The following is a 56,449-nucleotide window of genomic DNA, read 5'->3' on the forward strand; positions in this document are numbered from 1 at the left end:
ATGATGTTGGACCAGGTCCAGCCGGGGCTGACCGCGTTGACGCGGATGCCATCGGGCGCCAGATCCATCGCCTGGTTGCGCGTCAGCTGCAGGATTGCCGCCTTGGAGACCGGATAGAGCCAGCGACCCTTTTGCGCGACGCGCGCCGAGATCGAGCCGAAATTGACAATGGCGCCGCGGTTCTTGGCCAGTTCTTCGCGCGCGGCCTGCATCAGCATGACCGAGCCGACGATGTTCACATCAAGGCTTTCCAGCCACTCCGCCCGGGTCGATTCCGCGCCGTTGTCGAGGTAGGAACAGGTCACGTTGACCAGAAAGTCGATGCGCCCGAATTCTTTCTTGGTGGCCGCGACCAGCGCCGCGATGCCATCATCCTCGCGCAGGTTGGTCTTGCAAAAGGCGATGCCATCCGCGACCAGCGCCTGACCTGCCTCTTCATTGATGTCGGCGATCATTACCTTTGTGCCCGCGGCGCGAAACGCCTGTGCGATGGCTGCGCCGATCTTGGTGGCGCCGCCTGGAATGATGGCAACCTTGCCGTCCAGTCCCTTCATCTGTCATATCCCTGTCGTGCTGTTGTGGTTCTTGTGCAGTTGTGAAAGACAGGTTTCCCGCCGCATCGGTCTCCGGCTATCCGATAGGCGCAGCCATTATCCAAAAAACGAAGAAATCTGCGTCGCCCTAGGTGGAATGGCGGAACCCGTGCTATGCAGGGGCAGGTTCAACAGGACGACAGATGCCAGGCCCGCAGGAGACATTCCGGGAACCGGCAGTACCGCTTGCGCGGTTTGCGCGGTTCCGCACCCACGATCTGGACGAGGCCCGGGAGGCCGTCGGCCGCATTTTCTGTCCGCATCAGCTCAATACCATCGGCAAGGCGCCATTCCAGGCGCGGCATCACCATGTGCCAGGGGAGCGCGTGTCGCTGAACTACATCGAATATGGCGCCAAGACGCAGATCGCACCGGGATGTCTGGATCAGTTCTATCTGGTGCAGATCCCGGTCAGCGGCAGCGCCGCCATCGTCAATGGCACCGATCGCTATACCAGCGATGCGGGGCGGGCGGCGGTGCTGAACCCACACCGGGAAACCACGATGATCTGGGAGGAAGGCTGCAAACAGCTGCTGTTGCAGATCAGCCGCCGGGCGCTGACCGCCCACGCCAATGCCAATCTCGGCCTCACCACCGATCAGCCCATCGCATTCGAAGGGGCGCTGGATCTGACCAGCCCCGCCGGGACCCGGCTGCTGCGCTTGGTGCATCTTCTGGTGGCAGATGCGGAACAGGCGCGGGATCCTGCCCTGCCCCCCAGCGCCCCATTCCCTGCCCCGTCCGCCGTTTCGGCAAATCCCAGCCCGCTGCTGACGCATTACATGGAAAACACGGTGATGACCGGCCTGCTGGAGGCGCACCGGCACAACTATTCCGGCCAGCTGCGGCGGGTGACCTCTTCGGTCATTCCCGGCCATGTGCGCCGGGCGCAGGCCTATATGCTGGCCAACCTCGACCGCCCGCTGGATATCGACGAGATCGCCGCCTATGCCGGTGTCAGCGCCCGCAATCTGCAACTGGGGTTCAAACGCTTCCTGTCGATGGCGCCCATGGCCTATCTGCGTGACATCCGTCTGCAGCGGGCACACGAGGATCTGCTGCAGGGGCGGCGCGAGGCCAGCGTCACCGAAGTGGCCGAACGCTGGGGCATGACCCATCTCGAGCGGTTCTCACAATACTACAAGACACGCTATGGGTGTACCCCACAGGAAACGCTGAAGAACGCCCGCGACCGCGACTTTCTCGGCTGAATTTCCACCCCTTTCCCGTTTTCCATTGGATTTCTGCAGGTTTGAGGCTGAAGCCCTCCGCCTGCGCCGTCAGTGCTGCGATGCAGCAACTGACCTGGCGTCAACCGCCTGCGCCAATCGACACAAGAATCCTGTTGCCTTTCTCCCCATGATCAGCCAAGAATTTCCCTATATCGGAACTTAATTCTACATAGTGGAATATCTCTGGGAGGAGACCGTCATGAATACCCCGTTTAAATCACGCCTGAAATCCGCCCTGCTGCCCGCTGCGCTGATGGCCTTTGCCGGCGTTGCTTCGGCGCAGACCACCCTGATCCACGGCGAGGCCGGCCCGAATCGCGGCGCCCGTGCCGCCGCGCTGCAATGGTTCGCCGATACCGTTGGCGAGACCTCGGGCGGCGATCTGAAGGTGGACGTGCAATGGGGCGGCGCCCTGTTCAAGGCCAATGCCGCCGTGCAATCCATCGGTGACGGCGTTGCCGACCTCGGCACCGTGATCGCGGTCTACTATCCGCAGGAAATGCAATCCTATGGCATCGCGGATTTGCCGCTCGACAACCCCGACGCCTGGGTTGGCATGCGCGCAACGGATGAGCTAATGCGCTCTTCCCCGGTGATTGCCGAGGATCTGGCCAAGAAGAACCTCGTCTATATCGGCACCTTCACCACCTCCGCCGTGCACATCGGCTGCACCGGCGATGCGATCCGTTCGGTAGAAGACATCAAGGACCGCAAGATCCGCGGCACCGGCGCCTATGGCAAGGTCTTTGGCGAGCTGGGCGGCAACATGGTCAATATGAGCATCTACAAGGCCTACCAGGGTCTGGACACCGGTCTGCTGGAATGCTCGCAAGGTTATTCCTACGCTGTCACCGCCCTGAAACAGCAGGAAGTCATGGACAACTACACCCTGCTGAACTGGGGTCAGGTCGGCGGCCTTGGTATCCTAATGAACAAGGACGTCTTTGACAGCCTTTCCGAAGACCAGCAGCAGGTCCTGCTGGATGCCGGTCGCGGCATGGCGGATGAATTCGGTCGTCTGATCACCACCGCGAACGATGCTGCCATCGAAACCATGAAGGAAAAGGGTATCGAGGTCTTCACCCTGCCCGAGGAAGAGCGTGCCAAGCTGGTCGCCGCCGGTACCAAGCACATCGACGCCTGGGTTGAGCAGATGAACGCATCCGGCATGGATGGTGCGGCCCTCCTGGAAGAATACCGCGGCCTGATCGCCAAATACACCGAAGAGCGTGACAGCAAGGGTTATCCCTGGACCCGCTAAACCGTAGGTCCCGCCTCCTCATGACTGGTGGCAACACCACACCGGGACCAACGACTGCGGGGGCGGGCCTCTTGCCGCCCCCGCTTTTTCTCCTGCAATGCCTGACCCACACGAGGCTCTGATGCTGAAAGCACTGGAAACTTTCCTGCTGAACCTTGCGGTGGCAGCCGTCATCGCCCTGGGGCTGATGATCACCGCCAGCGTATTTTCGCGGGCCATCTTCAACGTGGCCCTGCCCGACACGATCGTCATCGTGCGCGAACTGATGGTCGCCGCCATCGTGCTGCCGCTGGCCGCTGCCACCCTGGCGCGCAGCCACGTAGCGGTCGAATTCCTCGCCAACCGCCTGCCGCCCCGGGCACAGGCCTGGCTGGCGGTCTTCGGCTCAATCGTAGGTCTCTTTGCCCTGATGCCGCTGATCTATGCCGGCGGGCGCGAATTTGCCCATAACTTTACCTCGGGCGGGTTTTTCTACGGCGATCTGGAACTGCCGAAATGGCCCGGCCGCCTGATTTTCCTGATCGGGATTTCCCTGTGCTGGCTGCGCCTTCTGGTGCTGGTCGTGCAGGACATCCGCGCCATCCGCGCGGGCGATTACAGCTTTGCCGACACACATGCCGAGGGACTGGACTGATGGACGCCTCTACGATTGGGCTGATTGCCTTTGCCGCCGTTCTGATCCTGCTGGCGCTGCGGGTGCCGATCAGCTTCACCCTTGCCGCTGTGGCGGCCGTCGGCACCTTCTGCATCTTCGCCTTCCGCACCGGCACCTTCATGCCGGAACGCGCCATCCGGGCGACCACCTCGATGGTGTTTTCCAACTCCTTCGACCTTATTCACTCCTACGATCTGTCGATGATACCGCTGTTCATCGCGCTGGGGCATATCGCTTATAAGGCCGATATCACCACGCGGATCTACCACGCGGCGCGGGTCTGGCTGTCGGCGGTACCGGGCGGCGTTGCCATGGCCTCGGTCATGGGCTGCGGCGGCTTTTCCGCCATCACCGGATCGTCGATTGCCTGCGCTTCGACCATGGGCCGGATCTGCACGCCGGAAATGCTGCGCATGGGCTATGACAACCGCCTGGCCACCGCATCGGTCGCAGCGGGCGGCACCCTGGGATCCCTGATCCCGCCCAGCGTTCTGTTCATCATCTACGGCATCTTCACCGAAACCTCGATCAACCGGCTGTTCGTAGCTGGCATCCTGCCCGGTCTTCTGACCCTCGCCGGGTTCGTTTTGGTGATCTTTATCTGGGTCAAACGCGACCCGGCGGCCGCCCCGGTGGACACGGCCGAAATTTCCTACGCCGACCGGTTCCGCGCCGCGGCACTGGCCTGGCCTGCCTTCGTGCTGTTCATCGTCATCATCGGCGGCATCTACGGCGGCATCTTCACCGCGACCGAGGCAGCAGCTGTCTGTCTCAGCCTTGCGGTGTTGATTGGTGTGCTGCAGCGCAAGCTGACCCTGACCTCGATCTGGGAAGCCTTCCGCGAGACCTGCCTGCAGACCGCGTCGATCTTCTTCATCGCGGCAGGGGCCAAGATCTTTGTCGCCTTCGTGGCGCTGACTGGCGTCGCCCCGGCGATTGTCGATGTGGTGACCCAGGCCGAACTGTCGGTGTTCTGGCTGCTGCTGTCGATTGCGCTGATCTACCTGTTGCTGGGCATGTTCCTTGATCCCATCGGGATCATGGTTCTGACCCTGCCGCTGGTGGTGCCGCTGGTGGAAACCTATGGGATGGACCTGATCTGGTTCGGCGTCGTGATCATCAAGCTGTTGGAAATCGGCCTGATCACCCCGCCGGTGGGGCTCAATGTCTTTGTCATCGCCAATGTGGTGGGCAAGGACGCGCCAATCGACCGGATCTTTGCCGGAATCGCACGGTTTCTGTCCGTTGATGTCATCGTCCTGATCCTTCTGATGGCCTTTCCCGTGATTTCGTTGCTTCTACCGAACTCGATGATGTAATCCGGTCTGAAGCAAAAACATGACGGGATTGACACATATGGCCAAGGAAGCTCCGACGGATCGCCGGTTTGCAACCACCCTGGCGCGCGGGATGAGTGTTCTGCGCGCCTTCAGGCCCAGCGATGACGGGCTCAGCAATCAGGAACTGTCCGAGCGCACCGGTCTGCCGAAATCCACCGTGTCGCGGCTGACCTTCACCCTGCAGGCGCTTGGCTACCTATCGCACGGGCACCGGCACGACCGCTACCGCCCCGGCCCGGCGCTGCTGGCCCTTGGCAATGTGGCGGCGGCCTCGGTGTCCTTCGTCGATACCGCCACCGACATCATGCAGCCGCTGGCGGATGAAACCGGCACCCTGGTTCTGATCGGGGTGCGGGACGATCAGAAAATCCTGCTGACCAAGACCTGGCGCCCGCATCAGGCGTCATCGATCTGGCTGGAGGTCGGTCACCGTATCCCACTGACACATTCCTCCTCGGGGCAGGCCCAGCTTGCGGCCCAGTCGGACCGGGAATTTGCTTCTTATGTAGATACTTATGGCGAAATGGTCGAAGATTCCGACGTCACCGTAGCCAGCCTGCGCGAGGATGCCTATTCGCAGCTGGTCGCCCGGGGCTTCGTGATCGCCGGGCACGGGCTGCGCTATGCCAGCACCGTCAATGCGGTTTCCGTTCCCTTCCGCAGCCATGAATTCGACGAACCCGTGGTCTTTACCTGCGGCGCCACCCCCGAGATGCTGACGTTCGAGCGGATGGAGAACGAAGTGGGACCGAAACTGCAGGCCGCCGTGCGTACGCTAGAGCGGATGACAGGCAAAAGTCCGGCGCTTGTTCAGCGCGGCTAGTTCCGCATATTGGAACTGAATTTTGTTTATTGAAATGACTGACGGCCCTGTTAAGGTGCCGCAAAACTGGCTGTGCCCGCCCGTATGATGCTCGCATCCGGCGCCACACAGCAGCGCAGAACAAGGAGCCTTTGATGTCCACTGACGACCTGATCATCCACGCCGAGACCGGCCCGCAGCGCCTGATCGGCTATGTTCTGGACGTCAGCAACAGTGCAGGCGATGGCGGCGCGCGCTGCTGGCTGGACCTGACGGATATCCATCTGAACCGCCATGGGGTTCTGCACGGCGGCATCGCCACCACGCTGCTGGACAGCGCCAGCGGCGCCACCGGCTCGATGAGCGTCGATCCCACCGGGCGGGCGCCGTTTCTGACCATCTCTCTGACCACCCAGTTCATCGCCCCTGCCTATGCCGGACGGGTCACCGCAACCGGGCAGATCACCGGCGGCGGGCGCAGCACCCTGTTCATCGCCGGGCGGCTGGAGGCCGAGGACGGCACCCTGATCGCCACCTCGAACGGGGTGTTCCGCCGAGTTCCCACCGACCGGCTGAACGGCGGCTCTGCTGCCAAAGACTGACCCGCGCGCACCACTCCTGAACACTCACCACTGATCCCGGACCCAGCTCATGACCGATTATACCCGCATCCACGAAACCGTTGAGCATTGGGCCGTGACCTCTCCCGAGGCGCTGGCTCTCATTGATTTCGACGGGCGCCCGCTGAGCTATGCCGAATTGCAGCAGGCCAGCAAGGACGCCGAGGCGGATCTGCGCGCCGAAGGCGTGGCGCCGGGGGACCGGGTTCTGATCGTGTCGGAAAACGCGGCGGCGACGGTGGCCTTCCTGTTTGCCTGCAGCCGGATCGGCGCCTGGGCGGTGCCGGTCAATGCACGGATGAGCGCGGATGAAATCACCCGCGTCACCGCCCATGCCACCCCGCGCGTGATCGTCCTGACCACCGCCTCGTCAAAGGACGCCGCCGCCCACGCCCTCCGGCTTGAGGCGCAAAGCCGTTATGGACTTTACGGTCAGGTGGCCATTGCCGTGGCCGGTCCCAGCGCGCCGGAACCGGTTCAGGACGGGCCGGAGCAGATCGCGGTCATGCTTTATACCACCGGCACCACCGGTGACCCCAAGGGCGTGATGCTCAGCCATGCGAACCTGCTGTTTGCCGGGCAGGCCTCGGCCAATCTGCGCGGGATCAAGCCCGGCGATCAGGTCTATGGCGGACTGCCTGTCACCCATGTCTTTGGTCTGGCCTCGATGATCGTCGCCTCGGCTCGCGCCGGGGCTGCGGTGCGGCTGCAGGCCCGCTTCACGCCCGCCGCTCTTTATGAGGCGCTGCTGGATGGCGTCACCGTGCTGCCCGCCGTGCCCCAGATGCACGCGCTGCTGATGCAATACGCCCGCGAACAGGGCGTCAGCAAACTCGAAGGCAGCAAGCTGCGCTATGTCTCCTCCGGGGCGGCGCCGCTGGACCCGGCCTGGAAACGCAACGCCGAGGCCTTTTACGGTCTGGCGCTGCAGAACGGCTATGGCATGACCGAATGCACCGCCGGCTTGTCGGCCACCACCAATCTGATCGGCGATCCCGACACCAGCGTTGGCACCGCCCTGCCCGGCACCGAGGCCCGCATCAAGGACGGCGCCGAAACCGGCGAGATCGAGGCCCGTGGCCCGCATGTCATGGTCGGCTATTACCGCAACCCCGAGGCCACCCGCGCCACCATCGACGCGGATGGCTGGCTCAGCACCGGTGACATCGGCCGGTTCGATGAACAGGGCCGGTTGCATATCGTCGGGCGCAGCAAGGAAATCATCATCCGCTCAGGCTTCAACGTCTACCCGCAAGAGGTCGAGGCAGCCCTGAACGATCACCCCGCCGTGGTACAAAGCGCCGTGGTGGGCCGCGCGGCGGATGGCAATGAAGAGGTACTGGCCTTTGTGCAGGTGGCCGATCTTGCTGCCACCGATGAGGCCACGCTGAAGGCACATGTGGCCGAGCGGCTGTCGGGCTACAAACGCCCCTCGCGGGTGGTACTGACCCTGCAGCTGCCTGCTGCCCCGACGGGCAAGATCCTGAAGCACAAGTTGATCGAAACCTTCGCAGCGGATCTCGACTGAGCCGCCACTGCGGTCAGCTCAGCATGGTTCAACTCTGATCCGGGCGCGGCGCGATTGCGCTGCCGTCCGAGATCAGGTCCGAAGGGTGCAGGATGACCTGATCACCGGAGGAGAGCCCTTCCAACACCTCGGCGCTGCGGTCGTTGCGGCGGCCCAGCCTCACCGCTTTACGCCGGGCGATGCCCGCCTCATTGACAAAGACCGCCCAACCTGCGCCCTGACGGAATACCGCGCTCAGCGGCACCGACAGGACATCCGTGCCTTCCCATTCGACGATGCGCAGGAAGACGGCATAGCCATCGCCCATGCCCGCGTAGTCGTCGGGCGCAGAGGTCAGGTCGAGGATCACATCGACCCGCTGTTCCTCGATCCCGAGGGCCGAAACCTTGGTATAGGCTGCCGGTTCGATGCGCCGCACCCGCGCCTCCAGCAGCGCATCGCGACCCCAGCGTTCCACGATGGCCCGGTCGCCTTCCTTCAGCCGCACAGCATCGGTGGACAGAAGATCGGCAACGATCTCCAGGTCCTCGGGGTCCCCGATGGAAATCAGCCGGGTTCCGGCCAGCACGGTCTGTTCGCTCAGCACATCGACGGTCAGCACCTGCCCCGACATCGGCGCGGTCACGGTCAGGCAGCAGGTCTGTCCTGCCTCGGCGGCGCCGGGTTCGATCAGCGCGGCGCGGGCGCGATCCAGCGTGCCCTTGGCCATCTCCAGCGCCGACACTGCCGCCGTCATCGCCGCCCGGTCGATATGCAACTTCTGTTCGATCTCCTCCAGCCGGGTGCGGGAGACCACGCCGCGCTGCACCAGCGTATCGGCGCGGCGGAATTCGCTTTCCGACAGGGTCAGCGTTTCCGAGGCCTGACGCATCTTGCTGCGCGCCACCGCCAGTCCTGCTTCGGCCTCGCGCACGGCAGCCTCGGCCTCGGCCTGGCTGCGCGCATCGAGCAGATTGGCGGCGGCGGGCGTCAACACAGCCACCACGGTTTCCCCAGCCACCACGCTATCGCCCACCCGCACCGGGGCACGCTGCGCGGTGCCGGTGATCGGCGCCGCGACATCATAGATTTCGCGGATGCGGGTCTTGCCATCGGCATTGACCGTCACCTGCAAAGGCCCGGTGCCGATCTGGTGCAGATCCACCGCCACAGGATCGGTCCGCATTGCGACAAAGGCCAAGGTTCCGGCAACCAGCGCCGCCCCTGCGGCCATGACAACGGTTCGTGTTCTCAGCATCGTCTTTCTACTCCCGCGTTTTCATGACCTGGACCAGATCCAGCCGGTCCAGACGCCGCCGCACCAACAGCACCGACACCAGCGCCGCCCCCAGCACCACAAGGGTGGCCGTGGCAAAGCCCGCCGGTTTCAGGACCAGTGGAATCGAATAGAGGTCACTGGACGACCCATGTGCCAGAAGCGCTGCAATCCCCGCGCCCAGAAGCCATCCGACCGGCTGCGCCAGCAGCGCCAGCAGCATGGTCTCCCCCACCAGAATGAAAGAAACCTCGGCCCGGGTGAAGCCCAGGATGCGCAGGCTGGCCAGCTCACGGGCGCGTTCGGACATCTGGATGCGGGCGCCGTTATAGGCCACCCCCACCGTGATCAGCACCGCGATCACGCCATAGACCGTGGTCATCACGATGACATTCTCACGGATGGTTTCGCGGAACGACTGGCGGATCTCGCTCATCATGCTGAGCCCGCTGAGCGAAGGCGTTTCCTTCAGCAGCGCGTGCAGCTCTGGCACCGCGTTCTGATCCAGCCGCAAATGCGCCACGGTGATCCGCGGCGCCTGTCGCAGCAGCGCGCTGAGGCTGTCCAGGTCCATATAGGCTCCGATGCCGAAATACTGTGTCACCGTGCCCGAGACCCGCACCATGTGCGTTTCGTTGCGCCCGCCCTTGAACTCGACCTCGATCACATCGCCCGCGCGCGCCTCCAACTGCCCGGCCAACCGTTCGGACAGCAGGATGCCACCTGCAGGCGGCTCCACCACCCGGCCGTCGCCATCCAGAATGCGGGCCAGGTCGGCGCCGGGGCGGCGGGCCTCGATCGAGATATCCTTGCTGAGATGGCCATGGCGCAGCACCGCCGCCTGATAGAACTGCCCCTCGGCCTGCAGCACGCCGGGCAGGTTCGCCACCTCGGGCAGGGCCGTTTCCGGGATTTCAGGCGTAAAGATCAGCGCCGCATCCTGCCGGTTCGCTTGATAGAAAGAGGTCTCCATGATCTCGTCCAGCGCGTCCTGGAAAAAGCCCGAGGCCACCAGCACCGACACCGCCAGCGACAGCCCCAGAATGCTAAGCCCCGAGCGCACCGGCCAGCGCACCAGACTGCGCAGGATCATCATCACCGCCTGCGAGGGACGCAGCCGGGTCAGCATCCGGTCCAGAAGGTTGCGTTTGAACCGGGGCGGCGCGGGCGGCGACATCGCCACCGCGGGCGCCATACGGGCCACATGCAGCGCGCTTTGCGCCGCGCCAAGACCCGCGGTCAGCAACGCCAGCACCCCGGACAGCGCATAGGCATCAAGCCGCGTGTGGAAGATCAGATAGGGAAATTCGAAGAACTGCGCGTAGATCTGCGCCAGCGACCGCGACAGCCAGGTGCCCGCAGCCCAGCCAATGAGCACCCCAAGGCAGGCGATCAGCCCGGCCAGCAGCAGATAATGCAGACAGACCTCATAGTTGGAATAGCCCAGCGCCTTCAGAAGACCGATCTCACTGCGCTCCAGCAGCACGATCCGCCCCACCACCATATTGACCAGAAAGGCGGTGATGCCAAAGAAGATCGGCGGCAGGATCAGCGCGGTATTGCGCAGCTCGCTCAGCTCGGCGTCGATGAACTGGTCCGACAGTTGCAGGTCGCGGCCATGCGCGCCAAGCCCGCCATAGGGCGCCAGAATATCGTCGATCCGGTCGATCACCTCATCCTGCCGGGCGGCAGGGTTGAGCTTGACCGACAGGCTGTTGAAGGCGCCCTTCATATCAAAGGCCGCTTCGGCCACCCGTTCCGGCAGCCAGATAATGCCAAAGGTTTCATTGTCCGGCAGCAGCGCACCGGGCCCCAGAGTATAGATGAATTCCGGCGACAGCACCGTGCCAGTCACCCGCAGGTCGCGCCGCTGGCCGTTCAGGTTGGCGCTGAACCGGTCGCCGGGGCGCAGCCCGTTGGCGCGGGCAAAGGGATCATTGATCGCCACCTCGTCCGAGGCATCCGCATCCGGCAGGCGCCCACTCCGCTGGAGTGGCACGTTGAGCAACGGCCCGCCGTTGCCGGGCAGCGACAGTACCAGCCCCGTCACCGTCTCGACCTTCTCCGGCAGATCGAGGATGGCGTAGTGTTCGACCCGCGCCTCGGCAGCGCGCACACCGTCGATGGCCTGCACCCGTCCCATCTCGTGATCCGGCACCCGCGTTGCGCGGGCAAAGACATCGGCGAAGCGGTTTCGCTCGTAATAGGCGGCGCGGGTGTCATCCAGAGCCCGCTCCATGCCAAAGGCCATCAGCAGGATCGAAACCCCGCAGGCCAGCACCAGTGCAATGGCCAGCGCCTGCGCCCAAAGACGGCGGAAACTGCGCAAGAGTTTGAGATCCAGCGCCTGCATCGCCCTACCACTCGATCTCGGCAGGGGCGAGCCGGGTGGCGTTTTCCTCCACCAGACGGATCTTGCCATCCTGGAACCAGATCACCCGATGCGCCATCTGCCGGATCGCGGCATTGTGGGTGATCACCACGGTGGTGGTACCGGTGCTCTCGTTGATGCGGCGCAGCGCCTCCAGCACCTGCACCCCGGTCTTGCTGTCGAGCGCCCCAGTGGGTTCATCGCACAACAGGATCTCTGGGCGTTTGGCGATGGCGCGGGCAATGGCGACGCGCTGCTGCTCGCCGCCGGACATTTCCGCCGGGAAGTGATCCATGCGGCTGCCCAAACCGACCTCTCTCAGCGCCTCTTCGGGCGGCATCGGGTCGCGCGCCACGTCCGTCACCAGTTGCACGTTTTCCCAGGCGGTCAGACTGGGCACCAGATTGTAGAATTGAAAGACAAAACCGACGTGATCGCGCCGGAACCGGGTCAGCCCCCGGTCGCCCATGCTGGTCAGTTCCTGATCGCGGAACCAGACGCGGCCGTCGGTGGCGTGATCCAGCCCGCCAAGAATGTTCAGCAGCGTGGATTTGCCACTGCCCGACGGCCCCAGCAGCACCACCAGCTCACCAGCGTATAGTTCAAGATCGACCCCCGCCAGCGCATGCACCTTTTGCTGGCCGGTATCATAGACCTTGGTCAGGTCCTTGGTTCTGAAGACGACGTCGGGCATGTTCACCTCTTGGCCCCCATCGATAGGGGCACGGCGCGCCCTGAACTTTGACATGGCTCAACCCCGAATACAAAGCCCCGGCAGATGGGTCCCCTACCGTTACAGCCACAACGCCCCCCTTGCCCTGCAAAAGGCACGCAACGTGACGGAGGGTTCTGCCCGTCCAAAGGCTTGACGCCCCGGCGACATCGGGCAGGATCTCGCCAGAACCAGGGAGGACAGAATGACAACACAGACCGAAGCGGAGCTTACCGCCACCATCGCCCGTGCCCGCAGCCAGCAGCTGGGCGATCTCTTGCGCCGCAGCGCCGCCCGCACGCCGCAAAAGACCGCGCTGGTGTTCCGCGGGCAACGCGACAGCTTTGCCGAACTCGATGCAGCGGTGAACCGCGCTGCCAACGGTCTGGCCGCGCGCGGCATCACCAAGGGCGACCGGGTGGCGCTCCTGTCCCACAACAACCGCGCCTTCGTGGTGTTCCGACTGGCACTGGCGCGGCTGGGGGCGGTGACGACGCCGGTCAACTTCATGCTGAACGCCGAAGACGTGGCCTATATCCTGGATCACTCCGGCGCCCGGGCCATCATCGCCGAGGACGCGCTCTGTGCCACTGCCGATGCGGCGCTCGCCCAGCTGGATCAGCCGATGCTGTTCCGCCTGTCGATTGCCCATGCCGCCGACGCGGTTCCCGCAGGCTGGGAAGCCGCCGAGACCGTGCTGGAGCATGCCAACGACAGCGCGCCGTATGTGGAGATCGCCGGCGATGATCCTATCCAGATGATGTATACCAGCGGCACGGAATCCCGGCCCAAGGGCGCGCTGCTTTCCTCGGACGCGCTTTATGCCCAATACGGCAGCTGCATCAGCGATGGAGAGATGGCTGCCGACGACATCGAACTGCACTGCCTGCCGCTGTTCCACTGCGCGCAGTTGGACTGTTTCCTGACGCCCGACATGTATCTGGGCGCCACCAGCATTCTGATGGAGGCCGCCGATCCGGGCAAGATGCTGGAAGCCATCGCCGCCGAGGGCGTCACCAAACTGTTCTGCCCCCCCACCGTCTGGATCGCGCTGCTGCGCCACCCGGATTTCGACAAGACCGACCTCAGTTCCCTGCGCAAGGGCTATTACGGCGCCTCGATCATGCCCACGGCGATCATCGAGGAGCTGACCAGCCGCCTGCCGAACCTGCGCCTGTTCAATTTCTACGGCCAGACGGAAATGGCCCCTGTCGCCACCATCCTGCTGCCGCATGAACAGCTGAGCAAGCTCGGCTCGGCCGGTCGGCCCGCGCTGAACGTCGAAACCCGCGTGGTCGATGACGATGGCAACAACCTGCCCGTTGGCGAAGTCGGCGAAATCGTGCACCGCAGCCCGCATCTGATCCTTGGTTACTACAAGGATCCCGCCAAAACCGCCGAAGCCTTTCAGGGCGGCTGGTTCCATTCCGGCGATCTGGGCCGTTTTGACGAGGAAGGCTACCTTTATGTGGTCGACCGCAAGAAGGACATGATCAAGACCGGCGGTGAAAACGTCGCCAGCCGTGAGGTGGAGGAATGCATCTTTCACCACCCCGCCGTGGCCGAGGTCGCGGTCTTTGGTATTCCGCACCCCAAATGGATCGAGGCGGTAACCGCCGTGGTGGTGGCCAAACCGGGCGAAGACACCAGCATAGAGGCGCTGATGGACTATTGCCGTGAAAACCTGGCCCATTTCAAAAGCCCCAAGCATATCGCCCTGGTCGAGGCGCTGCCCAAGAACGCCAGCGGCAAGATCCTGAAGCGCGACCTGCGCATCGCATACGCGGGCGTCTTTGAAGAAGAGAGTGCCTGACCGGTAGGTCAAGGCCCCCAGACCCCGCCCAAACCACGGGCGGGGCGCCCCCCATCCGCATCCTCCATCTGACGCTTTGAGTGGCGAAAATTCTTGCCTTTGCCCACAAATTAGGCGAAGGCTCAGAAGGATACATGTCCAACATATGACCGCTTGCCTGATCGGCGCGGTGTTTCTACCGATTGGACAATTGTCCCGTGTTTCAGGGGCTTATTCAACAGGGGGATTGTTCCATGACAAATGAATTCAAGGGCGCCGTATCGCGCCGCCAGTTCCTGGCCACCAGCGCTGCCGCTGCTCTGACCGCAGGCGCCTTTGCCGCGCCTGGCCGCCTGATGGCCTCTGAGCCGCTGAAAGTTGCCGGCATCTATACCGTGCCGGTCGAACAGCAATGGGTCAGCCGTATCCATGTGGCCGCCCTGACCGCGCAGGACCGCGGCGACATCAGCTATACCTATTCCGAGAACACCTCGAACTCGGACTATTCCCGCGTGATGCGCGAATATGCCGAACAAGGCTACCAGCTGATCATCGGTGAAATCTTCGGTGTCGAAGCCGAAGCGCGCGAAGTTGCCGCCGAGTACCCCGATGTGGCCTTCCTGATGGGCTCCTCCTTCAAGGAAGACCCGGCAATCCCGAACCTGTCCGTTTTTGACAACTATATTCAGGATGCCTCCTATCTTTCTGGCATTATCGCGGGTGCAATGTCGAAATCCGGCAATATTGGCATGGTCGGCGGCTTCCCGATCCCGGAAGTAAACCGCCTGATGCACGCCTTCATGGCCGGTGCGCGGGAGATGAACCCCGAGATGAAATTCCAGGTCTCCTTCATCGGTTCCTGGTTCGATCCGCCGAAGGCCAAGGAAACCGCATTCGCCATGGTCGAGAACGGCGCCGACATCCTTTATGCCGAACGCTTTGGCGTGTCGGATGCGGCCAAGGAAAAGGGCCTTCTGGCCATCGGCAACGTCATCGACACCCAGTCGGATTACCCCGAAACCGTGGTTGCCTCGGCGATCTGGCATTTCGAACCGACGCTGGATGCGGCCATCGCAGCGGTCAAGGACGGCAGCTTCACCGCCGCTGACTACGGCATGTATTCCTTCATGAAGGAAGGCGGCTGTTCGCTGGCGCCCTATGGCACTTTCGAAGGCAAGATCCCGCAAGAGGCGCTGGATCTGGTTGCCTCCCGCACCGCCGCGATCAAGGACGGTTCCTTCACCGTTGCGATCAACGACGAAGAACCCAAATCCTCCTGATACGGGCCTTTCGGCTATGACAGAAACAGACAAGGCGCAGGTTGTCCTGCGCCTTCAGAACATTACGAAACGGTTCGGTCCCGTCACCGCCAACGAAGACGTCAGCTTTGCCCTGCACCGGGGTGAGGTAATCGCGCTTTTGGGGGAAAACGGCGCGGGCAAGACCACGCTGATGAACATCCTGTTCGGCCAGTACACCGCCGATGAAGGATCAGTAGAGCTGTTCGGCCAGCCCCTGCCCGCGGGCAATCCGCGCGCGGCGCTGGATGCTGGTGTCGGCATGGTGCATCAGCATTTCACCCTCGCGGGGAACCTGACGGTCTGGGAAAACATCGTGCTGGGCGTTGATGCCCTCAGCGCTGCCAGCCTGAGGCACGCCGCCGCCAAGGCGCGCATCCGCGACCTGTCGGAACGCTTCCACCTGAAGGTCGATCCCGACGCCAAGGTCGGTCGCCTGACCGTGGGCGAGCGTCAGCGGGTCGAGATCCTGAAGGCGCTTTACCGCGATGCAAAGATCTTGATCCTGGACGAGCCCACCGCGGTTCTGACCCCGCAAGAGGCCGACGCGTTGTTCGCCACCCTGCGCGAGGCGATTGCCTCGGGGCTGTCGGTGATCTTCATTTCCCACAAATTGCACGAAGTCATGGCGATTTCCGACCGCGTGCTGGTGCTGCGCCATGGCCGCCTGGTGGCCGAGCGCGCCACCGCAGACACCAATGGCGAGGAACTCGCCGCGCTGATGGTCGGCGCAGAGGTCAGCGCGCCCAGCATTTCCCCCGCTACGCCCGGCGCACCGCTGCTGTCGTTGCGCGATGTCACCACGCCAGGCGCCGGATCGGCGCCGGGACTGGCACGGGTAGCGCTGGACCTGCGTGCGGGCCAGATCACCGGGCTTGCCGGGGTGTCCGGCAATGGGCAGGCGGCGCTGTCGGATCTGATTTCCGGCCTCATCGCCCCATCCAGCGGCACAATCACCCTGCACGGGCAAGCACCGCAGGGCTGGTCGCCCCGCGCCGCTATTGCCAACGGCGTCGCCCGCATTCCCGAGGACCGGCACAAGACCGGCACCATCGCCGATTTCGACCTGACCGAGAACGCGATCCTCGAAACCTACGCTACCCGGTTCAGCCAGCGCGGCTGGATGAACTGGAAAAAAGCGCGCGCCTTTGCCGAGAGCCTGATCAAGGGCTACGACATCCGCTGCCCGGGGCCGGATATCCGCATTCGCCTATTGTCGGGCGGCAATATGCAGAAACTGATCCTGGGCCGAGTGCTCGAAGGCGCACCGGATATCATCCTCGCCAACCAACCGGTACGAGGATTGGACATCGGCGCGGTGAACTACGTGCATGAACAACTGGCCAAGGCCCGCGATCGGGGCGCCGCCGTTCTGCTGATCTCTGAGGACCTCGATGAAATCATGCGCCTCTCGGATGTGATCCACGTGATCTCCGAAGGGCGGCTCAGCCCGGAATTTGCCCGTGGCACCATGCGCCCCGAGGATCTGGGCCGCTGGATGGCGGGCGAAGGCTTTGACAAGGACATGACCGATGCGGCTTGAACCGATTGCAGCGCCCTCCCTTGGGCGGCGTGTGCTGCCGCCAGCGCTGGCCATCGCCGCGACCTTTGTGGTGGCGGCCCTGCTGGCGATGATCGCGGGCGGCAATCCGTTCGCGGTCTTTGGCCTGATCCTGAAAGGCGCGTTTGGATCGAAATTCGCCATTCTGGAGACACTGAACAGCGCAACACCGCTGATCTTTACCGGGCTGGCCATCGCGGTGGCGTTCCGGGCCAAGCTGTGGAACATCGGCGCCGAGGCGCAGCTTTATGCGGGTGCGGTGATCACCGTGGTTCTGGGCACCGGTGCCCTGTCGCTGCCTGCGCCGCTGATGCTGGCGCTTTGCGCCATCTCTGCGATGCTGGCCGGGGCGCTGATCCTCTTGGGTCCTGCCCTCTTAAAAACCCGGCTGGGCGTCGATGAAGTGGTGACAACGCTACTCCTCAACTTCATTTTCCTGTTGTTTGTCAGCTACCTGCTCGAAGGACCGTTGAAGGATCCCATGGGCATGGGCTGGCCCAAATCCGCGCGACTGCTGCCAGAGGCTCGGCTGCCCCGCATCGTCGAAGGGCTGCGCCTGCACTGGGGCTTTGCGCTGGCACTGTTCGCGGCACTTGCCGTCTGGGTGATCAACACCCGCACCACGCTCGGCTATGAAATGCGCGCCGTCGGCCAGAATGCCGAGGCCGCCGGTTTCGCCGGCATCCCGGTCACCAAGGTGATCCTCAAAACCGCACTGCTATCCGGTGGCCTTGCCGGTCTTGCGGGCTTTTCCGAGGTCTCCGGCCTCAAGGGATCGCTGACGCTCGATCTCAGCCCCGGCTTTGGCTACACCGGCATCGTGGTCGCCATGCTGGCGCTGCTGCACCCGCTGGGCGTGGTTGTCGCGGCGCTGTTCGTGGCCGCCATCTTTGTCGGCGCCGACAGCATGAGCCGCGCCGCAGGCGTGCCGAGCTACCTTGCCGATATCATGCTCGCCTCGGCCCTGTTGTTCATGGTGCTGGCGATCCTTCTCACCAAATTCCGCCTGCGGAGGGACTGACATGGATCTCATCGACATCCTGCTGTCGGCCAGTTTCTGGGCTGCAGCCATCCGCATTGCATCGCCGCTGATCTTTGCCACCATCGGAGAGCTGATCTGCGAACGCGCGGGCGTTCTGAACCTCGGCATCGAGGGCATCATGGTCGCGGGCGCATTTGCAGGCTGGATCGCGGTCTGGGGCGGTCTGCCGCTGTGGGGCGGGGTCGCGGTGGCCATGCTGACCGGCATGATGCTGGGGCTGGTGCATTCGGTGTTTTCCGTGCCCTTTGGCCTGTCGCAGCACGTGGTCGGGGTCGGGCTAACGCTGTTGGCGACCTCGCTGACCTTCTATACCTACCGGGTGATCCTGCCCGAGGTGTCTTCGCCGCCGAAAATCACCGCTTTTCAACCCTATGAGATCCCGCTTCTGTCAGATCTGCCCCTCGTAGGCCCTGCGCTGTTCTCGCAAACGCCGCTGACCTATGCCGCCTTTGTGCTGGCCGGACTAACGGCGCTGGTCCTTTACCGGACGCCCTTGGGCCTTGCGGTGCGGGCGGCCGGGGAAAACCCGCAAGCCGTAGCGGCGCAGGGCCTGTCGGTCACCGCGATCCGCATGGGCGCGGTGGTGGTCGGCTCAGGCTTCATGGCCATTGGCGGCGCCTTCCTGACGCTGTCGGCCTTTGACAGTTTCTTCTTCGACATGGTGAACGGGCGCGGCTGGATTTGTATCGCGCTGGTCGTCTTTGGCGCCTGGAAACCGGGCAAGGCGGTGCTGGGCGCGGTGCTGTTTGCCGCCTTTGACGCCTTGCAGATCCGCCTGCAACAAACCGGCATCGGGGCCGTGGTGCCCTATCAGGTCTTCCTGATGATGCCCTATATCCTGTCCATTCTGGCGCTGGTGGTGATGTCCCGCCGCGCCGAGATCCCGGCGGCGCTGATGGTGCCCTTCAACAAGGGGGAAAGATGATGTTCGACCTGATCGTCAAGGGCGGCACCCTGCCCGATGGAACAACCGCCGATATCGGCATTACAGGCGGCAAGATCACCGCTATCGAGGCCCGTCTCGATGCCGAAGCGGGTGAGGTCATCGACGCAAGCGGCGATCTGGTAGCGCCGCCTTTCGTCGATCCGCATTTCCACATGGATGCAACGCTGTCTTATGGCAAACCGCGGCTCAACGCCTCTGGCACGCTGCTGGAAGGGATCTCCCTTTGGGGGGAGCTGCGCGACATCGCCACCGTGGATGAGATGGTCGAGCGCGCCCTCACCTATTGCGACTGGGCGGCCTCCATGGGGACGCTGGCGATCCGCTCTCACGTGGACACCACACCCGATCACCTCAATACCGTCACCGCCATGCTGGAGGTGAAGGAGAAGGTCAAAGATTACATCGACCTGCAGCTGGTCGCCTTCCCGCAGGATGGCCTATACCGAACCAAGACGGGGCGCGAGAACGTGATCCGCGCGCTGGACATGGGAGTGGAGGTCGTCGGCGGCATCCCCCATTTCGAACGCACCATGGCAGATGGCGCCGAGTCGATGCGTGATCTCTGCGAGATCGCCGCGGAACGGGGCCTGATGGTCGACATCCACTGCGACGAGACCGACGATCCCATGTCCCGCCATATCGAGGCGCTGGCCTATGAGACCCAGCGGCTCGGCCTGCAGGGCCGCGTTGCGGGCAGTCACCTGACCTCGATGCATTCGATGGACAATTACTATGTCTCCAAACTGCTGCCGCTGATCGCCGAGGCAGGTATTTCCGCGATCCCCAACCCGCTGATCAACATCATGCTGCAGGGGCGGCACGATACCTTCCCCAAACGCCGGGGTCTCACCCGGGTGAAGGAAATGCAGGCGATGGGCATCCCCGTCGGCTGGGGTCAGGACTGCGTGCTGGATCCCTGGTATTCATTGGGCACCGGCGACATGCTGGACGTCGCCTTCATGGGTCTGCACGTGGCGCAGATGAGCCACCCGGACGAAATGGCCCGCTGTTTCACCATGGTGACCGAGGTCAACGCCCAGATCATCGGACTGCAGGACTATGGCCTGAGGGTGGGCAACGACGCCTCCCTCGTGGTTCTGGATGCCAGCACCCCCACCGAAGCCGTCCGCCTGCGCCCCGCCCGCCTGGCAGTGGTCGCCAAGGGCAAAGTGATTGCCCGCAGCGCCCGTGGGGACGCGCGCCTTATGCTGCCGGGACGGCCCGAGACTGTGCGGCGGCGGCATGAGGCGGGGTAATCGAGATACATAACGCTGGCTCGCGCATCCCAAGCACTACAAAGCTCAGTACCAGCAACACGGTTTTCTAACCGCCACAAGTCAATAGAGCATGCGCCGCCCGGCAAGGCCGATCAGTGCCCGTCCGCCCCGCCAAACCGAAGGTTTGCCTACGGTAAAGGGGCGGGCGCTTCTCTTCCGCCCTCGGACGTGCTCTGCCCTCAGTGACGCCTCAAACCCCCAGATACTGGTCCGTCAGATCCGGGGTGAGGTCCTCCATGCGTCCGGTCCAGACGCTTTGGCCGCGGTTCAGGATCACCGCGTGATCGGCGATCTGGGCGAGTTCCTTCAGCGTCTTGTCCACCACCAGGATCGACAAGCCCGCCTCACGCTTCAGCTGCGCAATCGCCGCCCAGATTTCCTGCCGCACCACGGGGGCCAGGCCTTCGGTTGCCTCATCCAGGATCAAAAGGCGCGGGTTGGTCATCAGGGCGCGGCCAATGGCCAGCATCTGCTGCTCGCCGCCCGACAGGGAACTTGCGGTCTGGTCGCGCCGCTCCTTCAGCCGTGGAAACAGCCCGGCGACGCGCTCAAAATCCCAGGGGCCCGGGCGGGCGGCGGCGGTCAGGTTTTCCTCCACCGTCAGCGGGCCGAAGCAGCGGCGCCCCTCGGGCACCAGACCAATCCCCAGCCGCGCGATCTTGTGCGAGGGCAGCTGCCGCAGGTCGTGCCCGTCAAAGCGAACCTCGCCCGCAGAGGGATGCACCATGCCGCAGATCGATTTGATGGTGGTGGTCTTGCCCATGCCGTTGCGGCCCATCAGGGCGACGACCTCGCCTTCGGCCAGATCCAGCGAGACGCCAAACAGCGCCTGCGATGGGCCGTAGGAGGCCTCAACTTTGTTCAGGGACAACAGGCTCATGCGGCGTCCTCCTCTCCGAGGTAAGCGCGGCGCACCTCGGGGTTTGCGCGGATTTCATCGGCGGTGCCGGTGGCGATCACCGCGCCATAGACCAGCACGCTGATCCGATCGGCAAGGGCAAAGACCGCGTCCATATCGTGCTCCACGAGCAGGATCGGCGCCTCGTGACGCAGCTCGTCCAGAAACCCGGTGAGGGTCTTGGAGCCGCTGGCACCAAGACCGGCCATGGGTTCATCCATCAGGAACAGTTTGGGATTGAGCGTGAGTGCCACCGCGACCTCCAGCTGACGGCGCTGGCCATGCGACAGATCGGCAGTGCGCCGCTGCGCCTCATCCTGCAGACCGACGCGTTCCAATGCGCGGCGGGCAGGCTCCAACAAGGTCTTGTCCTTCATCACATTGCGGAAGAAGGAAAACACCCGGCCCTGCGCGCCAAGGGCGCCCAGCACCACGTTCTGCAGCACGGTGAACTCCATCGCAAGCGAGGAGATCTGGAACGTCCGCCCCAGCCCCAGCCGCGCCCGCGCCACGGTATCCAGTTCGGTGACATCGCGGCCCAGAACCTCGATCCGGCCGGTGTCGGGACGCAAACTGCCCGAGATCTGCTTGATCAGGGTGGATTTGCCCGCGCCATTGGGGCCGATCAGGGCGTGGATTTCACCGGGGCGCAGGTCGATGCTGACATTGTCGCTGGCCTTGAGCGCGCCAAAGCTCTTGCTGATGCCTTCGACCTGCAGCACCGCGTTTGTGCGTGGATCAGTCATGGGCCACCTCACGTCCTGTCAGGGCGCCGATCAGGCCGCCGCGGGCGAACAGCACCATAAGGAGCAGCAATAGCCCGAGGAAGATCTGCCAGTATTCACTGATCCCGCCCAGGAGATGCTCCAGCAGGATATAAACGGCAGCGCCCACAACAGGGCCGAACAGCCGCCCCACCCCGCCGATGATGACAAAGACCATGATTTCACCGCTGGTGTGCCAGCTCAGCATGGTTGGGCTGACAAAACGGTTGAGATCAGCATAAAGCGCGCCGGCAAGACCGGTGATCGCGCCCGAGATGACAAAGGCCACAAGCCGCAGATGAAAGGGCGTCAGCCCCACGGTCATCACCCGTTCTTCGGTCTGGCGGGCAGCCGCCAGCGCCAGGCCAAAGGGCGAGCGCCCCAGCCGGGCAGAGAAAACCAGCACCAGGCAGAGGATGACATAGGCGATCATGAAGAACTGGATCGGGTCCAGCGTGTTGAGGCCGGGAAATTCGTTGCGCACCCAGATCGACAACCCGTCCTCGCCGCCATAGGCGGACCAGGAGATCGCGAAATAGTAGAGCATCTGACCAAAGGCCAGCGTGATCATGATGAAATAGACGCCCGAGGTGCGCAGCGACAGCGCCCCGATCACCAGCGCCACCAGCGCACTGGCCACGGTGGCCACCAGCCAGATCACCGGCATCTGATTGGTGCCTTCGATCAGAAACGGCACCTCCATCAGCGGCTCATAATTCTGGGCGTGGGCCGCCAGAATGCCCATGGCATAGCCGCCGATCCCGAAAAAGGCGGCATGGCCAAGGCTCACCAGCCCGCCGATCCCCAGCGCGATATTGAGGCCGACACCGGCCAGCGCCAGGATCGCGACCTTGGTAGCGAGGGTAATGATAAAGGGCTCGTCCATGGCATTGGCCCAGAGCGGCACCGCCAGCAGCGCCAGCGCCAGCGCCCAGTTGAACAGGTTTTCGCGGGTCATGCTCATGCGCTCCCCCCATAAAGTCCCGAGGGGCGCACCAGCAGAACCGCCGCCATCAGGATGTAGATCAGCATCGATGCCAGCGAGGCCCCGACCGAGGCAGCACTGGCCGGTTCCAGGAACAGACCGAAAAATTGCGGCAGGAAGACCTTGCCCAGCGTATCCGTTAGCCCCACCAGCAGCGCGCCGACAAGCGCGCCCTTGATCGAGCCGATGCCACCGATGACGATCACCACAAAGGCGAGGATCAGAACCGGCTCTCCCATGCCGACCTGAACCGATTGGATGGCTCCGACCAGTGCGCCAGCAAGCCCCGCCAGCGCGGCGCCAAGGGCAAAGACCAGCGTATACAGCCGGGAAATATCCACCCCCAGCGCTGCGATCATCTCGCGGTCGGCTTCACCGGCGCGGATCTGGATCCCGATACGGGTGCGGGCGATCAGCCAGAACAGCAGCGCTGCCACCACCAGCCCGATGCCGATAATGGCAAGGCGGTAGGCCGGGTATTCGATGCCGCCCGGCAGGCTGAGCGGCCCGGCCAATGCGGCAGGCACATCCAGAAACAGCGGGAAGGAGCCAAAGATCCAGCGGGTGCCTTCGGAGAAAATCAGGATCAGCGCAAAGGTCGCCAGGACCTGATCAAGGTGATCGCGATCATAAAGCCGCCGGATCACCGCGATCTCGACCACGGCCCCGGCCGCAGCAGCCGCAGCCAAACTGGCAATCAGCGCCAGCAGGAAGGAACCGGTCAGCCCGGCCACCGCCGCCGCCGCAAAGGCCCCGACCATGTAAAGCGCACCATGGGCGAGGTTGATCAGGCCCATGACGCCAAAGACCAGCGTCAGGCCCGCAGCCATGAGAAACAGCATGACCCCGAACTGCAATCCGTTCAGGATCTGCTCAAGAATGAGAACAATGGACATGGGAGATTTCCGTTCTGACGGGGGCGCCAATGCGGCGCCCCCGCAGGGAGGATCAGATTACATCTTGCACTCGGCCGCGTAGGCGTCGGAATGATCTGTCAGACTGGTGCCGATGATCTTATTGGTGAAGATATCACCTTCCTTGATGACCTCGCGGACGTAGATGTCCTGGATCGGGTGCTGGTTCGGGCCAAAGCTGAACTTACCCCGCACCGATGCGAAATCGGCTTCTTTCAGGGCAGCGCGGAAGGCGTCCTTGTCCGACACGTCGGCCTTGTCCAGCGCGCTCAGGATCAGGTTGGCGGTGTCATAGCCCTGCGCCGCATAAAGCGACGGCAGGCGGCCGTATTTTTCCTGGAAGCCCGAAACGAATTCGGCGTTGGCCGCATTGTCCAAATCCTTGTTCCATTGCGAGGTGTTCTTTACCCCCAGCGCCGCATCGCCAACGGCCTGCAGGATACCCTGGTCAAAGGAGAAGGCCGGACCCACTACGGGCAGATCGATACCGCTGGCGGCGTATTGCTTGAGGAAGGAGATCCCCATACCGCCGGGCAGGAAGAAGAAGACCGAGTCGGCGCCGCTGGCACGGACCTGCGCCAGTTCGGCAGCATAATCGGTCTGACCCAGCTTGGTGTAGATCTCACCCGCCAGTTCACCCTTGTAGAAGCGCTTGAACCCGTTGAGGGAATCCTTCCCGGCCGGATAGTTCGGCGCCATGATGAAGGTCTTCTTGAAATCGGCGCTGGTGGCATAGGCACCGGCCGCTTCGTGCAGGTTGTCGTTCTGATAGGAGACCGAGAAATAGTTCGGGTTGCAGCCCTTGCCCGCCAGCTGCGCCGGCGCCGCATTGGTCGACAGGTAGAACAGCCCCTGCCCGGTCGCCGAGGGTACCACGGCCATGGCCAGGTTCGACCAGACGACACCGGTCAGGATATCCACCTTTTCGGACTGGATCATCTGATCGGCGATCTGGACTGCGGTTGCAGGTTTGCGCTGATCATCCTCGATCACCACTTCGACGTCATCGCGCCCGGCGTTTTCCATCGCAAGCATGAACCCGTCGCGGGTATCCACGCCAAGGCTGGCGCCGCCGCCGGACAGGGTGGTGATCATGCCAATCTTGGTCTCGGCCTGCGCCGCGACGGCCAGAGCGGACACCGCTGTTGCCAGCGCCAGTGTTTTGATTGCTCTCATTTCCTATAGTCTCCCTATTGCAGTTATCGACCGGATCCGCGTTGGCCGCGGTTATTCCTGTGACCCCACTATTTCCGCTTCGCGCGGGTGGCGCCAGTCCTTGATCGCCTTTTCCCTCTGACGGGGACACCTTCTGCCGTTTGCCGTGCAGTGGTGGATTTCACATCCTGACGTTTCATCCGCCGCCCGGGGCAAGGCTGCCGCATCCGGCAGGCCCACCGCCTGGTGGCTGACCTCAAAACTCTAGGCGGCTTCTCTGTTTTATTTCAAGATTAAAATATTAAACCCAAAAACATAATTTAGGACCAGGGTGGCGCAGGGGCCGCACCGCCCAAGGGTTTCGCGACATTCAGGCGCGCCAGAAGATACGCAACCAACACTCAATCAATTGATATAATTCAAATATTGCAAAGCCATGCTTTCGTGCCCATCCACTCGGGCGACGCCATGACCAGACCGCCCGGACCGCTCATTTCGCGGTCAAATACCATCTGCATCAGGCCCATTCCGCGGATCACTCGGGGCATATTTACCGTCCCAAACACAACCTCCGGGCCTTGTACAACCCGTTCCCGGCCAAATCGTCCGGGAAGGAACACAGCCCAAGCGATCGATGCCATCCTCAGACGAATCGCATCACGGAGTACGATTTTTTGATGTTATCCGACACGATCCCGCTGCGATCCACAGTCGACCCTGATCCCTGCTCAGTGCCGAAGCAGGCGACCGGGGCCGCGGCACAGCTCGGGCTCCCCCGCCAGCTGCGCCATATGCCAGGCCAGCACCTGATTGCTGCTCAGCACCGGCCTGCCCAGCCGCGCCTCAAGATCGTCGATGATATCCAGCGTGCGCAGGTTGGTGCAGGACAGGAACACCGCATCGGCGTCCCCGGCCACGGAAAGGGCCGCCGCGTGGATCGAGGCTGGATCGATCCGTGCCACCCGCGCCTCCACCTCTTCCCCGAACGACACGGTGCCGCTGACATCATACCCCCGCGCCGCAAAAGCCTGTCGGACCGGGGCGCTGACGCTTTCCACATAAGGCGACACCAGGGCCAGCGACCGGACGTCCAACGCCGCAAGCGCTGCCAGAGCTGCAGTCAGAGGATCGGTGACATGGGTCGAGGCAGCGCCCTGCCGTACCAGATCCGCGACCCGGTCCGCACCGATCAGGGTGGTGCCCGAAGTGCAGCCATAGCCGATCACGTCGAATTCCGTCGCCGGGGGCAACAGCGCGGCAGCCGCTGGCAGCGTCTCTTTCATGGTGGCGATGGTGTCCGGGGTCAGCTCATCGCCGCTGGGAATACGGCTGACATGATGGGCGACCTCGCCTCCCGGCAACAGGCGGCGCATGTCCTGCTCCAGCGTCTCATCCACCTGCAGCACGATATGGCCAAAGGTTGCGCGGCTGCCGATCGGGCCAGTCAGCTCATAGGGGAAAGTCTGCATGATCTACTCCAGAACCGGCAGCTCTGCCGGGGCACGGGTGGACAAAAGCTCGGGGCCGCTGTCGCGCAGGACGATGTTTTCCTCGTGCACCAGAATGCGGCCCGGGGCGATCTCGGCGCCCGGTTCCAGCGTCAGCACCATCCCGGCGCGCAGCACCGTCTGATCCTTGGGCGTAAACGAGGGCCATTCAGTCAGCGTCACCCCCAGTCCATGGCCAAGCCGCCCGCCGCCGGGCGTAGCGCCATGGGCGCGCAGCCCCTCGCAGAGAATCCGGTGCGCATCCGCGGCGGTCATGCCGGGGCGCAGCTTCTCCAGCGCCAGATCCGTGGCCGCATAAAGCGACGCATGCGCCTGCGCGGTCTCAGGCGCCACCAGACCGATGGCGTAATTGCGGTCGAAATCGCAGAAATAGCCATCGCGCACCGCGCCAGTGTCCAGCATCAGCACATCGCCTACCGCCAACGCCTGCGGAGTCGCCGGAGAGATCACATCACCGTAGCCGCCCGGCCCGGCGCCGCCCGCCGTGTAGCTGACCCAATCGGCGCCCTCTTCCAGCAGCACCCGCTGAAAATCGCGGAACACCGCATCAAGCGGCCTGCCGGGGCCTGCGAACTCCGGCACCCGGGCAAATGTACGATCCGCCACCGCGCAGGCGGCGCGGATCTTGGCCACTTCGGGATCTGACTTTATCTCGCGCACCCGCTGCACCACATCCGTGGCATCCACCATGCGGCGCGGCGCCAGGCGTGCGGTCAGCGCCATGTAATCGCCAAGCGCCATGCGCAATTGCGTCTCCAGTCCCATCGGCGTGCCGATGGCCCCGGTTTCCGGCACCAGATCGCCAAGGGTCGCCGCCAGCAGGCTAACGCCATCATCCTTCGGATCCGGCGCATCCCAACAGCGGATGTCGAAAATCCAGCTTTGCCGCATCAGATCCACGCCAATGGCGGGGATCACCGCAACCGGGTCACCTTTGGCCGGGACCACCACAAACCAGGGGCGCGCCGGGCTTTCCCAGAACCGCGTCAGGAACCCAGTGACATAGAAGATGTCCGCCGCCGTAGTCAGCAGAAGCGCCTCCATGCCCGCTGCCGCCATGCCCGCCTGCAGGGCATCGCGCCGCCGCAGGAACTCACCCCGGTCAAAGCCGCGGGCGGGCTCAGCCATCTTCCGGCCCTTCGCTAAGGATGGTCAGCACCCGCGCATCGGGTCCCAGATCCTTCACACGCCCCGCCAGAAGCGCTGCCAGACCGGCGCCGCCCGATGGCGTCGTTGCATAGCCATATTCGGCAAGGGTCCTGACCCCTCCGGCAGCTTCTTCCTCGGATATGGTGGCAAAGACATCAGCATCGCGCGCCAGCCCGTTCAGCGCCACCATCGACGGGGTCTTGCAATCGAGCCGCCCCATGGAGGACACCGGCCCCTGCGTGTCCTGCAATTCGCCGCTGCGAATACTCTCGATCAGCGCGGGCGCCGCGTCCGGTTCGACCACGATGATCTGTGGCGCATTCCCCCAGACCTGCCGCGCATAGGCGGCCACCGCAGCCGCCAGCCCGCCGACACCCGCCTGCAGGAAGATATGCGTCGGCACCCCGTCGATCTGGGCGACAGCCTCGGCGGCCAGTTGCAGATAGCCCTCCATCACCGCGATGGCCGGGGCGCTGTAGCCGGGCCATGAGCTGTCGGAGAGCAGCGTCCAACCGTTCTCTTCGGCATCCGCCGCAGCGGCGGCCATGCTGGCCTCGTAATCATCACCGGCGCGTACCACCCGGGCGCCCTTGTCGCGCAGCCGCTGGGCGAAGGCCTCGGGCACCGCCCGCGACAGGTAGATCACCGCCTCGGCCCCGAAAAGCCGCGCCCCAGCCGCAACGGACAGCCCGTGATTGCCAGCGCTTGCCGTGGCATAGGTTTGTCCGTGCAGAGCCGTTTCCCAGACCTGAGAGGCGCCGATCTTGTCCTTCAATGCATCACCCGCTGCGCTGGCAATGCAGTAGGCCGCGCCCAGCGCCTTGAAACTGCCAAGGCCCATGCGGGCGCGCTCGTCCTTGATCCAGATCCTGGCCACCCCGGCCTTTTTCGCCAGCTCATCCGCCTCGATCAGCGGTGTGATCGCGTGGCGCGGACATAGTGTCAGCAGCTTGGCCACCGCATCGGCGGCAACGCTGGGATAAAGCTGAGGCTCAGTTCCCGCGACCGGCAACGCGCCGCCCCGCCACATGTTATCGAGTGTCTTGCTCAACGCCCCATCCATGGATCGACCTCCTCTTCTTTTTGTTGTTCGATTTTTGCCCAACCTAATCTGCACCGCCATCGGTTTCTCAGAAATTTCGCCGCCCTGCAGGCCGATTTTCTGATGACTTTTCACATTTGATGCAGAATACCGGACAATGGCAGCACTCCGGCTGTGCAAGTCACGGAAAAACGGACAAACTTGCAGCCCTAAGGAGGCGTGACATGGACAGATTCGACCAGCTCATCCTTGCCGCGATCCAGGACAACAACCGGCTGACAGCCGAGGCCCTGTCGCATATCGCCGGGCTTTCCCCCGATGCCTGCCGCAAGCGGCTGACCCGGCTGCGCGCGCAGGGCTATGTCGATGCCGATATCGCGATGCTCAATCCTGAAAAACTGGGCCGTGGGCTGATGCTGATCGTCGAGGTCACCCTGCACAGCGAGCGCGCCGAGGATATCGATCGCTTCCGTCGCCGCATGGTCGAGGCGCCCGAGGTCATGCAGTGCTATTATGTGACCGGCAATGCCGATTTCATCGTCATCCTGACCGCCCGCGACATGCCCGATTTCGAAGCCTTCACCCGGCGGCATTTCTTTGACGAAGAAAATATCACCCGGTTCCGTACCTCCGTCGTGATGAACCGGGTGAAAACAGGCTTCTCGCTGCCGATCCTGCCGGACGCGGACACAGAGGGCGACGGCGCCTAGCCCTCGTGGCCGCCGATCTGCCGCTCCATCAGCCGCTGGTAAAGGCGCGGCGCCAGGCTGTTCACCCACCAGGCCAGCCGCGCCACCCGTCCCACCGGGATCATCGGCTGCCGTCGGCCAAGCCCGCGCAGGATCTCCTCGGCGGCGGCCTCGGGCGTCATGTAATCCATCCCGTCTGTGGCCGATCCCGGCCGCGCGATGCCGTCGATCTGGCGCTGGTCGTTGCCGATATTGGTGGCCACGAAAGACGGCGCCGCGATCAGCACATCGACGCCATAGGGCCGCTCTTCCGAGCGCAGGGATTTGAAGAACCCCTCCAGCGCGTGTTTTGACGCCGCATAAGAGGTACGATGATAAAGCGGCGCAAACCCCGCCACCGAAGACACCGCGATATGCGTCCCCGATGCCCGCCGGACCGCCGCCAGAAAATGCCCGGCCATGGCGACGGCGGCAAAATAGTTGATGTCGAACACCCGCCGGTGACTGGCCTCGTCGATGGTATCAAAGCCCCCGATCTGGGTGATACCGGCGTTGTAGATGACCAAATCAATCACCGGATACTGCTGCTCGATTTGCTCGGCCTTGCTGCGCAACTGGGTCGCATCAGTCAGATCGCAGCGGATCGGGATCTGGGTCTCGCTACTGTCCAGCCCCGAGATATCCAGATCCAGCAGGATCACCCGCCAGCCCCGCGCCTGCAGCGCCGTGGACAAGGCCCGGCCAAGCCCACCGGCGCCGCCGGAAATGACTGCTGTTTTCTTCTTCGTCATAGGCCTGCCTGCTGCCTCCACAGATCGAACACCTCGGCGCTGGTCAGCTCGGGCGTATAGCCGAAGTCCCGTTTCAGGGCACTGTTGTCCAGCACCGGCCGGTATTGCAGGAACCGCACCTGTTCCGGCCCGTATTGGCTGAGGCCAAGGGGTTTCGCGAGCGCCAGAGCCGCCTTCAGCGCCCAAGCAGGCAGGCGCAGAACCGGTTTACCCAGCGCCTGCGCCAGATCGGTGACGCCCATGGCGCCATCCCCGGCGACGTTGAAGACTCCCTCTGGCCCATCGGTTGCCGCGCGGGCCAGAATGCGGGCCAGATCGCGGGTCCAGATAAAGACAAAGGGGCTTTCGCTGCCCGTCACCGCCAGCAGGCGCGGACGGCGGAACAGGGCGGTGATCTGGTTTTCCGTGCCCGCCCCCAGCACCGTGCCGACGCGCAGGATCACCTGCTGCAGCTGCGGCGCCGAACGGCGGTATTCGGCCAGCATTTCCTCGACCTGACGCTTGTGGTCGGAATAGGCGAACTCCTGATTGCCGCGCAGGCTGTCGTTCTCGCGCAGCGGCTGCGGATTGTCGGCGTGATAGCCATAGGCCGCGCCAGAGGAGGTCACGACGATACGTTCCACCCCATGCGCCACGGCGGCCTCCAGCACCTTGCGCGTGCCCGCGACATCGACGGCATAAGCGAAATCGCGGCTGCTGCCCTTGGGCGGGGTCACGATGGAGGCCAGATGCACAATCACGTCGGGCTTATATTCGCCGATGACCCGGGCGGGATCATCGGTTGTGACATCCATACGGCAGAACTCTCCGCCCCTGGGAAGATCCGCAGGCGGCGCCAGATCCGAGGCGATCACCCGGCAGGCGGGCAGCTCCCACAGCAGGGCACGGCCCACCATGCCAGCAGCGCCGGTGATCAGAACGGTTTTGGTCTTTGCATCCTCGGTCATCGCGCTGCCTCCGTCCGGGACATCAGAGCGGCCAGAGCCAACCCCGATATGGCATGCCAGATCCCCCAGAAGGCTGCCGCGACGGCCATGCCGCCCAAGCCCCCGAAGAAGGCAAAGATCAGCACCAGACCCAGGCCCGAGTTCTGGATGCCGGTCTCTATCGTCACCGCGCGCCGGTCATAAGGCGACAGCCGCGCCAGCGTCGCGGTGATCCAGCCCCCGCCAAGCGCCACCGTATTGTGCAGGATCACCAGCCCGGCGACCGCGCCTGCGAATTGCAGGAAGAAGCCCCAGTTGGCCGCCAGCGCCAGCACGATAAAGGCAACGAAGATCCCCATCGACAGCCATTGCAGGGGCCGCCGGATGCGTGCCGTCAGATCGGGCGCCCGCATATTGAGCTGCACCCCCAACACAAGGGGCAGGATCAGCATCAGACCGACGGTGATGGCGATCTGCACCGGGTCGATCTCGGTCTGCTGCAGGATTGCCCGCGTCGGCGGATAAAGCCCGCCCCAGAGCCCGATATTGATCGGCGTCAGCAGGATCGCCCCCACGGTGGCAAACCCCGTCATCGACACCGACAGGGCAGAGTTGCCGCCCGCGCGATGGGTGATGAAGTTGGAGATACTACCGCCCGGACAGGCCGCCACCAGAATGAGCCCGAGCGCAATCGAGGGACGCGGCGCGGTCAGCCAGACCAGCGCAAAGGTCAGCACCGGCAGCACGATGAACTGCGACAGCAGCCCAACGATCAGCGGTTTGGGCGCCCGTCGCAGCTGGTGAAAATCAGAAGGCTTCAGATCGATGGCGATGGAGAACATCACCACCGCGAGGATCCCATTCAGAAGCGTCAGAGAGGCGGGGCTGAAATTCAGCGTGATCTCGTCAATCCCGCTCATGCGCCCGCCCCGGAGAGCCTCTTGATCCAGCCCGTGACCGCCTTGCGATAGGTCGCCTTGTCCACGTAGTAGGCCATCCGCGCCAGTTTCAGATAGGCCATACCGCCGGTTGCGCGTTCAAATCCCGCGGCCTTTTCCGCCTTCAGGGCCTTGGCCCCGGCATTGCCGGTCTCAAGCCCCTTGATATAGCGCGCGACCATCTCGGCCTGCTCGTGCCGTCCCTGCCAGCCAAGGCCGCTGGCCTCGACCATGCCGAGAACGAACAGATCGTCGCGCGCAGGGTGCATCGCGTTGAGATACAGATGCGGTGCATCGCCCTGCCAGTTCAGCAACTCCTTATCGATAAAGGGATAGTGCAGCTTGTAGCCCGTCGCAGCGAGGATCATGTCATACTCGCTGCTGCTGCCATCGGTGAAATGCACCACCTTGCCGTCGATCCGCTCGATATCAGGCCGGATCTTCAGATCGCCATGGCCCGCATGGTAGAGTACCAGCGAATTCACCACAGGATGGCTTTCGTAAAGCTGGTAATCGGGTTTCGGAAATCCGTACTTCTGCGGATCACCCACGAACCATTTCAGGATCAGGCCATCGATGCGCCGCTTCAGCCACATCGGCAGCTGGATCAGCCCGCCCATGGTGTCTGCCGGTTTGCCAAAGACGTATTTGGGTACGAAGTAATAGCCGCGCCGCATCGACAGATCGCAGCTGTTGCCATGGTGGATCGCATCCACCGCGATGTCGCAGCCCGAATTGCCCGCGCCCACCACCAGCACGCGCTTGCCGCCGAACTGCTCGGCCTTGCGGTATTGGCTGGAATGGATCAGCTCGCCCGTGAAGTCGCCTGGGAATGTCGGCATGTTCGGCTCGGACAGGGTGCCATTGGCGATCAGCACACCGGCAAATTCGGCGCTATGCTCGCCCTCAGGATCGCGCCAGGTGACGCGCCAGCCCTTGCCCGGACCGCCCAATGGTTCGGTCTTCAGGACCTCGGCGTTGAAGTGATACCGCTCCCGCAGGCCGAAATGATCCGCGAAATCGTGGAAATAGTTTTTCAGCTCCCGATGCGAGGGGTATTCGGCCACCTCGTCCTTCATCGGGAAATCCGCAAATTCCGTCATCCGCTTGGATGAGATCAAATGGGCGCTTTCGTACATCGTGGAGTTCGGCCCCTCGATGTCCCACAAACCGCCCACATCCGAATGCAACTCAAACCCCTGAAAGGGAATGCCCTGTTCGACCAATACCTTGGCCATGGCCAGCCCCATCGGTCCGGCGCCGATGAGGGCATACTGCCCGCGCGTTTCCGTCATAATTCCTCCCTGTCCTCCGGGATTAGATTGAACAAACGTTCAAAATAAGGCAAGATATTTTCACCAACGGGAGTTTTTCGTGGAAAAACAACGCAAACGCGCCCCTTCGGCGCGGTCACTGCAGACCAAGGCGCGGATCCTGGACGCCGCCGAAGCGCTTTTTGCCGAGCGCGGATTCGAAGGCGCCTCGCTGCGCGATATCGCAGCGCTAGCCGGAGTACAGGTCGGGCTGGTGCACCATCACGGTGGCGGCAAGGAAGAGCTGTTTCACCAGACCGTCACCCGCCGTGCCGATGAACTGGCTGACGTGCGTCTGGCAGGGCTGGAACGCCTCAGGGCCGAAGGTGCCCTGTCGCTGCGCGGGCTTCTGGATGTCTTCATGCGGGCCTATGTGACGCTGGCGCGCACCGGCGGCCCCCATTGGCAGCACTATGGCCGCTTGGTGGCGCATGTGTCCGCTGATCCGCGCTGGCGGCCGCTGGCGGCGCAGTGTTTCGACCCCACGGCCAACCGGTTCATCGAGGAGATTCTGGCGCTTTATCCGCAGGCTGAACGTCAGGCCGCCGCCACCGGTCAGGTTTATTCCGTGGCTGCGATGCTCGCCTTTCTCAACACCGGCTGGCGGATCGAGGCGCTGAGCCCCGGCGCCGCCGAAGCGCAGGTCGACCAGCTGATCGCCTTTTGCACCGCAGGAATGGAGGCGATCCTGACAGCGGACCCCATCCAACCGTAAGACGGGCCGTAACCAGAGCTACAGGGATTGCCCGAAGCTGATGGTCGGGCTCAGTTGTACGCAAACCGGCGGCTTTGGCTGATCCGCCTCCCGCGCCTCAAGCACGATACGGGCCGCGCGCTCACCGATCTCGCGGCGGCAGGCATCGGTGGTGGCCAGCTCCAGCGGCAGCCCCTGCAGGATCTGCAGATTGTTGAACCCCGCCAGCGCCACGTCGCCGGGCACCGACAGCCCCTCGGCCTGACAATGCATCAGACCGCCGACGCTCATCACGTCGCTGGAATAATAGATGCATTCCAGGTCCGGCGTGCGCTCCAGCATCTGCGCGGTCAGCTGGCGCCCGGTCTGGATCGAGCTTTCGCCAGCATAATGCTCTCGGTCCATCAGCGTGACACCCTGCTCTGCCAGCCCTTCGACAAAGCCGTCAAAACGTTTACGCGCGCGGAAATCCTGCGGCATCTTGGTGCCGATAAAGCCGATCTGCCGATAACCCTGCGACAGGATCTGCGCCGCCATGTCCCGCCCCGCCTGCAGATGGGAAATGCCGACGCAGTGGCGCACCGGGGTGCCATCCACATCCATCACCTCCACCACCGGGCAATCCGCCTGCTCGAGCATGCGCCGGGTGGCCTCAGTGTGCTCCAGCCCCGCCACGATCAGCCCCGAGGGACGCCAGCTCAGCATTTCGCGAATCACGGCCTCTTCTTCATCGAGTTCATAGCCCGATACGCCAACCACCGGTTTCAGCTGCGTTTCCTTCAGCACGTGGGAAATCCCCGACAGCACCTCTGGAAAGACAAAACTGTTCAGCGACGGCACCACCACCGCAACCAGATTGACCGATTGCGAGGACAACGATCCGGCGATGCGATTGGGCACATAGCCGTGGGCACGGGCGATTTCCTCGACCCGCGCGCGGGTTGCCTTGGACACATCCGTAGTCCCGCGCAACGCGCGGGAGGCGGTCATTTCACTGACCCCGGCCAGACGGGCGACGTCCTTGAGCAGCAGCTTCTTTGTCATGCGCGCATGGTCCAGCACTTCGCGCCCAGCCGCAAGAGGCAGCGGGCCGGGATTGGCCGATGATTTCAGGCAGGGTTGATTTACTTGATCGTTATCGATAACGAATACACAAATGTTAGCGCCACCGCTATCGATACCGCAACCAAGGGGCGATTCTGAACACGCCCACTGCACGGAGACAGATGTCATGACCCTGAAGATCGCAATCAACGGATTTGGCCGCATCGGCCGTGGCGTTCTGCGCGCCCTGCTGGAACGCGGCGACACCGACATCGACGTGGTGGCGATCAACGATCTGGCCCCCGCCGAAACCCTGCTGCATCTGCTGAAATACGATTCCGTTCATGGTCGCCTGCGCGCGCCTGTCTCTCTCTCGGACGGGATCCTGCGGGTGGGCCGCCACACCATCCGGCTCAGCGCCGAGCGCAATCCGGCGGATCTGCCCTGGGAAGGCGTCGACATCGCCTCTGAATGCACCGGCCTGTTCACCAGCCGCGATGCGGCGGCGGCGCATTTGGGCAATGGCTCGAAACGCGTCCTGATCTCCGCCCCCGGCAAGGAGGTCGACCGCACCGTGGTCTATGGCGTCAACCACATGGATCTGACCGCGGACGATCTGGTGGTCTCCAACGCCTCCTGCACCACCAACTGCCTGGCGCCAGTGGCGCAGGTGCTGGATCAGGCCTTTGGCATCAAGACTGGCTACATGACCACCATTCACGCCTATACCGGCGACCAGCCGACCCACGACAGCCCGCACAAGGACCCCTATCGCGCCCGCGCCGCGGCCCTGTCGATGATCCCGACCTCCACCGGCGCCGCCCGCGCCATCGCAGAGGTGCTGCCGCATCTGAAAGGACGGCTGGAAGGCTCCGCCATCCGGGTGCCGACGCCGAACGTCTCGGTTGTCGATCTCAGCTTTGTGCCCGAGCGCGCTGCCACGGTCGAAGAGGTCAATGACGCCCTGCGCGCAGCCTCGGAGAACGGGCTGGCGGGCATTCTGGCCTATGAAGAGGATCCGATGGTCTCGGTCGATTTCAACCACGACCCGCATTCGTCCTGCTTTGCCGCCGCGCAGACCGCTGTCACCAGCGAAGGGCTGGTGCGGGTGGTCAGCTGGTATGACAACGAATGGGGCTTTTCCAACCGCATGCTGGACACCGGCCGCCACATGGGCCGCCTGATGAAGCCAGAAGAGATGGCGCTCGCCAGCTGAGCGCAAAAGATCAAGCAATCACTGACCCACGCGGCAGATCATGGCGGGTGGGATTGCACGGGGGCCGCACGCAGCGGCCCCTTTTTCGTGCCGTATAAGGCTCCGATCACCCGGCCTTGCGGGCCTCGTCGGCGGCGCCTGTGATCGTGGCCAGCGCCGCCTCTACTGTGGCAGCATCATGGACCAGCGGGTGGCGCAGCCCATGGGTGGCAAAGACGCGCCGGATATCCAGCCCCGCCCCTGTCAGCCACAGGGCGACGCCTTGCTTTTGGGCCTTGTGCGCCAGCCCTTCGATCATATTGGCACCGGTTGAATCCAGAAACGGCACCGCCGAGAAATCCACGATCAGCGCCTTGTGGCTGTCCTGAATGCGGTCCAGCACCGACCCGATCGAGGCAGTAGCGCCAAAGAACAGCGCCCCGGTGATGCGGTAGACCACGACATCCGGGTTCGCGGCCTGCTCTTCGTGGTATTCGCCGCGCCCATCGGCGCTATCGGCCTCGTCCCGCCCGACCAGGGGCGTATGCCGGGACACCGCCGTTGCCCGACTCATCCGCTGGATGAACAGCACCGATCCCAGGGCAAGACCGACAACGATGGCCTCGGTCAGATCGCGGAAAATGGTCAGGAAGAAGGTCGCGGCCAGAACCGTCGCCTCACCCCAGCCCGAGCGCAGCAGGATGGCGATGGCGGGCCGTTCGATCATGTTCCACGCCACCACGGCCAGCACCCCGGCCAACCCAGCCAGCGGAATAAAGGAGGCCAGCGGCGCAGCGACCAGCATGAACAGCAGCAAAAACACCGCATGCAGCATGCCTGCGATGGGACCATGTGCCCCGGCGCGCACATTGGTGGCGGTACGGGCAATGGTGCCGGTGACACAAAAGCCACCAAACAGGGAGGAACCGATATTGGCCGCGCCCTGTGCGACCAACTCGCAATTAGACCGATGTCGGCGCCCGGTCATGCCATCGGCCACCACTGCCGACAAAAGCGATTCAATGGCCCCCAGTAGGGTAAAGGACAGGGCGGAGGGCAGCACCGCAAGGATACGATCCAGCGACAGATCCGGCAGGCGCGGCGCAGGCAACGAGGCGGGAATGCCGCCGAATTTGGTGCCGATGGTCTGCACCGGCAGTGCCAGAAATGCCGTGGCCGTCGCCGCCAACGCCACTGCGATCAGCATGCCGGGCCAATGCGGGCGCCAGCGTTTGAGGCCAAGGATCACGGCAACGGTTACAATCGACAGGCCCAGCGCCGCCGGGGTGATGCTGTCCCTCACCTCCCAAAGCGCCGGGAGTTTTTCCAGCAGCTCTCCCGGTTCATGAGGCAAGGTCAGCCCGAACAGCTCTTTGATCTGGCTGGCAAAGATGATCACCGCGATCCCCGCCGTGAAGCCCACGGTGACCGGAAAGGGAATGAACTTGATAAAGGTGCCCAGCCGCAGGAACCCCACCGCCAGCAGCATCAGCCCCGACAGGAAGGTCGCCAGTATCAGCCCTTCGATCCCGTGCTGCGCCACCGTTGCAGCGACCAGAACGATAAAGGCACCCGCCGGGCCGCCGATCTGGAACCGCGACCCTCCGAGCAGCGAGACCAGAAATCCGCCGACAATCGCCGTATAAAGCCCCTGCGCCGGTGTCGCCCCCGAGGCGATGGCGATGGCCATCGACAGGGGCAGCGCCACGATGGCGACCGTCAGCCCGGCAATGGCATCGCCGCGCAGCCGCGCCAGACCGTAGCCTTCGCGCAGCACGGTAATCAGTTTCGGGGTAAACAGCTCTGCAAAGCTTGGCGCTTCATGCGCACTGCTGGTCTGGTCTTTCATCTGGGCCGCACCTTTGGTTGGTGTGCGGCGGGATCGTCGGCATAACGTCGGCGGTCGCCGTCGCGGATTTGGATCTTAAGGGGTCTGGGGTGGAGATTTCAGGCGCACACCGCGCCCGCCAGCCGTGCTGGGCACGCCTTCGGCGATCAGCTCGATACCCGCCTGTTCCAGCGCAGTGACCACCTTGGTCAGGCTGTCGACCACGCCCCGGACGTTGCCGGCGCTGGCCTCCATGCGCTGGATCGTCGGCACCGAAAGCCCGGCGCGTTCCGCGAGGGTCTTCTGATCAATACCAAGAAGGGCACGCGCCGCGCGCATCTGGGGGCCGGTAATCATGCAGCATACCTGAAATTACACTATGAGGATTCCATATAGGTATAGTGATATATGAAATATCAAAATCAAAGTCCAGAGGTGTGCCGTTACAACCATATGCGTCGCCCTGACTGGTACAAGCAAAAAAGGCCACGCGATGCGCGGCCCTTGCCTCAATCCGCCCAACCGGGCGGAGATATCTGATCTTCCCGTCTAGATCCGGAACACCGGTTGCAGCAGGCGCGGGATGAAGGAACGGAACCGCAGCGCCGCATCAGTAGCGGCCAGGCAGATACAGGCCGCGCCCTCTTCGGCCACCGGAGTATGCTCCAGATCGCTGTCGGCAATCTCCACATCGCCAACGCCAAAACGCCCCGTTTCATCGTGGAACGCACCTTGCAGCACCAGCGTCAGCTCCAGCCCGTTGTGACCATGGTCCGGCACCGCCTGCCCCGAGGGGATATATAGCAATCGCACGCTGCCGCCCTTGCCATGAGACAAGATCGACTGGCGCACGCCCATGCCGAGCGGTTTCCATTTCGGGGGCAACCCGCCCAAAGCCTCCATCACCGGTCCGGGAAACACACCAGAGCGGTGATAGACCGGGGGCGCAGGTTCAACAGGATCGTCCAGCGCATCCAGAAGCCGCGCCTTCAGATCGGTCGACACGGCCATTCCAGCCTCGGTGCCGCAGGCATTTTCAAGCATGGCGCCGCCAACCGCCTCATGCGCGCCCAGCCGGGCGCGGCACTCGTCGCACATGGAGATATGCGCCGCCAGCACCAGCGAGAAAGCCTGTTCCAGGCTCCCCGAGGCATAGGCGATCAGCAGCTCATCAGGGATATGATGGGTGATGCTGCTCATGAGGTTTCAGTTCCCTTCAATTCGTGCCGCAACCGTTCCAGTCCAAGCCGGATGCGGGATTTTATCGTGCCAAGCGGCAGACCCGTTTCAGCGCGGATGTCCGAATGGCTCAGCTCCCCGAGGTAAGCCTTTTCCACCATCTCGCGTTGCGCGGGCTTCAGCCGCTTCAAGGCCTCCCTCAGGCGCGACGTCTCTTGCTCCAGGGCAACGATCTGCGCCGCGTCTTCCTGCACCTCTTCGGGTTGCTTCAGCTCTTCGGGTACGGGGCGGCGTTCCTTTCGGATCACATCGATCTGACGATTTCGCGCAATCTGGTAGATCCAGGACGACACCTGCGCCCGCTGCGGGTCGAACAGGTGTGCCTTGCGCCAGACCGTCAGCATCACATCCTGCACGATATCCTCGGCCTGGCCCTGCGAAATGCCCGAGCGGCAGATCACCCCTTTGAGCCGCGGCGCAAAGTGGTCGAACAGCAAGCCAAAGGCGGCCCGGTCCCGCTGGTCCCGCACCGCAAGCATCCAGAGGGTCTGCTCAGATAAGCTGTTGGTATCCACTTGTTTCCTTTCCCGCGCATCGGCGGTCACCTCACCTACCGTAACCGGTAGCGCGGGCGCATCAAGAGCGGGATCTGCATCAAGTTCCAACATGCCAGTGTTACGTGGCGCCGCTGCGACTGGATCAAAAGCCACCAGAATTTTTTCTGCGCGAACGCACCCCGTCGATTTCATCCCAAGAAGGCGAAAACTTTTGATCCGGCCCGGGAATGGCGGCGTACTCCCTGAAAAGAAACGGAGAACACATGTCATTTGATGTCCCACCCCTACGTCGCCAGCGCATTGCTATTGTTGGCGGTGGCATTTCTGGTCTCGCCGCCGCCTATCGTTTGGCACCCGGCCATGACGTGACCCTGTTCGAAGCCGCGCCGCGCCTTGGTGGGCACGCGCGCACCGTTCAGGCGGGGATGCATGGGACTCAGCCGGTCGATACCGGCTTCATCGTGTTCAACTTTGTCAATTACCCGCATCTGACCGCGATGTTCCGCGATCTGGATGTGCCCATCATCAAAAGCGATATGACCTTTGGCGCCAGCATTGATGACGGCGCCGTCGAATACGGGCTGAAAAGCCTCACATCCCTGTTCGGCCAACGCCGCAACGTGGCCCGCCCGGCCTTTCACGGCATGGTGCGCGACATCCTGCGGTTCAACGCCCGCGCGGTCGAAACCGCCCGCAGTGACGATGTGACCATCGGCCATCTAATGGACGAGCTGCGCCTTGGCGACTGGTTCCAGCGCTATTACCTGATGCCGATCTGCGGCGCGATCTGGTCCACCCCGATGGAGGAGATCCGCGGCTTTCCGGCGCGATCGCTGGTGCAGTTCTTCCGCAATCACGCCTTGCTCAGCGCCACGGGGCAGCACCAGTGGTGGACGGTAAAGGGTGGCAGCATCGAATACGTCCGCAGGCTGGAGGCCCATCTGAAGGCCAATGGCTGCACCCTGCGCCCCGGCACCCCGGTGCAGGCGGTGGAGCGCACAGAGGCAGGCATCACCATCCGCCTGCCCTATGGCGAAACGCAGGACTTCGATCAGGTCATCATGGCCTGCCATTCCGACGATGCGCTGCGGCTGCTGTCCTCTCCCACCGCGCATGAAGAGATGATCCTCGGCAATATGCGTTATCAGGATAACGAGGTGATCCTGCACCGCGACGCCGGGCAAATGCCGAAACGGCGCGCCTGCTGGTCCTCCTGGGTCTACAAGGCGGCGGCGCAGGACAGCCGCCCGGCGATCGGCGTGACCTACTGGATGAACCGGCTACAGAATATTCCAGAGAGTGATCCGCTGTTCATCTCGCTGAACCCGGTCACACCGGTGCGCGACGAGACGATCTATGACACCAACACCTTCCGCCATCCGGTGTTCGATCAGGCCGCCATCCGCGCCCAGAAACAGATCCACGACATCCAGGGCGACAACAACACCTGGTTCGCGGGCGCCTATCTGCGCCACGGGTTCCACGAGGACGGATTTGCCAGCGCGGTGCGCGTCGCCCGCGGCATCGACGCCCGCAGCCTGGCGCAGGTGCTGGCATGAGCGACAGCCCCGCTCCCCTCTGGCCCGACCATATCGCAGGCCACACCAGCCACGCGCGCCGCGGCGGCATCCGCAATGCCTTCCGCTATGGTGTCGATTACGTGCTGATCGACCCGCTGTCAGAGGCGCGACCAGGGCTGTTCTCACGCAATGGCTTCAACCTGTCTTCGGTCAATGACCACAACCATGGCGGCGCGCCGGGCGCGGGGCGCGGCCTACCCTGGGCGCAAGAGGTCTTTGCCGGGGCCGGTCTGGAGCTGGACGGCCTTCAGATTCTGCTGCTGACGCAACCGGGATTCCTGTGGTACACTTTCAACCCAGTCAGCTTCTGGCTGGCGATGGAGGGTGACACGCTGCGGGCGGTGATTGCCGAGGTCTCCAACACCTTTGGCGACCGTCACAGCTACCTGTGCCATCTTGACGGGTTTGCGCCGATTGCGGCCGGTGACGAAATCACCGCCAGCAAGATCTTTCACGTCTCGCCCTTCCAGCAGATCGCGGGGGACTACCGGTTCCACTACGATATCCGCCCGGACCGGATCGCCATCCGCATTGTGCTGGAACATGGCGCTGAAGGCGTGATTGCCACCCTGACCGGGCGGCGGCGACAGCTCAGCAACGGCTCGATCCTTCGGGCGGCCCTGCGGCGGCCCTTTGGCGCGTTCCGCACCATCGCCCTGATCCATTGGCAGGCCCTGAAACTGAAACTCAAAGGGGCGCCATACAGATCCCGCCCCCTCCCCCCAAAGCAGGAGGTCAGCTGATGCTTTTCATTACCAACCGTGTAAAACGCGATTTTCTCGACAGCTGCGCCCAGATCCGCAAGGGCAGCCTGCGCCTGACCACCCCGGAAGGCGAAGTGCATGATTTCGGCAGCGGCGCCCCGGCGGCAGACATGGTGCTGTTCGACTGGGCCGCCGTTTCAGCCATGGCCGCGCGCGGCGATATCGGGCTGGGCGAAACCTACATCGAAGGCATGTGGGAGACCTCCAGCATCGAAACCCTGATCCAGGTGGCGATCCTGAACCTCGATTATTTGACCGATTTTGCCTACCCGAGCTTCTGGAGCGGGCTGAAGTTCCGCGCCGTCGACAAGATCCTGCGCGCCAATTCGATCCGTGGTTCGGCCCGCAACATCAAGGCGCATTACGACGTCGGGAACGAGTTCTACCAGCTTTGGCTCGATAGCGGCATGACCTATTCCTCGGCGCTGTTTGCCCCCGGCGACAATGATCTGGAGCGCGCCCAGAACCGCAAATACGACCGGGTGCTGAACCGGCTGACACGGGGCGAGCGGGTGCTGGAAATCGGCTGCGGCTGGGGCGGTTTCGCCGAACGCGCCGCCGATGCCGGGCGCGATGTCACTGGGCTGACCATCTCTCCCAGCCAGCACGGCTATGCCGACGCGCGGCTGGACGGGCGCGCCTCGATCGAGCTGTGCGACTACCGCAAATCCTCCGGCACCTACGACAATATCGTCTCGATCGAGATGATCGAGGCCGTGGGCGAGCGCTACTGGCCCAGCTATTTCCAGACCGTCAAGGCACGTCTGGCAGAGGGCGGCAAGGCGGTCATTCAGGCGATCACCGTGCAGGACAGCTATTTCGACATCTACCGCAACTCCTCGGACTATATTCGCCAGTACACTTTCCCCGGTGGCATGCTGCTGTCGGATGCGGTGATTGCCCATCAGGCGCGGCAGGCCGGGCTGCAGGTGACGAACTCCTTCGCCTTTGGGCAGGATTATGCCCGCACCTGCCGGATATGGGCCGAGCAGCTGGCGAAACGGGCGCCCCGGATCATGGAGCTGGGCTATGACGCGGCCTTCCTGCGCAACTGGCGCTATTATCTGGAGATCTGCGCCGGCTCCTTTGCCGTGGGCCAGACCGATGTGGTGCAGGTTGAGCTGACCCATGCCTGAGCAACGGTTCCCGCCTCTGGCCGCCGCGCTGTTGATCGCGGCGCTGCTGCTGCCCGGCGCGGCAGCGGCAAACCTGCGCGGCTTTGGCCTGTCGCAGCCGGTTGAGCTGGGCACCGTCATGGTCCGCTGGCTGGGGCTGCCGATCTACCGCGCCAGCCTGCACACAGAGGGGGAGTCCCGGTTTGGCTGGCGCCAGCCGCTGGCCCTGCAGATCGAATATTTCCGCAGCATCTCGCAGGACGATCTGACGAAATCCACCCGCGTCGAGATCCAGCGGATCGAAGGGCCGCGCGCGGATCAGGCCGCGATGATGCAAAAACTTGCCAGCTGTTTCCGCGATGTGGCGCGCGGTGATGTATTCACGGCTGTATCGACCCAGCCAGACAGTCTGGTTCTGCATCTCAACGGGCAGCAGACCTGCGCCATCCGTCACCCAGACCTGCGCAAACGCTTCCTTGGCATCTGGCTTTCGGACAACAGCCGCTCGGCGCGTCTGTCGGCGCGGCTGCGAGGCGATTGATGCACTCAGCCCGGATCAGTCTTTTTGCGCTCATGCTGGCAGCAGCGGGGTTGCCGCTCTATATCCATTTGCCGCGCTATGCCTCGGCAGAGCTGGGGATGAGCCTTGCCACCCTTGGCGCCATTCTGGCGGTGATCCGGGTGGTGGATTTCGTGCAGGATCCAGCGCTTGGTTGGCTGATTGACCGGTATGAACATGCGCGCGGCGCCTTTGCCGCCCTCGCCTGCCTTGGCATGGCAGCGGGGTTCCTGATGCTCTACACCCTGATACCCGCCGCGGGAGGGCTGGTCTGGCTCATCGCCGCACTGGTGCTGCTGTTCAGCGCCTACAGCTTGGGGACCATCCTGTTTTATGGCCACAGCACCAGCCTGGCGGGATCGCCTGAGGCACTGATCCGGCTGGCAGGCTGGCGCGAAGGCGGCACGCTGGCCGGGATCATCCTCGCCGCGCTGGCGCCATCGCTGTTGCAGCAGGCCGGGGCCAATGGTGGCGGCTATGCCGCCTTTGGTATCCTGCTGGCCCTGATCTGCGTTGGCGTCTGGGCATTGACCCGCCCGCTGTGGCAGATTCCCAGCAGTCCCGAGGCACCGGTCACTTGGGCCGCCCTTCGCCGTGCCGGGGGCCTGCGCCTGCTGGTGCTCGCCCTGGTCAACAGCCTGCCTGTGGCGATGACTTCGACCCTGTTTCTGTTCTTTGTCGATGAGAAACTTGCGCTGCCGGACCTCGCCGGGCCGTTCCTGATCCTGTTCTTTCTGGCGGCGGGCCTGTCGGTGCCGGTCTGGACCCGGGCCAGTGCTGCCTATGGTGCCCGACAGGTACTGGTTCCGGCCATGGCCCTGGCCATCCTGTCGTTCAGCGGGGCAGCACTCCTGCCCACAGGCGCAGCTTGGGCTTTTGCCGCGATCTGCATCGGATCGGGGGCCGCTCTTGGCGCGGATATGGTGATCCTTCCAGTCCTGTTCTCGACGGCGCTGGCGCGGGCCGGGCTGCGCGGCGGGCAGGCTTTTGGCCTTTGGACATTCGCCGCCAAACTGTCCCTTGCCGCAGCTGCGGTGATCCTGCTGCCCGCGCTGCAACTGAGTGGATTTGAACCCGGCGGCCCCAATGATGCCAGCGCCCTGATGGCGCTGACCCTGGCCTATGCCGTTTTGCCCTGTCTTATCAAACTGCTGGCGATCGCCCTGGTGATGCGCCTGCCGCGAGAGGTCTCCTTGTCATGAAACTGGTTCTCCTGCTTCTTGTTGCCGTGCTTGTGCTCCCCCTCTGGCGGCCCGGATTTGGCTTTCGCGCCCAGCGGCTGGCGCATTACGCAGACACCGGCCCCGCCTTTGACATTCAGGAGCGTCTTTCCGGCACACTGATCTCCGAAGGCATGATCTACGGGCCGCGCGGGCGCGTTGTGTCGCGCTTTGTTGCGCGGATGAACGGGGAATGGGACGGCGCCACCGGCACGCTGAGCGAGGATTTCGCCTATGCCAATGGCAGCACCCAGGCGCGCAAATGGTATCTGACCATGGGCGAGGACGGGCATTTCACCGCCACCGCCGACGATATCATCGGCGAGGGCAAGGGCCAGCAGATGGGCGCCACCGTGCGGCTGACCTATCGCATCCGTCTGTCCGAAGATGCCGGAGGCCACGTGCTGGACGTCACCGACTGGATGTATCTGATGGACAACGGCACCATTCTGAACCGCTCGGAAATGCGCAAGTTCGGGATTAAGGTCGCCGAGCTGATCGCCACCATGCGCCCAGCGGAGGGCTGAGATGTTCGAAGGGCAGACCTGGTGGATCGTCGGCGCCAGCGAAGGGCTGGGCCGGGCCTTGGCCAAGGAGATGGACGGCGCGGGCGCGCGGCTGATCCTGTCCGCCCGCAATGCCGGGCGGCTGCAGCACCTTTGCGACGGCCTGTCCAATGCCGGGGCGCTACCGATGGATGTGACGGACCCGGATGATGTGATCCGCGCCACGGCAGATCTGGGGCCTGTCGACGGTGTGGTCTACTGCGCCGGGGCCTATGATCCGCTCAGCGCGCAGGACTGGCAGCCGGAGGCAGTCGAGACCATGTGCGCGGTTAATTTCACCGGCGCGTTGCGGGTACTGGGGCAGATCGTGCAGCAGTTTTGCCGCCGGGACAGTGGCCATATCGTGCTGATCGGCTCGCTCGCCGGGTTTACCGGCCTGCCGGGTGCCATCGGATATGGCGCCTCCAAGGCGGCGCTGATGCATCTGGGGGAAAACCTGCAGGCTGATCTGCGCGGCAGCAATGTGCGGGTGCAGGTGATCAACCCCGGCTTTATCCGTACCCGGCTGACGCAGAAGAACGAATTCAAGATGCCGCAGATCCTTGAGCCGGAAGACGCCGCCCGGCGCTGCCTGCGCGCCATGCAGGGGCGGCGCTTCAGCACCAGCTTTCCGGCGCCGTTTTCCTGGGTCTTCACCCTTGGCCGCTTGCTGCCGCGCCGCCTGTTCCTGAAACTGATGTAGCGAGGGATTGATGCCCAACCACGCCCCCCCGAAACAGGTTGTGATCCTTGGCGCCAGTGGCGGCATCGGCGCGGCGCTGGTGCCGCATTACGCCGCCCAGCCCCATGTCGAAACCGTGCACGCTGTATCCCGTCAGGGTGAGACTCCCGAGGGTGGACCCGTGGTGCCCCATGCCGCCGACATCACAAACGAGGCCAGCCTGATCGCGCTGGCTGACGCGCTGGAGGCGCCCGATCTGATCATCCTGGCCACTGGAATCCTGTCGGACGGAACCGCGCTCAGGCCCGAAAAATCCCTGAAACAGCAAAGCCTGTCTGCCTTCGAACAGGTCTTCGCTGTCAATACCTTTGGCCCGGCCATGGCAGCGCGTCACCTGATCCCGCGCATGCCAAGGGACCGGCGCACCATCTTTGCGGCGCTGTCGGCGCGGGTCGGCTCGATCTCTGACAACGGGCTGGGCGGCTGGCACGCCTATCGCGCCTCCAAGGCGGCGCTGAACATGCTGCTGCGCAACTACGCCATCGAAATGGCGCGGCTCAATCCCGATTTCGTCTGTGCAGGCCTGCATCCCGGCACCGTAGACACTGATCTGTCCCGCCCCTTCAGCCGCGCGGTGCCCGAAGGCAAGCTGTTCACCCCCGCCTATGCTGCGGATTGTCTGGCCGGGGTTATCGCGGGGCTGTCACCCGAGAACAGCGGCATGGTTTTTGACTGGGCCGGAAAACCTGTCCCGGCCTGAAGGCACGGCCCGATGCCTGAACGGATCACCGGGTTGTGAGGAACCTCCGCAACCTGCCAAGCCCCCCTTGCCCCGCTGACCCGTGAGGTGCCACAGTGATGCGAGCATGATCCGGGCAGCAATGGCACGGCATGGGAGGGGCATACTTTGAAATCCGTTCGGCTACGCCTGTTGCTGCTGGCGCTGTTACCGCTCAGCGTGCTGATGCCGCTGATGCTTATTCTGGCAATGACCCGCTGGAATGCCGACTACGATGCCGTCCTGATTGCCAAGGTCGACAGCGACCTGCGCATCGCCGAGCAATATCTGGGCCACCTGCAGACCGGCACCGCCAACAGCATGCTGAACCTGGCGCAATCCACCGCCTTTCAGGCCGCGCTGAACGATGGCTCCGAGGCGGTGAACCGTCTTCTTGAAAGTCGCAGACAACAACTGCAGCTCGATTTCCTCGAATATCTGCCGCTTGCCGAACTGGAAGGGCCACAGCAGAAATGGCCAGTGATCCGCACGGCTGCCACCGGGCAGCTGGCCTCGGAGATCGACATTTTCTCCTCTGATGATCTGTCCCTTCTCTCCCCTGCCCTGCAGGAACGCGCCAATATCACCCTGATCGAAACAGAAGCCGCCGCGCCGACCACCCGCAAGGTCGAGGATCGCGGCATGGTGGTACACACTGCCGCCCCGGTGATCATGCCCGGCCATAACGGGGTGCTGCGCGGCGGGCTCCTGCTGAACCGCAACCTCGATTTCATCGATACGCTGAACGCGCTGGTCTATCTCAGCGACGAGGACGGCGGCAACCGGCAGGGCACCGCCACCCTGTTTCTTGAGGACACGCGGGTGTCGACCAATGTGCGCCTGTTCGAAGACGTGCGCGCCCTTGGCACAAGGGTCTCGGCGGTGGTGCGCCGCGTGGTTCTGGAGGAGGGCCGCACCTGGCTGAACCGCGCCTTTGTGGTCAACGACTGGTATATCTCGGGCTATCTGCCGCTGACCGACAGTTTCGGAGAACGGGTCGGGATGCTTTATGTCGGCTTCCTCGAAGCGCCCTATATGGCGGCCAAATCCGAGGCGTACTGGACCATTGTCGGCGCCTTCCTGATGGTTCTGGCCCTGTCGGCGCCGCTGTTCCTGTGGCTGGCCAAGGGCATCTTTTCACCGCTGGAGCGGATGACCGTGACCATGAAACGGGTGGAGCGCGGCGATCTGACCGCGCGCAACGGCGATGTGGGCAGCCGCGACGAGATCGGACAGGTGGCATCGCACCTTGATACCCTGCTGGATCAGTTGCAGGACCGCGATCAGAAGCTGCGCGAATGGGCCGGAGAGCTGAACGCCCGCGTCGATCAGCGCACCGCGGAACTGCGGGCCGCGAACCAGAAACTGGAAGACACCTACAAACAGCTGGTGATGAGCGAAAAGCTGGCCTCGATCGGGGAAATCACCGCCGGGGTCGCGCATGAAATCAACAACCCGGTCGCGGTGATCCAGGGCAATGTCGACGTGATGCGGATGACGCTGGGACCGGGCGCCGCAGAGGTGAAGACCGAGCTGGATCTCATCGACAATCAGGTCATGCGGATCGGCGCCATCGTCAGCAAGCTCTTGCAATTCGCCCGGCCTTCGGAATTCGGCACATTCAAGGAAAGCGTCGATATCGCAAATGTGGTCACCGATTGCCTGGTGCTGGTGGATCACGTGCTCAGCAAGCATAACATCGTGGTCGATGGTCATTTCGATGTCGCCCCGGCGGTGCGTATTGATCCCGGTGAGTTGCAGCAGGTGATCATCAATCTGGTGATCAATGCGGCGCAGGCGATGAAGGAAACCGGCACGCTGACCCTGACACTCAAGGCAGAAGAGCGCGATGGCACGCCGGGGGCTTGCCTGACAGTGGTCGATAGCGGCCCGGGCATCAGCGAGGATCACATTTCAGAGGTGTTCAACCCGTTTTACACCACCAAACCGGGCGAAGGCACCGGGCTGGGCCTGTCGATCAGCCAGACCCTGATCCAGCACGCAGGCGGGATCATCACGGTGCGAAACCGCGAGGAAGGCGGCGCCGCCTTTGCGATCTGGCTGCCGGAGCGCCGCGACTGAAACGGCGCTTCCCCGGCCAGTCCTTGAACCTCTTTACACCCCCCAGGAGGCGCATTTGCGGTCGATGGTCTTGCGCGATACGCCCAGGCGACGGGCGGCTTCGGCGCGGTTGCCATCGCAGGCGTCCAGCATGTGCATGATGTGGCGCTGGGTCACCAGATCCAGCGTTTCAATTGCTGCCGGGCCGGTGACCGATCCCTTGCCAGAGAATTCTTCCGGGAACTCCCCCAGAATGACCGAGCGTTCGATCAGGTTGCGCAGCTCACGCACGTTGCCGGGCCAGTCATAGCGGGAAAACTTCAGCAAGGTTTCCTCGTTCAGCTCGAGCGCGGGCATGCCAAGCGTCGCCGAGAATTGCTCCATGAACAGCGCTGCCAGTTCGATGATATCCTCGATCCGCTCGCGCAGCGGGGGCATCTCGATCTTCACCACGTTGATGCGATGATAAAGATCGGCGCGGAACCGGCCCTCGGCCACCGCAGCCTCAAGGTCCGCGTTGGTGGCAAAAAGGAACCGCAAGTTCAGCGGGATGTCCCGTTCGGCGCCGACGGGGCGCACCCGCTGGTCCTCAAGCACCCGCAACAGCGCCGCCTGCACCTGATCGGGCATTTGCGCCACCTCATCAAGGAACAGCGTGCCGCCATCCGCGTGCAGGAACAACCCGTCTCGGCGCCGGTCCTGGTCGTCCAGAACGCCGAACAGCTCATGCGCGATCCGGTCCGGGGCGATGGCGGCGCAATTGACAGCTACAAACGGCTTCTGCGCCCGATCCGACAGCGAATGCATCGTGCGCGCTGCGATTTCCTTGCCGGTGCCGCTGGCGCCGGTGAACAACACCGGCGTTGGCAGGGGCGCCAGCCGGGTCAGCATCTCGCGCGCCTGGGTGATGGCAGCCGATTTGCCCAGCAGCCGCCCGCGCGCCGCAGACCCTTCGGCCGACAACTCGTGTTTCAGCAGGTAGTTTTCCCGGCGCAGGTATTTGCGGTCCAGCGCCCGCGCCACCGAATTCAGGATCTGATTGGCCCGGAACGGCTTCAGCACGAAATCGGCCACCCCGGCCCGGAGCGCCATGATCGCGGTTTCCAGATCCGCATAGGCGGTGACCAGAATGGTATCGGCAAACAGCCCCACCCGGCGCTGTTCCTGCACCCATTCCAGCCCGGTCTTGCCCGGCATGATATTGTCGAGGATCACCAGATCGAAATGCGACTGATCGAGGATTGCGGAGGCTTCCGCCGCCGATGCCGCCTGCTCGACCCGCTTGCAACGCGGGCTGAGGATCTTGGTCATGAAATTGCGCATACCCGGTTCGTCATCGATCACCAGGATCGAAGCACCGGCAAGGTTTTCGCCGTATTCATCGCGCGGGACGGCAGAGATGACGGGCTGGTTCAATCCAGGCGCACCGCTTGGCCTGCGAATTTCTCATCCGCGGCAAATCCTGCGCGATCCAGAGCCAGATCCGCTCCTACGGCGATCACGGCAATCGCCGCAAAGCCTGCAAACATCGCTTTCATCCTGTCACTTCTCCGGTTGCGTTGCGTGTTTCAGAAAACCCACCAGGTCCTTGCGGTCCTCGGCGGTGGTGATGCGCTGCATCGGCATTTTCGACCCCGGAATGTAGTGGTCCGGTCCCAGATCGAACAGCGCATCGATCGTGTCGTCGTTCCAGATGATATCAGAACCCTGCAGCACCGGCGAATACCGGTATCCCGGCAGCGTTCCGGCGCGGCGTCCGAACAGCCCGTGCAGGCTGGGTCCGGCCTTGCGGCTCTCCCCGCCAGTCAGCGCGTGGCAGATCGAGCATTTGCGCATGAACTGCCGCTCGCCGTTGGGCATGCTGTCGGCCGGACGCAGGAATGTACGCTCTTGCCCCATCGCGGGGTCAAATTCATTCATCAGCGCCACCGGCCAGCCATAGACCACATCATCAAGTCCTCCCGCCCAAATGGTGTTGCCATCCGGCGAAAAGGCAAGGGCCCAGACCGGCCCCTGCCGCGTGGCACGGAAATCGCGGGCGATGCGCCAGCCGTTCCCATCACTGCCAGTGTCGATCATCATGATGTAGCCATGACCATCCCCCACCGCCAATTGGCGGGTGGAGGCGTGATAGGCCATCGCCAGGATCGGGCGACGGTCGAGGGTGAAATCGGCAATCGGGGCGCCGCTCTCCATGTCGATGATGCGGGTCGCCCCGTCCACCGCGCCATAGGCCAGCCAGCCTGCCCGAGCGTCGACGATCAGCCGGTTGACACCAAACCCCTGCTGCACCAGCGGGCGCGGCGCTGTGCCCGGCTCTGCATCGAACCGCAACACCCCGCCATCCATGGTGGCGGCAAAGAGGCTGCCCTCGGGGCCAAAGGCTACGTCATTCACACCACTGCCAACTTTGAGGCTGCGCCCCGCACCGCCTACCAGCGGCCAGATCCCGACGCTGCCGTCCCAACTCGCCGAGGCGACAGATCGCCCGTCAGGCGAAATCGCCAGACCGCGCACCTTGCCCCTGTGCGTGCCTAACAGGCGCACACCGCCATCCGGCTCCCACAGGCGGACTGTGAAATCATCGCTGCCCGTCACCAGACGCCCTGCCCCGGCAAAGGCCACCGCCGTCACCGCCGCATTATGACCTTCGAGCCACAGCGGCTGCCGGTCCTGCCACAGGGCCGCAGAATTGTCGAAACTGACACTGGCCACCTGCCCCGAGGGCGCGGTCGCCAGCCCCATCACGGGGCCGCCGTGGCCTTTGAGCGTGGTGAAGCCCTGCGCCGCAACCGCTCCGGCGCAAAGACTTGCAACAAGGCTCAGGCTGGCAAGGAAACGCATGGTGCCGCAGCTCCCCAGAGGCTATTCCGCCGGTGTGGCGCCCTTGGCGCGTCCGGCATCCTTGGCCTTTTCTTCCTCCAGCACCTCGTCCAGCCAGATCGAATGGTGCTGATGGGCCCAGGCCTCATCCACCTCACCCGTTCCCATGGCATCATAGGCGCCTTCCATCCCGACCGAGCCGATGTAGATATGCGCGATGATGATCGCCATCAGCACAAAGGCCATGATCGCGTGCCAGGCTTGGGCGAACTGCATTTCCTCTTGCGGAGACAACTGCTCCGGCAGGGTGCCAAGCCCGACCCACTGCGGCAGACCGATGTCGTTCAGCACCGCAAATGTCTTGGCAAAAAGCGGCAGCTCATAGGGGAACAGCAGCGACAGACCCGAGACCGAAATCGAGGCGCCGAACAGGATCACCGACCAGAAGATCACCTTTTGACCTGCGTTGAATTTCTTCGCGGGCGGGTGCTTGTTGCCGATGATACCGCCGAACTGACGGATCCAGACCAGATCGGTGCGGTTGGGAATATTGTGCATCACCCACATCACGAAGACCAATACCAGCGCTACCATGAAGGCCCAGGCGACCGAGTTGTGCAGCCATTTGCCATAGATCAGCAGGAAGGAGTTCAGATCCTTGCCCAGATAGGGCGCGATGAAGGCGCGGCCAAACAGGGTCAGAAGGCCGGTGATCCCCAGCAGGATGAAGGATCCGGCCAATGTCCAATGCGCCATCCGTTCGATGAATTTGAATCGCGTGACGGTGCGGCCGGTCAGCTCTCCGTCGACGGGGATACGTCCGCGCAGCAGGTAAAACACCACCAGCGCCCCAAGGGTGCCCAGCAGCAGCCAGCCGCCGTATTGGCGCAGCGGCCCCTCGCGGAAGGAGAGCCAGGTCATGCCGCCATCCTGCATCAGGACGCTGGCGACCTCGCCCCCGGCAGAGACGGTAACCTCGGCCGAACCATAGCGCACCTGGCGCCAAACCTCGGGGTCGGAGACACCGCCAAGGGTGCCAAGTTGTTGGGAAATCCCTGCCGCCGCATCCGGGTCTCCGGTTGCGTCGCGGCGGAAGGAGTCATCCAGTTTCTCGCCGCGTTGCCGGGCGAGGATATCTTCAAGCGTCTGCGCACCACCTGTGGCGCTGCGGTCCGCAGGCGCTGGTACAGCCGCCTCCTGGGCCTGCACCGCGCCAACCAGCAGCGTAAGTTGCAGAACAAATGCGAAAGCCATGCGCAGCATGTGCCACACTCCTTCGGGTTTGTCGTATGTATAACAGATAGGTCAGGATGGCCCGCGCACGGCAGGCCATCCCCAGCTTTACGCTGAAAAGACGGGTTTAGCCGCCCTTTTGCTCGTAAGCCGTGCCCCAGCCCCAAGCACCCGAGCCGAACCCACGCGCCACGACGCGTTCGCGGTAGACGGCAGACACCACGTCGCCGTCACCGGCGAGCAGCGCCTTGGTCGAGCACATTTCGGCGCAGATGGGCAGCTTGCCCTCGGCGATCCGGTTGCGACCGTATTTGGAGAACTCCGCGTTGGAGTGGTTCTCCTCCGGGCCACCGGCGCAGAAGGTGCATTTGTCCATCTTGCCACGGCTGCCAAAGTTGCCTGCCTGCGGGTACTGCGGCGCGCCAAAGGGGCACGCGTAGAAGCAGTAGCCACAACCGATGCAGAGGTCCTTGGAGTGCAGAACCACCCCTTCCTCGTTCTGGTAGAAGCAGTCCACCGGGCAAACGGCCATACAGGGCGCGTCCGAACAATGCATACAGGCGACCGAGATCGACCGTTCGCCGGGCTTGCCATCATTGATGGTCACAACGCGGCGGCGGTTGATCCCCCAGGGCACCTCATGCTCGTTCTTACAGGCGGTGACACAGGAGTTACATTCGATGCAGCGTTCGGCATCGCAGAGAAACTTCGCTCTTGCCATTACTCTATCTCCTTACGCTGGCATGATTTTGCAGAGAGTACACTTGGTCTCCTGCATCTGGGTCACACTGTCATACCCGTAGGTCTGAGCCGTGTTGGTGCTTTCGCCCAGCACATATGGATCAGCGCCGTCGGGATATTTGTGCCGCTGATCCTCGCCCTGGAAATGACCGCCGAAGTGGAACGGCATAAAGGCAACGCCCTCGCCGACCCGTTCGGTGACCATGGCCATGACCTTGACCTTGCCGCCCTCGGGACCTTCGACCCAGCACTGTTCGCCATCCCGCACGCCAAGGTTATTGGCATCGCGCGGGTTGATTTCCACGAACATGTCCTGCTGAAGCTCGGCCAGCCAGGGGTTGGAGCGGGTCTCGTCGCCGCCACCCTCGTATTCGACCAGACGGCCGGATGTGAGAATGATCGGGAAGTCCTGCGAGACATCCTTCTTCTGGATCGAGGCATACATCGTCGGCAGACGATAGAATTTGCGATCCTCGTAGGTTGGATAATCCGCAACCAGATCCCGGCGGTTGGTATAGAGCGGTTCGCGGTGAACCGGCACCGGATCCGGGAAGGTCCACACGACGGCACGGGCCTTGGCGTTGCCGAAGGGCGCGCATTCGTGCTTGATCGCGACCCGCTGGATGCCGCCGGAAAGGTCGGTTTTCCAGTTGGTCTTGGGACCCGCCACAGCATCAATCGCGGCGCGTTCCTCGTCGGTCAGGTCGCTGTCCCAGCCTAGATCCATCAGCATCTGCATGGTGAATTCAGGATAGCCGTCCTGGATTTCAGAGCCCACGGAATAGACGCCTTCGGCCAGCAGGTTGTCACCGTCCCGCTCCACGCCGAAACGGGCGCGGAAGGTGAGACCACCTTCGGAGACCGGTTTGGACATGTCATAAAGGTTCGGCGTGCCCGGGTGGTTCATCTCGGGCGTTCCCCAGCAAGGCCAGGGCAGACCGTAGTAGTCGCCATCGGCCGGGCCACCCACCGCGCGCAGCGTGGTGCGGTCAAAGGTGTGCTGGTTCGCCATGTGCTTCTTCAGCCGTTCCGGGCTTTGACCGGTATAGCCGATGGTCCACAGCCCCTTGTTGAACTCGCGGGTGATGCTCTCGATGTTCGGCGTTTCCGCGTCTTCCATCTCGATATTGCGGAACAGCCGATCCGCCCAGCCGAACTTGTTGGCGAATTTCGCCATGATCACGTGATCGGGCAGGCTTTCGAACAGCGGATCCACCACCTTGTCGCGCCACTGGAACGACCGGTTCGACGCGGTCACGGAACCGCGGGTTTCGAACTGGGTACAGGCCGGCAGCAGGTAGACACCGTCTTCGCGGTCATGCAGCACGGCGGAAACGGTGGGATACGGGTCGACAACGACCAGCATGTCCAGCTTTTCCATCGCCGTCTTCATTTCCGTCATCCGGGTCTGCGAGTTAGGCGCGTGGCCCCACAGAACCATGGCCCGAACGTTGTTCGGCTGATCCATGTTTTCCTTGTCTTCAAGGATACCATCGATCCAGCGGCTGACCGGAATACCCGTCAGGTTCTGCAGGCTCTTGTCTTTGCCGTCCGCGCCTTTCAGCGTGTCGAACTGGCCTGCCAGCCATTCGGGATCCTCTTCCCAGACCCGCGCCCAATGCGCCCAGGCGCCTTTGGACAGGCCATAGTAGCCCGGCAGCGTGTGCGACAGAACGCCAAGGTCGGTTGCGCCCTGCACGTTGTCATGGCCGCGGAAGATGTTGGTGCCGCCACCCGATGCACCCATGTTGCCCAGCGCCAGCTGAAGCACGCAGTATGCGCGGGTGTTGTTGTTACCGGTGGTGTGCTGGGTGCCGCCCATACACCAGATCACGGTGCCGGGACGGTTGTTGGCCATGGTGCGCGCAACCCGGCGCAGCTGACTGCCGGGCGTGCCGGTGACGCGCTCGACCTCTTCGGGGGTCCACTTGGCCACTTCTTCGCGGATCTGGTCCATGCCCCAGACACGGGTACGGATGAACTCTTTGTCTTCCCAGCCGTTTTCGAAGATGTGCCACAGGATGCCCCAGACCAGCGCCACATCGGTGCCGGGACGGAAGCGCACATATTCGTCGGCATGGGCCGCGGTGCGGGTGAAACGCGGATCGCAGACGATCAGCGGCGCGTTGTTCTGCTCCTTGGCCTTCAGCACGTGCAACAGCGAGACGGGGTGCGCCTCGGCCGGGTTGCCGCCGATGATGAAGATCGCCTTGGAGTTATGGATATCGTTGTAGCTGTTGGTCATGGCGCCGTAGCCCCATGTGTTTGCAACACCCGCAACGGTGGTGGAGTGACAGATCCGTGCCTGGTGATCCACGTTGTTCGTGCCCCAGTAGGCGGCGAACTTGCGGAACAGGTAGGCCTGTTCGTTGTTATGCTTGGCCGAGCCGAGCCAGTAGACGCTGTCAGGTCCGCTTTCTTCGCGGATCTGCATCATGCCGTCGCCGATCTCGTTGATGGCCTGATCCCAGCTGATGCGCTTCCACTCGCCGTT

Annotated in this window: 53 protein-coding genes (2 of these 53 running past the window's edge); 25 read left to right on the plus strand and 28 right to left on the minus strand. The window is 63.5% G+C overall.

The window, feature by feature from the left end:
• On the minus strand, positions 1-554 hold the 5' portion of the coding sequence (locus SM763_RS11965) for an SDR family oxidoreductase (protein WP_368998666.1). Its footprint begins 223 nt before the window's first position; the window shows 554 of its 777 coding nt (coding positions 1-554); its start codon is at positions 552-554; its stop codon lies beyond the left edge, outside the window.
• 182 nt (positions 555-736) lie between these two features.
• Between SM763_RS11965 and SM763_RS11970 the strand changes: the two genes are divergently transcribed.
• The 7 genes from SM763_RS11970 to SM763_RS12000 all read left to right on the plus strand — a co-directional run bounded on the left by SM763_RS11970 (position 737) and on the right by SM763_RS12000 (position 8,031).
• Entirely contained in the window at positions 737-1,804 is a 1,068-nt protein-coding gene (locus SM763_RS11970; RefSeq protein WP_368998667.1) for an AraC family transcriptional regulator, read from the plus strand.
• A gap of 220 nt (positions 1,805-2,024) precedes the next feature.
• On the plus strand, positions 2,025-3,086 hold the full coding sequence (locus SM763_RS11975) for a C4-dicarboxylate TRAP transporter substrate-binding protein (protein ID WP_065273719.1): 1,062 nt from the start codon (positions 2,025-2,027) through the stop codon (positions 3,084-3,086).
• 121 nt (positions 3,087-3,207) lie between these two features.
• The gene (locus SM763_RS11980; RefSeq protein ID WP_274837619.1) at positions 3,208-3,720 is read left to right on the plus strand and encodes a TRAP transporter small permease; all 513 of its coding nucleotides are present in this window, start codon (positions 3,208-3,210) and stop codon (positions 3,718-3,720) included.
• Positions 3,720-5,060 (plus strand): TRAP transporter large permease, encoded by a 1,341-nt coding sequence (locus SM763_RS11985; RefSeq protein ID WP_368998668.1) that lies wholly within the window; start codon positions 3,720-3,722, stop codon positions 5,058-5,060. Before SM763_RS11980 ends, SM763_RS11985 begins: the two co-directional genes overlap by 1 nt.
• A gap of 19 nt (positions 5,061-5,079) precedes the next feature.
• On the plus strand, positions 5,080-5,904 hold the full coding sequence (locus SM763_RS11990) for an IclR family transcriptional regulator (protein WP_368998669.1): 825 nt from the start codon (positions 5,080-5,082) through the stop codon (positions 5,902-5,904).
• Positions 5,905-6,038: 134 nt separating this feature from the next.
• Positions 6,039-6,485: a PaaI family thioesterase gene (locus SM763_RS11995; RefSeq protein WP_368998670.1), complete on the plus strand. Its 447-nt coding sequence runs from the start codon at positions 6,039-6,041 to the stop codon at positions 6,483-6,485.
• A gap of 49 nt (positions 6,486-6,534) precedes the next feature.
• On the plus strand, positions 6,535-8,031 hold the full coding sequence (locus SM763_RS12000) for a class I adenylate-forming enzyme family protein (protein WP_368998671.1): 1,497 nt from the start codon (positions 6,535-6,537) through the stop codon (positions 8,029-8,031).
• A 28-nt stretch (positions 8,032-8,059) separates the two neighbouring features.
• Here the strand turns inward: SM763_RS12000 and SM763_RS12005 are convergent, their stop codons facing one another.
• The 3 genes from SM763_RS12005 to SM763_RS12015 are packed head-to-tail and all read right to left on the minus strand — an operon-like array spanning position 8,060 to position 12,351.
• Entirely contained in the window at positions 8,060-9,268 is a 1,209-nt protein-coding gene (locus SM763_RS12005; protein ID WP_368998672.1) for an efflux RND transporter periplasmic adaptor subunit, read from the minus strand.
• Positions 9,269-9,275: 7 nt separating this feature from the next.
• Positions 9,276-11,639, minus strand: coding sequence for an ABC transporter permease (locus tag SM763_RS12010; RefSeq protein WP_368998673.1), 2,364 nt, complete (start codon positions 11,637-11,639; stop codon positions 9,276-9,278).
• Between the two features lie 4 nt (positions 11,640-11,643).
• Positions 11,644-12,351, minus strand: a complete 708-nt coding sequence (locus SM763_RS12015) for an ABC transporter ATP-binding protein (RefSeq protein ID WP_368998674.1) — start codon at positions 12,349-12,351, stop codon at positions 11,644-11,646.
• Between the two features lie 223 nt (positions 12,352-12,574).
• Between SM763_RS12015 and SM763_RS12020 the strand changes: the two genes are divergently transcribed.
• The 6 genes from SM763_RS12020 to SM763_RS12045 all read left to right on the plus strand — a co-directional run bounded on the left by SM763_RS12020 (position 12,575) and on the right by SM763_RS12045 (position 20,264).
• Positions 12,575-14,182 carry an acyl-CoA synthetase gene (locus tag SM763_RS12020; protein ID WP_368998675.1) on the plus strand — a complete coding sequence of 536 codons (1,608 nt, stop codon included), beginning with the start codon at positions 12,575-12,577 and terminating at the stop codon, positions 14,180-14,182.
• A 233-nt stretch (positions 14,183-14,415) separates the two neighbouring features.
• Positions 14,416-15,441 carry a BMP family protein gene (locus SM763_RS12025; protein WP_274839444.1) on the plus strand — a complete coding sequence of 342 codons (1,026 nt, stop codon included), beginning with the start codon at positions 14,416-14,418 and terminating at the stop codon, positions 15,439-15,441.
• 16 nt (positions 15,442-15,457) lie between these two features.
• Complete coding sequence (locus SM763_RS12030) at positions 15,458-17,002, plus strand: ABC transporter ATP-binding protein (RefSeq protein ID WP_368998676.1); 1,545 nt, start codon at positions 15,458-15,460, stop codon at positions 17,000-17,002.
• On the plus strand, positions 16,992-18,041 hold the full coding sequence (locus tag SM763_RS12035; protein WP_368998677.1) for an ABC transporter permease: 1,050 nt from the start codon (positions 16,992-16,994) through the stop codon (positions 18,039-18,041). The genes SM763_RS12030 and SM763_RS12035 overlap by 11 nt, the downstream gene beginning before the upstream one ends.
• A gap of 1 nt (position 18,042) precedes the next feature.
• Positions 18,043-18,987 (plus strand): ABC transporter permease, encoded by a 945-nt coding sequence (locus tag SM763_RS12040; RefSeq protein WP_065272625.1) that lies wholly within the window; start codon positions 18,043-18,045, stop codon positions 18,985-18,987.
• Positions 18,987-20,264: an amidohydrolase family protein gene (locus SM763_RS12045; RefSeq protein ID WP_368998746.1), complete on the plus strand. Its 1,278-nt coding sequence runs from the start codon at positions 18,987-18,989 to the stop codon at positions 20,262-20,264. The genes SM763_RS12040 and SM763_RS12045 overlap by 1 nt, the downstream gene beginning before the upstream one ends.
• Before the next feature lie 211 nt (positions 20,265-20,475).
• Here SM763_RS12045 and SM763_RS12050 read toward each other — a convergent pair whose 3' ends face one another.
• From SM763_RS12050 to SM763_RS12090, 9 genes are all read right to left on the minus strand, one after another.
• Positions 20,476-21,165 carry an ABC transporter ATP-binding protein gene (locus SM763_RS12050; protein WP_274866996.1) on the minus strand — a complete coding sequence of 230 codons (690 nt, stop codon included), beginning with the start codon at positions 21,163-21,165 and terminating at the stop codon, positions 20,476-20,478.
• Positions 21,162-21,929: an ABC transporter ATP-binding protein gene (locus SM763_RS12055; protein ID WP_368998678.1), complete on the minus strand. Its 768-nt coding sequence runs from the start codon at positions 21,927-21,929 to the stop codon at positions 21,162-21,164. Before SM763_RS12055 ends, SM763_RS12050 begins: the two co-directional genes overlap by 4 nt.
• Complete coding sequence (locus SM763_RS12060) at positions 21,922-22,905, minus strand: branched-chain amino acid ABC transporter permease (RefSeq protein WP_368998679.1); 984 nt, start codon at positions 22,903-22,905, stop codon at positions 21,922-21,924. Before SM763_RS12060 ends, SM763_RS12055 begins: the two co-directional genes overlap by 8 nt.
• 2 nt (positions 22,906-22,907) lie before the next feature.
• A complete protein-coding gene (locus SM763_RS12065) occupies positions 22,908-23,828 on the minus strand; it encodes a branched-chain amino acid ABC transporter permease (RefSeq protein WP_065272621.1) in 921 nt (306 codons plus the stop codon).
• Positions 23,829-23,885: 57 nt separating this feature from the next.
• On the minus strand, positions 23,886-25,022 hold the full coding sequence (locus SM763_RS12070) for an ABC transporter substrate-binding protein (RefSeq protein ID WP_368998680.1): 1,137 nt from the start codon (positions 25,020-25,022) through the stop codon (positions 23,886-23,888).
• A gap of 398 nt (positions 25,023-25,420) precedes the next feature.
• Positions 25,421-25,549 (minus strand): hypothetical protein, encoded by a 129-nt coding sequence (locus SM763_RS12075; protein WP_368998681.1) that lies wholly within the window; start codon positions 25,547-25,549, stop codon positions 25,421-25,423.
• A 180-nt stretch (positions 25,550-25,729) separates the two neighbouring features.
• A complete protein-coding gene (locus tag SM763_RS12080; RefSeq protein ID WP_368998682.1) occupies positions 25,730-26,470 on the minus strand; it encodes a maleate cis-trans isomerase family protein in 741 nt (246 codons plus the stop codon).
• Positions 26,471-26,473: 3 nt separating this feature from the next.
• Entirely contained in the window at positions 26,474-27,637 is a 1,164-nt protein-coding gene (locus tag SM763_RS12085) for a M24 family metallopeptidase (protein WP_368998683.1), read from the minus strand.
• On the minus strand, positions 27,630-28,721 hold the full coding sequence (locus SM763_RS12090) for a pyridoxal-phosphate dependent enzyme (protein WP_368998684.1): 1,092 nt from the start codon (positions 28,719-28,721) through the stop codon (positions 27,630-27,632). Before SM763_RS12090 ends, SM763_RS12085 begins: the two co-directional genes overlap by 8 nt.
• Before the next feature lie 203 nt (positions 28,722-28,924).
• On the opposite strand from SM763_RS12090, the gene SM763_RS12095 reads away from it, so the two are divergent.
• On the plus strand, positions 28,925-29,410 hold the full coding sequence (locus tag SM763_RS12095; RefSeq protein ID WP_274827682.1) for an Lrp/AsnC family transcriptional regulator: 486 nt from the start codon (positions 28,925-28,927) through the stop codon (positions 29,408-29,410).
• Here the strand turns inward: SM763_RS12095 and SM763_RS12100 are convergent.
• From SM763_RS12100 to SM763_RS12115, 4 genes are read right to left on the minus strand one after another with little or no spacing between them, the layout of a single operon-like run.
• The gene (locus tag SM763_RS12100; RefSeq protein WP_368947225.1) at positions 29,407-30,180 is read right to left on the minus strand and encodes an SDR family NAD(P)-dependent oxidoreductase; all 774 of its coding nucleotides are present in this window, start codon (positions 30,178-30,180) and stop codon (positions 29,407-29,409) included. The genes SM763_RS12095 and SM763_RS12100 overlap by 4 nt on opposite strands.
• A complete protein-coding gene (locus tag SM763_RS12105; protein ID WP_368998685.1) occupies positions 30,177-31,127 on the minus strand; it encodes an SDR family oxidoreductase in 951 nt (316 codons plus the stop codon). The genes SM763_RS12100 and SM763_RS12105 overlap by 4 nt, the downstream gene beginning before the upstream one ends.
• Positions 31,124-32,026 (minus strand): bile acid:sodium symporter family protein, encoded by a 903-nt coding sequence (locus SM763_RS12110; RefSeq protein ID WP_368998686.1) that lies wholly within the window; start codon positions 32,024-32,026, stop codon positions 31,124-31,126. The genes SM763_RS12105 and SM763_RS12110 overlap by 4 nt, the downstream gene beginning before the upstream one ends.
• A complete protein-coding gene (locus SM763_RS12115) occupies positions 32,023-33,339 on the minus strand; it encodes a flavin-containing monooxygenase (protein WP_368998687.1) in 1,317 nt (438 codons plus the stop codon). The genes SM763_RS12110 and SM763_RS12115 overlap by 4 nt, the downstream gene beginning before the upstream one ends.
• Positions 33,340-33,418: 79 nt before the next feature.
• Here SM763_RS12115 and SM763_RS12120 point away from each other — a divergent pair, with 79 nt between their 5' ends.
• The gene (locus tag SM763_RS12120) at positions 33,419-34,072 is read left to right on the plus strand and encodes a TetR/AcrR family transcriptional regulator (RefSeq protein ID WP_274837599.1); all 654 of its coding nucleotides are present in this window, start codon (positions 33,419-33,421) and stop codon (positions 34,070-34,072) included.
• 18 nt (positions 34,073-34,090) lie between these two features.
• Here the strand turns inward: SM763_RS12120 and SM763_RS12125 are convergent, their stop codons facing one another.
• Entirely contained in the window at positions 34,091-35,095 is a 1,005-nt protein-coding gene (locus SM763_RS12125; RefSeq protein WP_368998688.1) for a LacI family DNA-binding transcriptional regulator, read from the minus strand.
• A gap of 187 nt (positions 35,096-35,282) precedes the next feature.
• On the opposite strand from SM763_RS12125, the gene gap reads away from it, so the two are divergent.
• Positions 35,283-36,311, plus strand: coding sequence for a type I glyceraldehyde-3-phosphate dehydrogenase (gap, locus tag SM763_RS12130; protein WP_368998689.1), 1,029 nt, complete (start codon positions 35,283-35,285; stop codon positions 36,309-36,311).
• A gap of 106 nt (positions 36,312-36,417) precedes the next feature.
• On the opposite strand, the gene SM763_RS12135 is transcribed toward gap, so the two are convergent.
• The 4 genes from SM763_RS12135 to SM763_RS12150 form a co-directional block, all read right to left on the minus strand.
• The gene (locus SM763_RS12135; RefSeq protein ID WP_368998690.1) at positions 36,418-38,139 is read right to left on the minus strand and encodes a SulP family inorganic anion transporter; all 1,722 of its coding nucleotides are present in this window, start codon (positions 38,137-38,139) and stop codon (positions 36,418-36,420) included.
• A 75-nt stretch (positions 38,140-38,214) separates the two neighbouring features.
• Complete coding sequence (locus SM763_RS12140) at positions 38,215-38,475, minus strand: helix-turn-helix domain-containing protein (RefSeq protein WP_274831365.1); 261 nt, start codon at positions 38,473-38,475, stop codon at positions 38,215-38,217.
• Positions 38,476-38,667: 192 nt separating this feature from the next.
• Positions 38,668-39,318, minus strand: coding sequence for a ChrR family anti-sigma-E factor (locus SM763_RS12145; RefSeq protein WP_368998691.1), 651 nt, complete (start codon positions 39,316-39,318; stop codon positions 38,668-38,670).
• Positions 39,315-39,965 (minus strand): sigma-70 family RNA polymerase sigma factor, encoded by a 651-nt coding sequence (locus tag SM763_RS12150; RefSeq protein WP_368998747.1) that lies wholly within the window; start codon positions 39,963-39,965, stop codon positions 39,315-39,317. The genes SM763_RS12145 and SM763_RS12150 overlap by 4 nt, the downstream gene beginning before the upstream one ends.
• A gap of 152 nt (positions 39,966-40,117) precedes the next feature.
• On the opposite strand from SM763_RS12150, the gene SM763_RS12155 reads away from it, so the two are divergent.
• The 9 genes from SM763_RS12155 (at position 40,118) to SM763_RS12195 (ending at position 49,179) form a co-directional block, all read left to right on the plus strand.
• Entirely contained in the window at positions 40,118-41,413 is a 1,296-nt protein-coding gene (locus tag SM763_RS12155) for an NAD(P)/FAD-dependent oxidoreductase (RefSeq protein ID WP_368998692.1), read from the plus strand.
• Positions 41,410-42,177: a DUF1365 domain-containing protein gene (locus SM763_RS12160; protein WP_368998693.1), complete on the plus strand. Its 768-nt coding sequence runs from the start codon at positions 41,410-41,412 to the stop codon at positions 42,175-42,177. The genes SM763_RS12155 and SM763_RS12160 overlap by 4 nt, the downstream gene beginning before the upstream one ends.
• Positions 42,177-43,334: a class I SAM-dependent methyltransferase gene (locus SM763_RS12165; protein ID WP_368998694.1), complete on the plus strand. Its 1,158-nt coding sequence runs from the start codon at positions 42,177-42,179 to the stop codon at positions 43,332-43,334. The genes SM763_RS12160 and SM763_RS12165 overlap by 1 nt, the downstream gene beginning before the upstream one ends.
• A complete protein-coding gene (locus SM763_RS12170) occupies positions 43,327-43,854 on the plus strand; it encodes a chalcone isomerase family protein (RefSeq protein ID WP_274827667.1) in 528 nt (175 codons plus the stop codon). The genes SM763_RS12165 and SM763_RS12170 overlap by 8 nt, the downstream gene beginning before the upstream one ends.
• Entirely contained in the window at positions 43,854-45,074 is a 1,221-nt protein-coding gene (locus SM763_RS12175; RefSeq protein ID WP_368998695.1) for an MFS transporter, read from the plus strand. Before SM763_RS12170 ends, SM763_RS12175 begins: the two co-directional genes overlap by 1 nt.
• Positions 45,071-45,619, plus strand: a complete 549-nt coding sequence (locus SM763_RS12180) for a DUF3833 domain-containing protein (RefSeq protein WP_368998696.1) — start codon at positions 45,071-45,073, stop codon at positions 45,617-45,619. Before SM763_RS12175 ends, SM763_RS12180 begins: the two co-directional genes overlap by 4 nt.
• A 1-nt stretch (position 45,620) precedes the next feature.
• The gene (locus SM763_RS12185) at positions 45,621-46,340 is read left to right on the plus strand and encodes an SDR family NAD(P)-dependent oxidoreductase (RefSeq protein WP_368998697.1); all 720 of its coding nucleotides are present in this window, start codon (positions 45,621-45,623) and stop codon (positions 46,338-46,340) included.
• Positions 46,341-46,350: 10 nt separating this feature from the next.
• A complete protein-coding gene (locus tag SM763_RS12190) occupies positions 46,351-47,079 on the plus strand; it encodes an SDR family NAD(P)-dependent oxidoreductase (RefSeq protein WP_368998698.1) in 729 nt (242 codons plus the stop codon).
• A 147-nt stretch (positions 47,080-47,226) separates the two neighbouring features.
• A complete protein-coding gene (locus SM763_RS12195) occupies positions 47,227-49,179 on the plus strand; it encodes a sensor histidine kinase (RefSeq protein ID WP_368998699.1) in 1,953 nt (650 codons plus the stop codon).
• 33 nt (positions 49,180-49,212) lie between these two features.
• Here SM763_RS12195 and SM763_RS12200 read toward each other — a convergent pair whose 3' ends face one another.
• From SM763_RS12200 to SM763_RS12225, 6 genes are all read right to left on the minus strand, one after another.
• A complete protein-coding gene (locus tag SM763_RS12200) occupies positions 49,213-50,574 on the minus strand; it encodes a sigma-54-dependent transcriptional regulator (RefSeq protein WP_065272596.1) in 1,362 nt (453 codons plus the stop codon).
• Entirely contained in the window at positions 50,571-50,696 is a 126-nt protein-coding gene (locus SM763_RS12205; RefSeq protein WP_257784210.1) for a hypothetical protein, read from the minus strand. Before SM763_RS12205 ends, SM763_RS12200 begins: the two co-directional genes overlap by 4 nt.
• Positions 50,697-50,700: 4 nt before the next feature.
• The gene (locus SM763_RS12210; RefSeq protein ID WP_368998700.1) at positions 50,701-52,002 is read right to left on the minus strand and encodes a c-type cytochrome; all 1,302 of its coding nucleotides are present in this window, start codon (positions 52,000-52,002) and stop codon (positions 50,701-50,703) included.
• Between the two features lie 21 nt (positions 52,003-52,023).
• Positions 52,024-53,244, minus strand: a complete 1,221-nt coding sequence (locus SM763_RS12215; protein WP_368998701.1) for a formate dehydrogenase subunit gamma — start codon at positions 53,242-53,244, stop codon at positions 52,024-52,026.
• A 97-nt stretch (positions 53,245-53,341) separates the two neighbouring features.
• The gene (gene fdh3B / locus SM763_RS12220; protein ID WP_368998702.1) at positions 53,342-53,935 is read right to left on the minus strand and encodes a formate dehydrogenase FDH3 subunit beta; all 594 of its coding nucleotides are present in this window, start codon (positions 53,933-53,935) and stop codon (positions 53,342-53,344) included.
• 12 nt (positions 53,936-53,947) lie between these two features.
• On the minus strand, positions 53,948-56,449 hold the 3' portion of the coding sequence (locus tag SM763_RS12225; protein ID WP_065272592.1) for a formate dehydrogenase subunit alpha. Its footprint extends 393 nt past the window's final position; 2,502 of the gene's 2,895 nt are visible here — the last part of the coding sequence; its start codon lies beyond the right edge, outside the window; the stop codon is at positions 53,948-53,950.

Source organism: Pseudophaeobacter sp. C1-32P7 (assembly GCF_041008775.1).
GTDB lineage: Bacteria > Pseudomonadota > Alphaproteobacteria > Rhodobacterales > Rhodobacteraceae > Phycobacter > Phycobacter gallaeciensis_A.

Excerpts from the sequence above, each read along its gene's own strand:
- SM763_RS11970 (WP_368998667.1), top strand. The coding sequence starts at position 737 with ATGCCAGGCCCGCAGGAGACATTCCGGGAACCGGCAGTACCGCTTGCG.
- SM763_RS11975 (WP_065273719.1), top strand. The coding sequence starts at position 2,025 with ATGAATACCCCGTTTAAATCACGCCTGAAATCCGCCCTGCTGCCCGCT.
- SM763_RS11980 (WP_274837619.1), top strand. The coding sequence starts at position 3,208 with ATGCTGAAAGCACTGGAAACTTTCCTGCTGAACCTTGCGGTGGCAGCC.
- SM763_RS11985 (WP_368998668.1), top strand. The coding sequence starts at position 3,720 with ATGGACGCCTCTACGATTGGGCTGATTGCCTTTGCCGCCGTTCTGATC.
- SM763_RS11990 (WP_368998669.1), top strand. The coding sequence starts at position 5,080 with ATGACGGGATTGACACATATGGCCAAGGAAGCTCCGACGGATCGCCGG.
- SM763_RS11995 (WP_368998670.1), top strand. The coding sequence starts at position 6,039 with ATGTCCACTGACGACCTGATCATCCACGCCGAGACCGGCCCGCAGCGC.
- SM763_RS12000 (WP_368998671.1), top strand. The coding sequence starts at position 6,535 with ATGACCGATTATACCCGCATCCACGAAACCGTTGAGCATTGGGCCGTG.
- SM763_RS12005 (WP_368998672.1), bottom strand. The coding sequence starts at position 9,268 with ATGCTGAGAACACGAACCGTTGTCATGGCCGCAGGGGCGGCGCTGGTT.
- SM763_RS12010 (WP_368998673.1), bottom strand. The coding sequence starts at position 11,639 with ATGCAGGCGCTGGATCTCAAACTCTTGCGCAGTTTCCGCCGTCTTTGG.
- SM763_RS12015 (WP_368998674.1), bottom strand. The coding sequence starts at position 12,351 with ATGCCCGACGTCGTCTTCAGAACCAAGGACCTGACCAAGGTCTATGAT.
- SM763_RS12020 (WP_368998675.1), top strand. The coding sequence starts at position 12,575 with ATGACAACACAGACCGAAGCGGAGCTTACCGCCACCATCGCCCGTGCC.
- SM763_RS12025 (WP_274839444.1), top strand. The coding sequence starts at position 14,416 with ATGACAAATGAATTCAAGGGCGCCGTATCGCGCCGCCAGTTCCTGGCC.
- SM763_RS12030 (WP_368998676.1), top strand. The coding sequence starts at position 15,458 with ATGACAGAAACAGACAAGGCGCAGGTTGTCCTGCGCCTTCAGAACATT.
- SM763_RS12035 (WP_368998677.1), top strand. The coding sequence starts at position 16,992 with ATGCGGCTTGAACCGATTGCAGCGCCCTCCCTTGGGCGGCGTGTGCTG.
- SM763_RS12040 (WP_065272625.1), top strand. The coding sequence starts at position 18,043 with ATGGATCTCATCGACATCCTGCTGTCGGCCAGTTTCTGGGCTGCAGCC.
- SM763_RS12045 (WP_368998746.1), top strand. The coding sequence starts at position 18,987 with ATGTTCGACCTGATCGTCAAGGGCGGCACCCTGCCCGATGGAACAACC.
- SM763_RS12050 (WP_274866996.1), bottom strand. The coding sequence starts at position 21,165 with ATGAGCCTGTTGTCCCTGAACAAAGTTGAGGCCTCCTACGGCCCATCG.
- SM763_RS12055 (WP_368998678.1), bottom strand. The coding sequence starts at position 21,929 with ATGACTGATCCACGCACAAACGCGGTGCTGCAGGTCGAAGGCATCAGC.
- SM763_RS12060 (WP_368998679.1), bottom strand. The coding sequence starts at position 22,905 with ATGACCCGCGAAAACCTGTTCAACTGGGCGCTGGCGCTGGCGCTGCTG.
- SM763_RS12065 (WP_065272621.1), bottom strand. The coding sequence starts at position 23,828 with ATGTCCATTGTTCTCATTCTTGAGCAGATCCTGAACGGATTGCAGTTC.
- SM763_RS12070 (WP_368998680.1), bottom strand. The coding sequence starts at position 25,022 with ATGAGAGCAATCAAAACACTGGCGCTGGCAACAGCGGTGTCCGCTCTG.
- SM763_RS12075 (WP_368998681.1), bottom strand. The coding sequence starts at position 25,549 with ATGCCCCGAGTGATCCGCGGAATGGGCCTGATGCAGATGGTATTTGAC.
- SM763_RS12080 (WP_368998682.1), bottom strand. The coding sequence starts at position 26,470 with ATGCAGACTTTCCCCTATGAGCTGACTGGCCCGATCGGCAGCCGCGCA.
- SM763_RS12085 (WP_368998683.1), bottom strand. The coding sequence starts at position 27,637 with ATGGCTGAGCCCGCCCGCGGCTTTGACCGGGGTGAGTTCCTGCGGCGG.
- SM763_RS12090 (WP_368998684.1), bottom strand. The coding sequence starts at position 28,721 with ATGGATGGGGCGTTGAGCAAGACACTCGATAACATGTGGCGGGGCGGC.
- SM763_RS12095 (WP_274827682.1), top strand. The coding sequence starts at position 28,925 with ATGGACAGATTCGACCAGCTCATCCTTGCCGCGATCCAGGACAACAAC.
- SM763_RS12100 (WP_368947225.1), bottom strand. The coding sequence starts at position 30,180 with ATGACGAAGAAGAAAACAGCAGTCATTTCCGGCGGCGCCGGTGGGCTT.
- SM763_RS12105 (WP_368998685.1), bottom strand. The coding sequence starts at position 31,127 with ATGACCGAGGATGCAAAGACCAAAACCGTTCTGATCACCGGCGCTGCT.
- SM763_RS12110 (WP_368998686.1), bottom strand. The coding sequence starts at position 32,026 with ATGAGCGGGATTGACGAGATCACGCTGAATTTCAGCCCCGCCTCTCTG.
- SM763_RS12115 (WP_368998687.1), bottom strand. The coding sequence starts at position 33,339 with ATGACGGAAACGCGCGGGCAGTATGCCCTCATCGGCGCCGGACCGATG.
- SM763_RS12125 (WP_368998688.1), bottom strand. The coding sequence starts at position 35,095 with ATGACAAAGAAGCTGCTGCTCAAGGACGTCGCCCGTCTGGCCGGGGTC.
- gap (WP_368998689.1), top strand. The coding sequence starts at position 35,283 with ATGACCCTGAAGATCGCAATCAACGGATTTGGCCGCATCGGCCGTGGC.
- SM763_RS12135 (WP_368998690.1), bottom strand. The coding sequence starts at position 38,139 with ATGAAAGACCAGACCAGCAGTGCGCATGAAGCGCCAAGCTTTGCAGAG.
- SM763_RS12140 (WP_274831365.1), bottom strand. The coding sequence starts at position 38,475 with ATGATTACCGGCCCCCAGATGCGCGCGGCGCGTGCCCTTCTTGGTATT.
- SM763_RS12145 (WP_368998691.1), bottom strand. The coding sequence starts at position 39,318 with ATGAGCAGCATCACCCATCATATCCCTGATGAGCTGCTGATCGCCTAT.
- SM763_RS12150 (WP_368998747.1), bottom strand. The coding sequence starts at position 39,965 with ATGTTGGAACTTGATGCAGATCCCGCTCTTGATGCGCCCGCGCTACCG.
- SM763_RS12155 (WP_368998692.1), top strand. The coding sequence starts at position 40,118 with ATGTCATTTGATGTCCCACCCCTACGTCGCCAGCGCATTGCTATTGTT.
- SM763_RS12160 (WP_368998693.1), top strand. The coding sequence starts at position 41,410 with ATGAGCGACAGCCCCGCTCCCCTCTGGCCCGACCATATCGCAGGCCAC.
- SM763_RS12165 (WP_368998694.1), top strand. The coding sequence starts at position 42,177 with ATGCTTTTCATTACCAACCGTGTAAAACGCGATTTTCTCGACAGCTGC.
- SM763_RS12170 (WP_274827667.1), top strand. The coding sequence starts at position 43,327 with ATGCCTGAGCAACGGTTCCCGCCTCTGGCCGCCGCGCTGTTGATCGCG.
- SM763_RS12175 (WP_368998695.1), top strand. The coding sequence starts at position 43,854 with ATGCACTCAGCCCGGATCAGTCTTTTTGCGCTCATGCTGGCAGCAGCG.
- SM763_RS12180 (WP_368998696.1), top strand. The coding sequence starts at position 45,071 with ATGAAACTGGTTCTCCTGCTTCTTGTTGCCGTGCTTGTGCTCCCCCTC.
- SM763_RS12185 (WP_368998697.1), top strand. The coding sequence starts at position 45,621 with ATGTTCGAAGGGCAGACCTGGTGGATCGTCGGCGCCAGCGAAGGGCTG.
- SM763_RS12190 (WP_368998698.1), top strand. The coding sequence starts at position 46,351 with ATGCCCAACCACGCCCCCCCGAAACAGGTTGTGATCCTTGGCGCCAGT.
- SM763_RS12205 (WP_257784210.1), bottom strand. The coding sequence starts at position 50,696 with ATGAAAGCGATGTTTGCAGGCTTTGCGGCGATTGCCGTGATCGCCGTA.
- SM763_RS12210 (WP_368998700.1), bottom strand. The coding sequence starts at position 52,002 with ATGCGTTTCCTTGCCAGCCTGAGCCTTGTTGCAAGTCTTTGCGCCGGA.
- SM763_RS12215 (WP_368998701.1), bottom strand. The coding sequence starts at position 53,244 with ATGCTGCGCATGGCTTTCGCATTTGTTCTGCAACTTACGCTGCTGGTT.
- fdh3B (WP_368998702.1), bottom strand. The coding sequence starts at position 53,935 with ATGGCAAGAGCGAAGTTTCTCTGCGATGCCGAACGCTGCATCGAATGT.